58 protein-coding genes and 2 riboswitches (1 of these 60 only partly in view) are annotated in these 57,671 nt (G+C 44.1%); of the genes, 13 read left to right on the top strand and 45 right to left on the bottom strand.

What is annotated here, in order from left to right; translation table 11 throughout:
• Positions 1-297: 297 nt before the first annotated feature.
• Together G9G57_RS20470 and G9G57_RS20465 are read right to left on the bottom strand one after the other, a co-directional pair.
• On the bottom strand, positions 298-1,470 hold the full coding sequence (locus G9G57_RS20470) for a M20 metallopeptidase family protein (RefSeq protein WP_103042461.1): 1,173 nt from the start codon (positions 1,468-1,470) through the stop codon (positions 298-300).
• Positions 1,471-1,698: 228 nt separating this feature from the next.
• Positions 1,699-2,208, bottom strand: coding sequence for a GNAT family N-acetyltransferase (locus G9G57_RS20465; protein WP_017427739.1), 510 nt, complete (start codon positions 2,206-2,208; stop codon positions 1,699-1,701).
• Positions 2,209-2,317: 109 nt separating this feature from the next.
• Between G9G57_RS20465 and xerS the strand changes: the two genes are divergently transcribed.
• Positions 2,318-3,418, top strand: a complete 1,101-nt coding sequence (gene xerS, locus G9G57_RS20460; protein WP_017427738.1) for a tyrosine recombinase XerS — start codon at positions 2,318-2,320, stop codon at positions 3,416-3,418.
• Between the two features lie 8 nt (positions 3,419-3,426).
• Here xerS and mobB read toward each other — a convergent pair whose 3' ends face one another.
• From mobB to G9G57_RS20445, 3 genes are all read right to left on the bottom strand, one after another.
• Positions 3,427-3,978: a molybdopterin-guanine dinucleotide biosynthesis protein B gene (mobB, locus tag G9G57_RS20455; RefSeq protein ID WP_103042462.1), complete on the bottom strand. Its 552-nt coding sequence runs from the start codon at positions 3,976-3,978 to the stop codon at positions 3,427-3,429.
• Positions 3,975-5,252, bottom strand: coding sequence for a molybdopterin molybdotransferase MoeA (locus G9G57_RS20450; RefSeq protein WP_103042463.1), 1,278 nt, complete (start codon positions 5,250-5,252; stop codon positions 3,975-3,977). Before G9G57_RS20450 ends, mobB begins: the two co-directional genes overlap by 4 nt.
• Positions 5,253-5,448: 196 nt before the next feature.
• Positions 5,449-5,688, bottom strand: coding sequence for a helix-turn-helix domain-containing protein (locus G9G57_RS20445; RefSeq protein ID WP_103042464.1), 240 nt, complete (start codon positions 5,686-5,688; stop codon positions 5,449-5,451).
• A gap of 88 nt (positions 5,689-5,776) precedes the next feature.
• Between G9G57_RS20445 and G9G57_RS20440 the strand changes: the two genes are divergently transcribed.
• Positions 5,777-5,992 carry a helix-turn-helix transcriptional regulator gene (locus tag G9G57_RS20440; RefSeq protein ID WP_016820733.1) on the top strand — a complete coding sequence of 72 codons (216 nt, stop codon included), beginning with the start codon at positions 5,777-5,779 and terminating at the stop codon, positions 5,990-5,992.
• Between the two features lie 270 nt (positions 5,993-6,262).
• Here G9G57_RS20440 and G9G57_RS20435 read toward each other — a convergent pair whose 3' ends face one another.
• Genes G9G57_RS20435 through G9G57_RS20425 form a run of 4 tightly spaced genes read right to left on the bottom strand, consistent with a single transcriptional unit; the run spans position 6,263 to position 8,319 of the window.
• Complete coding sequence (locus G9G57_RS20435; protein WP_016820732.1) at positions 6,263-6,997, bottom strand: hypothetical protein; 735 nt, start codon at positions 6,995-6,997, stop codon at positions 6,263-6,265.
• Between the two features lie 5 nt (positions 6,998-7,002).
• Entirely contained in the window at positions 7,003-7,134 is a 132-nt protein-coding gene (locus tag G9G57_RS26260; protein ID WP_016820731.1) for a hypothetical protein, read from the bottom strand.
• The gene (locus G9G57_RS26460) at positions 7,107-7,577 is read right to left on the bottom strand and encodes an accessory gene regulator ArgB-like protein (RefSeq protein ID WP_421930426.1); all 471 of its coding nucleotides are present in this window, start codon (positions 7,575-7,577) and stop codon (positions 7,107-7,109) included. The genes G9G57_RS26260 and G9G57_RS26460 overlap by 28 nt, the downstream gene beginning before the upstream one ends.
• 28 nt (positions 7,578-7,605) lie before the next feature.
• Entirely contained in the window at positions 7,606-8,319 is a 714-nt protein-coding gene (locus G9G57_RS20425; protein WP_016820730.1) for a hypothetical protein, read from the bottom strand.
• 266 nt (positions 8,320-8,585) lie between these two features.
• Here G9G57_RS20425 and G9G57_RS20420 point away from each other — a divergent pair, with 266 nt between their 5' ends.
• Positions 8,586-8,819 carry a helix-turn-helix transcriptional regulator gene (locus G9G57_RS20420; RefSeq protein WP_031461564.1) on the top strand — a complete coding sequence of 78 codons (234 nt, stop codon included), beginning with the start codon at positions 8,586-8,588 and terminating at the stop codon, positions 8,817-8,819.
• Positions 8,820-8,952: 133 nt separating this feature from the next.
• Here the strand turns inward: G9G57_RS20420 and G9G57_RS20415 are convergent, their stop codons facing one another.
• The 5 genes from G9G57_RS20415 to G9G57_RS20395 form a co-directional block, all read right to left on the bottom strand.
• A complete protein-coding gene (locus G9G57_RS20415) occupies positions 8,953-9,708 on the bottom strand; it encodes a DUF4247 domain-containing protein (protein WP_019687402.1) in 756 nt (251 codons plus the stop codon).
• 13 nt (positions 9,709-9,721) lie between these two features.
• A complete protein-coding gene (locus G9G57_RS20410; RefSeq protein ID WP_017427734.1) occupies positions 9,722-10,228 on the bottom strand; it encodes a DUF4178 domain-containing protein in 507 nt (168 codons plus the stop codon).
• Positions 10,229-10,252: 24 nt separating this feature from the next.
• Positions 10,253-10,660: a DUF350 domain-containing protein gene (locus tag G9G57_RS20405; RefSeq protein ID WP_013371429.1), complete on the bottom strand. Its 408-nt coding sequence runs from the start codon at positions 10,658-10,660 to the stop codon at positions 10,253-10,255.
• 129 nt (positions 10,661-10,789) lie between these two features.
• A complete protein-coding gene (locus tag G9G57_RS20400; protein WP_013371430.1) occupies positions 10,790-11,458 on the bottom strand; it encodes a PspA/IM30 family protein in 669 nt (222 codons plus the stop codon).
• An 86-nt stretch (positions 11,459-11,544) separates the two neighbouring features.
• On the bottom strand, positions 11,545-12,567 hold the full coding sequence (locus tag G9G57_RS20395; RefSeq protein WP_103042466.1) for an NADH:flavin oxidoreductase/NADH oxidase: 1,023 nt from the start codon (positions 12,565-12,567) through the stop codon (positions 11,545-11,547).
• Between the two features lie 303 nt (positions 12,568-12,870).
• Here G9G57_RS20395 and G9G57_RS20390 point away from each other — a divergent pair, with 303 nt between their 5' ends.
• Positions 12,871-13,677 (top strand): polysaccharide deacetylase family protein, encoded by an 807-nt coding sequence (locus tag G9G57_RS20390; RefSeq protein WP_103042467.1) that lies wholly within the window; start codon positions 12,871-12,873, stop codon positions 13,675-13,677.
• A 199-nt stretch (positions 13,678-13,876) separates the two neighbouring features.
• Here G9G57_RS20390 and G9G57_RS20385 read toward each other — a convergent pair whose 3' ends face one another.
• The 3 genes from G9G57_RS20385 to G9G57_RS20375 form a co-directional block, all read right to left on the bottom strand.
• Positions 13,877-14,545, bottom strand: a complete 669-nt coding sequence (locus G9G57_RS20385) for a 3D domain-containing protein (protein WP_103042468.1) — start codon at positions 14,543-14,545, stop codon at positions 13,877-13,879.
• Positions 14,546-14,551: 6 nt separating this feature from the next.
• A riboswitch (cyclic di-AMP (ydaO/yuaA leader) is annotated at positions 14,552-14,721 on the bottom strand.
• A gap of 243 nt (positions 14,722-14,964) precedes the next feature.
• Positions 14,965-15,687, bottom strand: coding sequence for an amino acid ABC transporter ATP-binding protein (locus G9G57_RS20380; RefSeq protein ID WP_013371435.1), 723 nt, complete (start codon positions 15,685-15,687; stop codon positions 14,965-14,967).
• The gene (locus G9G57_RS20375; RefSeq protein WP_017427733.1) at positions 15,674-17,137 is read right to left on the bottom strand and encodes an ABC transporter substrate-binding protein/permease; all 1,464 of its coding nucleotides are present in this window, start codon (positions 17,135-17,137) and stop codon (positions 15,674-15,676) included. Before G9G57_RS20375 ends, G9G57_RS20380 begins: the two co-directional genes overlap by 14 nt.
• Positions 17,138-17,285: 148 nt before the next feature.
• Here G9G57_RS20375 and G9G57_RS20370 point away from each other — a divergent pair, with 148 nt between their 5' ends.
• A complete protein-coding gene (locus G9G57_RS20370) occupies positions 17,286-18,464 on the top strand; it encodes a M20 family metallopeptidase (RefSeq protein WP_025365012.1) in 1,179 nt (392 codons plus the stop codon).
• A 39-nt stretch (positions 18,465-18,503) separates the two neighbouring features.
• Positions 18,504-19,574, top strand: coding sequence for a hypothetical protein (locus G9G57_RS20365; RefSeq protein WP_103042469.1), 1,071 nt, complete (start codon positions 18,504-18,506; stop codon positions 19,572-19,574).
• Between the two features lie 77 nt (positions 19,575-19,651).
• Here the strand turns inward: G9G57_RS20365 and glgA are convergent, their stop codons facing one another.
• Together glgA and glgB are read right to left on the bottom strand one after the other, a co-directional pair.
• Positions 19,652-21,103, bottom strand: coding sequence for a glycogen synthase GlgA (gene glgA / locus G9G57_RS20360; protein ID WP_164965481.1), 1,452 nt, complete (start codon positions 21,101-21,103; stop codon positions 19,652-19,654).
• 21 nt (positions 21,104-21,124) lie between these two features.
• A complete protein-coding gene (glgB, locus tag G9G57_RS20355) occupies positions 21,125-23,050 on the bottom strand; it encodes a 1,4-alpha-glucan branching protein GlgB (RefSeq protein WP_107733526.1) in 1,926 nt (641 codons plus the stop codon).
• Between the two features lie 237 nt (positions 23,051-23,287).
• Here glgB and G9G57_RS20350 point away from each other — a divergent pair, with 237 nt between their 5' ends.
• Complete coding sequence (locus tag G9G57_RS20350; RefSeq protein ID WP_017427730.1) at positions 23,288-24,514, top strand: glucose-1-phosphate adenylyltransferase; 1,227 nt, start codon at positions 23,288-23,290, stop codon at positions 24,512-24,514.
• Positions 24,515-24,593: 79 nt separating this feature from the next.
• On the opposite strand, the gene G9G57_RS20345 is transcribed toward G9G57_RS20350, so the two are convergent.
• The 5 genes from G9G57_RS20345 to G9G57_RS20325 all read right to left on the bottom strand — a co-directional run bounded on the left by G9G57_RS20345 (position 24,594) and on the right by G9G57_RS20325 (position 30,016).
• The gene (locus tag G9G57_RS20345) at positions 24,594-26,024 is read right to left on the bottom strand and encodes a sensor histidine kinase (protein ID WP_102998006.1); all 1,431 of its coding nucleotides are present in this window, start codon (positions 26,022-26,024) and stop codon (positions 24,594-24,596) included.
• Positions 26,021-26,719 (bottom strand): response regulator transcription factor, encoded by a 699-nt coding sequence (locus G9G57_RS20340; protein WP_016820715.1) that lies wholly within the window; start codon positions 26,717-26,719, stop codon positions 26,021-26,023. The genes G9G57_RS20345 and G9G57_RS20340 overlap by 4 nt, the downstream gene beginning before the upstream one ends.
• Before the next feature lies 1 nt (position 26,720).
• Entirely contained in the window at positions 26,721-28,055 is a 1,335-nt protein-coding gene (locus G9G57_RS20335; RefSeq protein WP_164965480.1) for a hypothetical protein, read from the bottom strand.
• Positions 28,052-28,777, bottom strand: a complete 726-nt coding sequence (locus G9G57_RS20330; protein WP_031461573.1) for a phosphonate ABC transporter ATP-binding protein — start codon at positions 28,775-28,777, stop codon at positions 28,052-28,054. Before G9G57_RS20330 ends, G9G57_RS20335 begins: the two co-directional genes overlap by 4 nt.
• 81 nt (positions 28,778-28,858) lie before the next feature.
• Positions 28,859-30,016: an MFS transporter gene (locus G9G57_RS20325; RefSeq protein ID WP_102998004.1), complete on the bottom strand. Its 1,158-nt coding sequence runs from the start codon at positions 30,014-30,016 to the stop codon at positions 28,859-28,861.
• 449 nt (positions 30,017-30,465) lie between these two features.
• Here G9G57_RS20325 and G9G57_RS20320 point away from each other — a divergent pair, with 449 nt between their 5' ends.
• Both G9G57_RS20320 and G9G57_RS20315 read left to right on the top strand, forming a co-directional pair.
• Complete coding sequence (locus tag G9G57_RS20320; RefSeq protein ID WP_017427725.1) at positions 30,466-31,383, top strand: hypothetical protein; 918 nt, start codon at positions 30,466-30,468, stop codon at positions 31,381-31,383.
• 65 nt (positions 31,384-31,448) lie between these two features.
• On the top strand, positions 31,449-32,213 hold the full coding sequence (locus tag G9G57_RS20315) for an HAD family hydrolase (RefSeq protein ID WP_031461575.1): 765 nt from the start codon (positions 31,449-31,451) through the stop codon (positions 32,211-32,213).
• Positions 32,214-32,239: 26 nt separating this feature from the next.
• Here the strand turns inward: G9G57_RS20315 and G9G57_RS20310 are convergent, their stop codons facing one another.
• The 8 genes from G9G57_RS20310 to pdhA form a co-directional block, all read right to left on the bottom strand.
• On the bottom strand, positions 32,240-34,594 hold the full coding sequence (locus tag G9G57_RS20310; RefSeq protein ID WP_102998001.1) for a type IA DNA topoisomerase: 2,355 nt from the start codon (positions 34,592-34,594) through the stop codon (positions 32,240-32,242).
• Between the two features lie 608 nt (positions 34,595-35,202).
• Positions 35,203-36,690: a glutamate synthase subunit beta gene (locus G9G57_RS20305; protein ID WP_164965479.1), complete on the bottom strand. Its 1,488-nt coding sequence runs from the start codon at positions 36,688-36,690 to the stop codon at positions 35,203-35,205.
• Between the two features lie 236 nt (positions 36,691-36,926).
• Positions 36,927-37,415, bottom strand: coding sequence for a dihydrofolate reductase (locus tag G9G57_RS20300; protein ID WP_025365020.1), 489 nt, complete (start codon positions 37,413-37,415; stop codon positions 36,927-36,929).
• Between the two features lie 17 nt (positions 37,416-37,432).
• Entirely contained in the window at positions 37,433-38,227 is a 795-nt protein-coding gene (gene thyA / locus G9G57_RS20295) for a thymidylate synthase (RefSeq protein ID WP_044786073.1), read from the bottom strand.
• 249 nt (positions 38,228-38,476) lie between these two features.
• On the bottom strand, positions 38,477-39,898 hold the full coding sequence (gene lpdA / locus G9G57_RS20290; RefSeq protein WP_016820706.1) for a dihydrolipoyl dehydrogenase: 1,422 nt from the start codon (positions 39,896-39,898) through the stop codon (positions 38,477-38,479).
• A gap of 3 nt (positions 39,899-39,901) precedes the next feature.
• Positions 39,902-41,515: a 2-oxo acid dehydrogenase subunit E2 gene (locus tag G9G57_RS20285; RefSeq protein ID WP_164965478.1), complete on the bottom strand. Its 1,614-nt coding sequence runs from the start codon at positions 41,513-41,515 to the stop codon at positions 39,902-39,904.
• Positions 41,516-41,549: 34 nt separating this feature from the next.
• Positions 41,550-42,530 (bottom strand): alpha-ketoacid dehydrogenase subunit beta, encoded by a 981-nt coding sequence (locus G9G57_RS20280; protein ID WP_017427718.1) that lies wholly within the window; start codon positions 42,528-42,530, stop codon positions 41,550-41,552.
• Between the two features lie 100 nt (positions 42,531-42,630).
• Positions 42,631-43,698 (bottom strand): pyruvate dehydrogenase (acetyl-transferring) E1 component subunit alpha, encoded by a 1,068-nt coding sequence (gene pdhA / locus G9G57_RS20275; RefSeq protein WP_013371457.1) that lies wholly within the window; start codon positions 43,696-43,698, stop codon positions 42,631-42,633.
• A 255-nt stretch (positions 43,699-43,953) separates the two neighbouring features.
• Between pdhA and G9G57_RS20270 the strand changes: the two genes are divergently transcribed.
• On the top strand, positions 43,954-44,688 hold the full coding sequence (locus G9G57_RS20270; protein ID WP_016821912.1) for an alpha/beta hydrolase: 735 nt from the start codon (positions 43,954-43,956) through the stop codon (positions 44,686-44,688).
• A gap of 140 nt (positions 44,689-44,828) precedes the next feature.
• Here the strand turns inward: G9G57_RS20270 and G9G57_RS20265 are convergent, their stop codons facing one another.
• Positions 44,829-45,293, bottom strand: a complete 465-nt coding sequence (locus tag G9G57_RS20265) for a low molecular weight protein-tyrosine-phosphatase (RefSeq protein WP_013371459.1) — start codon at positions 45,291-45,293, stop codon at positions 44,829-44,831.
• Between the two features lie 146 nt (positions 45,294-45,439).
• Here G9G57_RS20265 and G9G57_RS20260 point away from each other — a divergent pair, with 146 nt between their 5' ends.
• Both G9G57_RS20260 and G9G57_RS20255 read left to right on the top strand, forming a co-directional pair.
• Positions 45,440-46,081, top strand: a complete 642-nt coding sequence (locus tag G9G57_RS20260) for a thiamine diphosphokinase (protein ID WP_019687409.1) — start codon at positions 45,440-45,442, stop codon at positions 46,079-46,081.
• A gap of 280 nt (positions 46,082-46,361) precedes the next feature.
• Positions 46,362-46,862 (top strand): C40 family peptidase, encoded by a 501-nt coding sequence (locus G9G57_RS20255; RefSeq protein ID WP_013371461.1) that lies wholly within the window; start codon positions 46,362-46,364, stop codon positions 46,860-46,862.
• 64 nt (positions 46,863-46,926) lie between these two features.
• On the opposite strand, the gene G9G57_RS20250 is transcribed toward G9G57_RS20255, so the two are convergent.
• The 7 genes from G9G57_RS20250 to G9G57_RS20220 all read right to left on the bottom strand — a co-directional run bounded on the left by G9G57_RS20250 (position 46,927) and on the right by G9G57_RS20220 (position 53,656).
• Positions 46,927-47,619: a response regulator transcription factor gene (locus tag G9G57_RS20250; RefSeq protein WP_016821915.1), complete on the bottom strand. Its 693-nt coding sequence runs from the start codon at positions 47,617-47,619 to the stop codon at positions 46,927-46,929.
• Positions 47,620-47,767: 148 nt separating this feature from the next.
• Positions 47,768-48,826, bottom strand: a complete 1,059-nt coding sequence (locus G9G57_RS20245; RefSeq protein WP_102997999.1) for a ThiF family adenylyltransferase — start codon at positions 48,824-48,826, stop codon at positions 47,768-47,770.
• Positions 48,823-49,590 carry a thiazole synthase gene (locus tag G9G57_RS20240; RefSeq protein ID WP_102997998.1) on the bottom strand — a complete coding sequence of 256 codons (768 nt, stop codon included), beginning with the start codon at positions 49,588-49,590 and terminating at the stop codon, positions 48,823-48,825. The genes G9G57_RS20245 and G9G57_RS20240 overlap by 4 nt, the downstream gene beginning before the upstream one ends.
• A gap of 2 nt (positions 49,591-49,592) precedes the next feature.
• Positions 49,593-49,796, bottom strand: a complete 204-nt coding sequence (gene thiS, locus G9G57_RS20235) for a sulfur carrier protein ThiS (RefSeq protein ID WP_016821918.1) — start codon at positions 49,794-49,796, stop codon at positions 49,593-49,595.
• The gene (gene thiO, locus G9G57_RS20230) at positions 49,793-50,941 is read right to left on the bottom strand and encodes a glycine oxidase ThiO (RefSeq protein WP_019687412.1); all 1,149 of its coding nucleotides are present in this window, start codon (positions 50,939-50,941) and stop codon (positions 49,793-49,795) included. The genes thiS and thiO overlap by 4 nt, the downstream gene beginning before the upstream one ends.
• A gap of 57 nt (positions 50,942-50,998) precedes the next feature.
• Positions 50,999-51,592: a thiamine phosphate synthase gene (locus tag G9G57_RS20225; RefSeq protein WP_016821920.1), complete on the bottom strand. Its 594-nt coding sequence runs from the start codon at positions 51,590-51,592 to the stop codon at positions 50,999-51,001.
• 316 nt (positions 51,593-51,908) lie between these two features.
• Positions 51,909-52,017: riboswitch (TPP riboswitch) on the bottom strand.
• An 85-nt stretch (positions 52,018-52,102) separates the two neighbouring features.
• Positions 52,103-53,656: an ABC-F family ATP-binding cassette domain-containing protein gene (locus G9G57_RS20220; RefSeq protein ID WP_013371468.1), complete on the bottom strand. Its 1,554-nt coding sequence runs from the start codon at positions 53,654-53,656 to the stop codon at positions 52,103-52,105.
• Between the two features lie 172 nt (positions 53,657-53,828).
• Between G9G57_RS20220 and G9G57_RS26045 the strand changes: the two genes are divergently transcribed.
• On the top strand, positions 53,829-54,020 hold the full coding sequence (locus G9G57_RS26045) for a hypothetical protein (protein ID WP_225164760.1): 192 nt from the start codon (positions 53,829-53,831) through the stop codon (positions 54,018-54,020).
• A 365-nt stretch (positions 54,021-54,385) separates the two neighbouring features.
• Here the strand turns inward: G9G57_RS26045 and G9G57_RS20210 are convergent, their stop codons facing one another.
• The 5 genes from G9G57_RS20210 to G9G57_RS20190 all read right to left on the bottom strand — a co-directional run.
• The gene (locus G9G57_RS20210) at positions 54,386-54,925 is read right to left on the bottom strand and encodes a cupin domain-containing protein (protein WP_025365028.1); all 540 of its coding nucleotides are present in this window, start codon (positions 54,923-54,925) and stop codon (positions 54,386-54,388) included.
• Between the two features lie 454 nt (positions 54,926-55,379).
• The gene (locus tag G9G57_RS20205; protein WP_090890522.1) at positions 55,380-56,369 is read right to left on the bottom strand and encodes a hypothetical protein; all 990 of its coding nucleotides are present in this window, start codon (positions 56,367-56,369) and stop codon (positions 55,380-55,382) included.
• Complete coding sequence (locus G9G57_RS20200; protein WP_045244605.1) at positions 56,356-56,910, bottom strand: hypothetical protein; 555 nt, start codon at positions 56,908-56,910, stop codon at positions 56,356-56,358. Before G9G57_RS20200 ends, G9G57_RS20205 begins: the two co-directional genes overlap by 14 nt.
• Before the next feature lies 1 nt (position 56,911).
• A complete protein-coding gene (locus G9G57_RS20195) occupies positions 56,912-57,307 on the bottom strand; it encodes a hypothetical protein (protein ID WP_164965477.1) in 396 nt (131 codons plus the stop codon).
• Between the two features lie 40 nt (positions 57,308-57,347).
• Positions 57,348-57,671, bottom strand: partial view of a hypothetical protein gene (locus tag G9G57_RS20190; RefSeq protein WP_016821930.1) — the 3' portion only. Its footprint extends 156 nt past the window's final position; only the last 324 of its 480 coding nucleotides appear in the window; the start codon falls outside the window, past its right edge; it ends in the stop codon at positions 57,348-57,350.

The raw sequence follows: 57,671 nt of genomic DNA, 5'->3' as shown, positions 1-57,671 counted from the left end.
TTAGCGCTTACATCGGTGTCTGCTCAAAAGATTCGTCATCTTTTTCTCATTTCCTTGTGTGAAAAATCAAGATAATGTAATAGTATCTTCTGCTTGATAACTTGTAATAAAAGAGTTGGCTTCCACTTACAGTTGATACCTCTTATAAATTACTAATATGAATTTTTCATATAATGAATTATTTTCTTTAAATTTCATTCGAACGAGGTACCAAAATACTTTGATTTACAGCAAAAAACCGCGCTATGCGCGGTTCGGGCTTCCGTAATGCTATGGCTATTCATTAATAGGTTGAAATTACTGCAAATATTCAAGCGCCAGCGCTAAAAAAATATGTCCTGAGATGAGTAACGCACGCTCATCAAAATCAAAGCGAGGATGGTGGTGAGCAAAATGGGTTCGTTCATCCTCATTACGAGCGCCCACAATAATAAAAGCTCCAGGTCGTTGTTCTAGATAATAGGCAAAATCCTCTGCTCCCATGGCCGGTTTTAAGTCCATAAAAGCATCTACTCCATACAGCCTACTGACTAGCTCACGTACCCGTTCTGTTTCGGCCTCGGCATTCACCAGAGCAGGATAACCATTCAAATAATCAATTTCGTATCCCGCATGATAAGCATCCGTTAGACCTTTTACGATACTACGAATTTCGTTTTCGACTTCCTTGCGTATATCCTTATTAAACGTACGTACGGTCCCTTCAATTTTGGCTTTATCTGCAATTACATTAAAGGCAGTTCCTGCTTGAAATACCCCAATCGTTAACACTGCTGATTCCGTAGGGTCCACTCTGCGACTCACGACCTGTTGTAGTCCGTTCACAATTTGACTTCCAATAACAATGGAATCCACTGTCTGATGCGGTCTGGCGCCATGTCCGCCCTTGCCGTTGATTTCAATTGAAAAGGCATCGGCAGCAGCCATTGCCGGCCCACTCTTTAAGCCGATTTTGCCCAGTGGAATTTCCGAGGAAAGGTGAATACCATATACTGCTTCCACCCCATCCAGACAACCATCCTCAATCATGAATTTGGCTCCGCCAGGCGGTTTTTCTTCGGCATGTTGAAAAATAAACACAAGCTTTCCCTTCAGTGTCTCACGGTGATGGCTTAACACTCGTGCCACTCCTAGCAACGCAGCTGTATGACCATCATGTCCACAAGCATGCATAACACCGGGAACGGTCGATTTATAAGGCGCATCCTTTTCATCCTGAATAGGAAGTGCATCAAAATCAGCACGAAATGCAATCGTTCTACCTGGCTGCCCGCCTTCTAAAAAACCGAGCACACCGTTTCCACCGACATTCGTTCTTACTTCAATACCAAAAGAGCGTAATTGGTCTGCAATAAATGCAGATGTATTCGTTTCCTCAAAAGAAATCTCTGGATGCTGATGCAAATATCTTCTCCACGCAATCAGTTCTTGTTCACCATCTTTTAGTTCCTGAACCCATTTCTCCAGCATATTACCCTCTTTTCCTATTGAATTTATATACTTCTATCCTTATCTTACCATAAATGATTCCAATAAGTTATATATGAATTACCAAATAACTGTATACCTGCGTTTTTACCAATGTCAATGCAAGTTCTAATTGGAACGATCCATGAACAGAAGGCTTGAAATGACAACAAAAAAGCCGACAAAATATTCTCCTCGGCTTTTTTCTGGTGGTTTTCTATTATGAATTTTTCATGTATTGAAAAACTGACTTATATTCCCTCGTACTGGATGTGTTTGCTCCCTATACTCACCATTCGTATAGCTTCCAATGACCTTGCGCCAAAAGGATTGGGCTGGTCTATTCGTGCTCATCTGAGTCACCTTCCATCGCCCATTAAAACGTCCAAACAGCTCATGAGCCGCCCAAGTGCCCACGCCATTGTGTCGATAAGGACGAAGTACAAAGAACTCAGCCATGTAATAGTCAGCTTCTCGATTGCTAGACATTCGGTCAACGAGTGCAAAGCCCACAGGAATATCCTGTCTCCAGATCAAAAAAGGCAGCTTTTGTTCGCCGCTCGTCCAGTATTGATACAAGTCTGGATAAGCCGGGAATGTCCCCTTCTCAGTGACATCAATTCGCAGATAGGCTGTAAAATCGTATAAGTAAAATTGCATGAGCTGGACAATAATGTCCTTCTGCGACTCTGGTACACTCTTTATGGACAGCTTCAATTCTGATTTGATATTATATCCCATACTTTCACCTCTCTTGGCGGTCAGCTTGTTCTTTACTTTGATTACTCCCATCCAGTGCTGTTCAAAATATGCTAAAATACATGTATTATGACCGGACGAGGTGAACCCTATGAACATACAAAAGATCATCGACCGGCGCAAACTGGATGAAAAGTTGCCGGATTTGCCATGGTACGTACAGCAATTTATGGATTACAAGCTTCCCGACCTATCCCCCTCTACTTTGCTGGAATATGTGCGGGATTACGAAGCTTTTTTTTCATGGCTTCGCTCGGAAGGCTTGTCTGCCGGTGAAACGAATGCCCAAGTTACACTGGAAGAATTAGAGACACTCCATATGGATAGCATTACAGGTTTTCGTTTGTTCCTGTCTACCAAACGCGAAGGCTCCAATTCCCGTATCACCATTTCACGTAAGCTATCGTCCTTGCGTTCACTCTTTCATTATTTGAGCCAAATCGCTGAGGATGAAAACTTTTATCCGTTGCTCAAGCGCAATATTATGGCCAAAGTCGAAATTAAGCGCGTACATAAACCCAAGGATACGGCCGCCAAGCTCAAAGGAAAAATACTGGAAGAGGAAGAACTGCTTGAATTTATCGGCTATATTTATGAAGGCTATGGACAAGATTTGGCTGATAACAAGCAAGCCCTATACTCCTATGAATTGAACAAGGAGCGAGATGCCTGTATCGCAAGTCTTATTCTGAACTCGGGACTGCGTGTATCCGAAATCGTCAACTTGAACATGGACGATCTCGATATAAACAATAAATTGCTGTATGTGTACCGTAAAGGAAATAACGATGAAACTTTTAAAACGCCAGTATATTTCCGCGAGCAATCCAAAGATGATCTCGCACTTTATTTATCCTTAAGACATACCCGTTATCGCGCTCCAAAAAAAGAAAAAGCTCTTTTTGTCGCGCGACCCAACGGCAGTGCTGAGGGCAAACGGATGACTAAAAGAGCGATTCAAGCAATGATCATCAAATACGCCAAGCGGTTCGGCAAGCCCTATTTGACCGTTCACAAGCTCCGTCATTCCTTTGCTACTGACTATTATTTACAAAATGATATTTACAAAACCAAGGAACAGCTGGGTCACGCTTCGACAGAAACAACGGAAGTCTATGCCCACCTGACTGACAAAACGATGTCTCAGGCGATCGAACGACGGATAGAGACTCAGACTGACTCCGCTAATTAGTGGCCCTCTCATCCCTGCTCTGTCTGGAATCCCATTTTGTGCCTCTGAATCTGTTCGAGTAGCCAGCAGCCTGCCGGTTCGCTGGCATCGGCAGGAAATATTTGCACCGTTTTTTCATCTGAGTAGTAGTCCTGAGCCCAATCCATGTGGTACTCCCAAACTACTACTCCCTGTACATTTGTCAGTTCCTGAACAAGCTGCGCATCCGATTGTTCCCGCACCATGATCAGCTTCGGATATTTTTCCTGCTTGAAACCTTCCAGCAACACACAGTCATAGGCCTGAAAATGCCGGATGAGTCCGATCACAGGCCGACTATGTTCCTCTAAAATGGCAGTTCTTCCTGCCGAAACAATCGCTACGCCTTCGGCACCCGCCTGTCGGTGCTTGTACGTATCTGTCCCCTCATGATCCATCTCAAATTCATGACCATCATGCTTGATCACAGCTACACGCAGTCCTGACTGCTGCGCATAACGAATCAAACCTCCGAGGAAGGTTGTTTTTCCTGTATTTTTGAATCCGACGATTTGACATACAAATGGATATTTCGTTTTCACGTCACCTGTCCGCCTTGAAGCACCAGTACGTGCACCTCTTCACCTTCGTGCAAGCCTTCTGTTGTGGGAGGAACTACGATCAGACAATCGCTGTCCTTAATCGTAACCATAGCACTGGATTCATCTACTCGCGCAGGAATCGCATATACTTGCCCACTACGTATCTCCAGAGAACTGCGTACAAAGCGGGTATAGTTGTTTACCTTCGTATAATCTGCTCCTAGCTTCGCCGTCCAGGTTTGCAAATACGGATGTGCCGAAGATAACATCATTTGAATAGTTGGTCGTACAAACAGCTCACAGCCTACAAAGCATGCACCGGGATTGCCAGAGAGCGCAAATAACAGCTTACCGTCTATCACTGCGGCTGTGGTTACACTACCTGGACGCATCGTAACCTTGTTGAACAGCATATTCACATCTTTCTGTCGTACGAGGTCACCCATAATATCAAAATCACCCACCGACACTCCACCACTCGTAACCACAATATCATAGGCAGCTATCGCTTCTCGGACAGAAGCACGAGCAAGGTTCAAATCATCATGAATGGCTTGCAGAATGAACGGCTCTCCTCCTGCCTCTCTAATTTGAGAAGCCAGCATATATGTATTACTGTTTCGAATTTTCCCCGGTTGTAACGGCTCATCCACTGCGAGCAATTCTGATCCAGTGGAAAAGACAGCCACCCTCGGCTTCTTGTAAACAGGCACCCGATGTACACCAAAAGTAGCCAGTACCGAGACATGCCCCGCTCCCACGCAAGTTCCCTTACTGAGCAAAAGCTGACCTTCCTTAATCTCATGACCAATTTGTGTCACATTTTTGCCAACTTCCATACGCTTCTTCAAGCCAACATATGTCTGTCCATTTTCCTCACGCAGCTGTGTCGCCTCCAGCATCACCACCGTGTCCGCTCCTTCAGGTAGTTGTGCTCCTGTCATGATGCGGACTGCCATTCCCGTCTCCACCCGCTTGTCCGATACGGTGCCACAAGGAATTTCATCAATCACGTGTAGCCAGATTTCCTGACCGGTCGAACAGACTTCAGTGTCCGAGGCAAGGATCGCATAGCCGTCCATACCAGAACGACGAAAGCGGGGATACGGATGTGGCGCAGTCAAATCCATCGCCAGATAGCGACCATGTGCTTGCTCGAGCCCTACGTCCTCCCTTTCACCCTGTTGAACATAGCTAGCTATCCTGCTTTGTGCTTCTTCCACCTTAACTGCTTTACGTTGGAATTTTTCTGTGTTTAATGGCGTCTGTTTCATGTTCTCACTCCGTTCTTCTAAAATACCCTCTTTCTGTTATAACGCTAAAACCGTTATCTGGCAAATCCGAACGGTGTTTATTGGATACTGCAAGTCTCTATCCGCCAAAAAACAGCCTGAATATCACATCGCGGCTGTTTTTGGTATATTTTGGTTTTTTTGTTTTGCATGTCATTACGTCAGTTTTCTACGTATATTAGGTTATATTATTTTTACCGAAATAGATTGAATCTATTGAAACCTCATACAACGAGGACATTTGCTGCGCTCGAGCTATTGTTAAATCCGATGAATCTTCCTCTATATGTTTTAATTCATTCATTGACATACCAAGTATATTGCAAGCTATTAACTCACTATAACCTGAAGCGAGTCGTGCCATCTTTATTGTATAAAAGCTAGTGCAAGTTACATCTTCATTTTTATCTGCAACCATCCAATCAACTCCACAATATAATTGATAAAAAAGTAATTTACCTGTATACTCTGAACGAAACACTTTTCCCCTGTTAGGAGCAAGTAAGGTGCAAAAACTTACTCGGGGGAAATGCCTTTTGAAAGAGGAGCTCAAATCTCATGGACGCACTCAATCATGGCTCGCCCGACGAACTGGATATTCGCGGCAACAAATATCCAACTGGATCGCGGGACGTGACAAAATGTCATTCGAGGCGGCAGTCCTCATTTCTAGGATATTGGAGTGTAAAGCTGAGGACTTATATGAGTGGGAACTTGCCTGACAAACAGGCATTTCCTTCGGGCCGTTTGTACATGCCGGCATTTACATTATATATCCCGCTTTCACCCTCCTTTTCTTATATGTAGATTGTTTTCATCTTAATTTAAAAGATTGTTATTTTTTTCATAATCAAATTTTATCACATAGAAAATGATTAAAAACGGGAAATATGTCGAATTAAATCGAACCCGTCCGGCTTATCCTAGTCTAACTGATTATTGACTTATTCATTTAAATCTGGTAACAAAAATGACCCCTGAATTTTCATGGGTCATTTCCACAATTTTTTAAGTGCTTTAAGTTTATTATGAGACATCGAGCAAGTGAAGTCTGATCCTTCGAATCGTACCAAACCTCCAAATGCGTTAGACTCAATCTCACAAACCAATTCTAGGTTTATCAGGGTGTCTTTATAAGCAGGATATAGATACGGAAAAGCCTCCCTGCAAGCTTGTGCGGTTAGCCCGATTGAATAAGAGCGATCTCCAGAGTGAAAACGCGGGACATAATAATTTTTTTTTGGTTCCCACATATCCACACTAAGCATATTCCCTACTTTAAAAAAACCGCTCACTGCCGCTTTACCCACTACCTTAATTTCCGATCCGAAAATATAACGAATTTCTCTATCGGCATTCATTGCATTCTCATATATTTGTTTCCATCGAGATAAATTTGCTGAATTTATACTTTCTTTAATGTCTTGATTTTTAAAAACAACCTGCCCCCCTCCATAATCTCCCGTAACGATCTTGTCCACTTGTGTGATGTTAACCAAATTAGATCCGTCCAAATTGCAAAAAGTGGGTAAGCCTACGGAACATTCATGGAGGGTGGTGGGAACTGTAAATCTTCCATGAGAAGTATGAAAAAGCGGGATGTGATAATTGCTTTTGGGCTTCCACAATTCAATCGCAACTAGGTGATTCTCACAAAAAAAAGAGCAATCTCCAAGTGAATTGTCATCAAGCAATGGAGTAGCTAGGATTCGCTTTCCCTCTTCCATTAAATTCAGTTCTTTTCTGTTTTCTTCAGCTCAGCTGGTACAGGTTTAGCGCCAAAAATTGTTTTTTCTTTTTTGGTAGACTCGTTAGCGTAATTACCAAGGCTTATACTTAAAGCTCTCGCCAATTTCTTATCCATTTTCGCTCACCTCCTTTCCATAAAGGAAGAATACTGAATGCTTGTATAATTAAAGATAAACATATTATGTGAGATTGTATAAAAAAATTTAATATGCAAACCAAAATACATATCGTTTTATAATATTTGTGATGTTTGGTCTTGTTAATATAGATAAAATGATTGGGAGCATATACTACAAACATTAATAATGAACAAGCGTTAATTATCAAAATCGTTGATAAACTTAAAGAGACGAAAGGTATAGTTACACATATGGCCGTTGTAAAACAGACACAAAGGGTAAGGTTGCTGAAGTGTACCCCTCCTGAAAATCTCCTTACAAACATGATTGTAGCCAGGGCTAGTAATGCCCCAAAAAAATGTCCTGTTATCCAGGCCATAACTGCGACCATTAGTACTGCCGAAATTTCGGTAATTTTCACACCAATCGCATACTCCATCACTTCTACACTTGTAGGTCCATCAGGATCAGCTTTCTTTATTTCTGATGCGATGTGCCTCGATAGCGTTTCTAGCATCCTCGTAATCTCCTTTCTCTGATAAGAAGTACGAAATTCCAAAAGTCAGCAATGAGATGGAAAGTAGTCCTATCGTATTGGAGTTATAGAGCATATACAAAGTAACAAGAATCGTGACAAATGATATTAAGGAGCCTATAATGAACATTTTATTAAGGGGTGATAGGTAATTTTCACCTTTCAAAAAATCATGTGGGGGCTGAATGATAAATGAGAAACCAAAGTTGTATTTCCCCATGACAAAAGAAATAAAGTACGCAGTAAAAATAGAAGCTAGCTGTATAACGTAAATGGAAGAGCCAGCTGTATCACTTATAACACCCGGTTGTGCTACTCCGAAAAAGTTTGCAAAGATATATACAAATAGCTGTAGATTAATGTAAGCTGTAAGACCGGAACCAGCAGAAAAAGCCGCAAGATATGTTTTGATTCCTAAACCAAATCTTAAAAAGAGAACCATTAATAAATACTGGAGCGGAAAATCAAATTTAGGCATGCCTATAACTTCTCTCATGAGAAAGGAAAACAAGGCTATGCCCATTGCATAGAAAATTATTTTTCTTCGATTTTCCCACACGGGAAGCATATAAAGCTTCAAGACCAAAGTAACTGCCGCTAAAGCATCGAAAAAACCAAGTATAATATATAAGAAAGCAGATAACACAGTTACATCATCCTCCTATTTCGCCTGATGTAATTGTATATTTTACTAATAGATGTGGCAATGAAATAATCTAGTAAACTGGAATTTTTTGTATGACTATAAGATGAAATTTTCTTCCCCTGGCTTTCTTTTTCAAACTCGACATCCATTCGTGGTAATAAAAAAAGTCACCCCAAGTGAGCGACGTTGCTTTTGCCAATGTATTATGTTGGTTTTTTTTCGATATCAAGGTTATAATCTACTTAATTTGGGGTGGAGGGATTATTGTGGCTTTAAGTGACAATTTCAAAAAATTACGTATAAAATATCATTTGACTCAACAAGAGCTTGCTGAGATCGCTGGGGTTACCAATAAAGCAATTTCAGCTTGGGAGAGCGGACTTTCTGAACCACGGATGGGTGCTATAGAAAAGATAGCTCGTCATCTCCATATCAAAAAAAGCAGTATCATTGAAGAAGATGGCATTGAGCACATAAGCCCTGATCGCAGGTCAAAGTAGACGGCAATAAAATCGAAGTGAGGGAGCATCCATTCAATTTACATTAGTAAATGTTAAACAACAAAAAAAGGAACTGTGCAAGACAGTTCCACAGTTCCGCAAACAACTTTAGAAGAAAATAAAATATTACCCATCATCGTCGACTTCGCCGGCTAATTTTACCTGAGCCGCTGCGTGTTTTAGGCTTACTATAAGATTTGCGCGGTGAATCAAATATGCTGGAACCACCGCTGCTGCCTCGGTCACGTGAAATCGAGCCTCTGCTCGGTGAACTGCTGGAGCCTCGATCGAATAGACTTCCGCTTGATCCAACGCTGGAATCCGAATTTTTTCCTCTACGGGTAACTGAACCTTTTCGTTCCACCGTTATCGGCGGGATCGCTTTTTTCTCCTGTGCTGTTGGAGCACGATATTGCCCTTGTGAAGGTCGGTATACATCTCTGCTCGAATAACCTCGATAGGAGCCAGACCCCCGCAATGAATCGAACAGAGCATCCAGCACAGTTGCAGTTAAGTATCCTTTTAGAAAGCTGGAACTGTAATTTTGCTCGACATACTTTTTACTGTCGATTTCAATGAGTGTATCTTCCTTCTTAGCTGGATCTTGCTGCAAATGGTACCATTCATCGCTGTATACCAGAAACATCCGCTCATTGCTCTGAGGCGATATTTGTTCCGGTGTACGCTGTTCTTTCAATTCCTCCGCTACTTCGGGAACCGTTTTGCCTGCCGCCCGATATACGTACGAGGTCGAGTTTCCGCTACCACTAACGGATTCCAGCGGATACGTATCTTTCACATTTGGCGCCCCGCAGCCGCTTAGCACGGATACGAACAAGCTCAGCGCCACAATGACCTTTAATGCATATTGCCAGGTGCGTTTGCCCATGTGTAACCCTCTCCTAGCTAGCCCGAATAACCTTGACGTCTCCGGTAATCACTTCTTCTCCTTCATAAAGCATAAAGCGACCGTCCTGCCACTCTACCCGCAGTAGATGGTAATCATCAGACTGGTACTGCCAAACATGTTGCTCTCCCCCCTGCCGGAAAGGAGCACGGCCCATAACGGTAACATGCCCAAAATACTGTTCTTCCAAATGATACGTTGTATCATCCAGTTCTAAAATGGTCGGTACTTCCTCCGGGTTGTCTAGTCTGCCATCGATGGCCTGATATAGTCCGAATTGGAGTGTTTCCCGTTCCTCAATATGAAGATAACTCACTTGATTACCATCCTGAAGCGTCAAAACAACGGCATTCCGAGCACGATTATGTACACGACCTACCACTTCATAGGTGACAAGCGACACTTCACAAATATCACCAGGATTTAAGTGAAGCATGCTTTTTTCCGCTTTCGGCGGTTCAGGCTTGGCAAATAGATTTGAAATTCGTTTCCATACACTCATGGTCATATTCCCTCCTTACTTTGCCTAGAAGCATGCTGTAATGATCAAGGCACCCACCAAATGCAGCGCTCCTGAGAACAAGCCGAAACCAATTTTACCTTCTTGGGTACCTTTATCCAAATCAAACTGTGCCCAATACCGCAACAGCAGACGCACAATCACTTCCAAAACAAGCAAGATGATAAAGGCAATCACAGAATACACAAGCGCTTCGAGCAAATTATTAGCTGTAGCAATTGAACCCGATAAAATGTATCCTTGTGCAATCAGCTTCATAATCATCCGGACTGTTACAGCCATATTTCCGGCTTTTACTTCGGCAAAATCCTTATACTTTGTAAATAAAGAATCGACATACATTAATACGAACAGCAAAATAGCACCTGCGCCCGTCCATACCAGCATCGCTTTCATCGTTTCTAAAAAATGCATTTGCTACCATCCTCCACATCTTCTTGACTACATATATTGATTTACGCCCCCAGGCAGGGAAAAGCGAAGGAGATAACGTTTCTCCTTCGCTTACTGAGCCATCACACTAGCGGCAATGCTTAAAAGTTCTTATTTATTTTCGTATTGTTTCAGCAAAGCAGCAAGTTCGTCGTCCACAGCACTTTTCTTATCCAGCTCTTTGAACTCTTCATCCAGCGATTTTTCCTTGGAAGCCATTTCGTTGCTCGCTTCAGCACGTGCTTCTGCTTGCAGCATTTTTTCCTCCATACGCTTTAATCCAGCAGTTGCCGTATCCGAGCTAAAACCATTCATCGCTTTGTTAATTTCGGTTTGCGCTTTAGCTGCATTATAACGGGCAACCAGTGTCTCGCGCTTGTTTTTCATTTCAGTCAGCTGTCTGCGCATTTCATCCAGCTTACCACGCAGGTTGTCAGCTGCAGCTTTGTTTTGCTCATAACCAGCTTGGAACTCGTTCATTTTTTGTTCGGCAGATTTCTTTTCTTCCAGCGCACGACGAGCAAGATCCACATTTTGTGCTTTTGCAGCCGTATGAGCCTGTTCTTCGCGTTTTTTCACCAAAGCTGCCTGTTCTTCGTATTGCTGTTTAAATCTCTTTTCAATAGCAATTTGAGCGGCTACCGCTTTCTCTGCGTCTTCCAGATCCTCTTGCATATCACGAATGTATTGATCCGTCATTTTAACTGGATCTTCTGCCTTGTCGATAATGGCGTTAATGTTAGACATCGTAAGATCTCTTAATCGTTTGAAAATAGACATGTGAAGTTCCTCCTAGAATTGAATGCTTAAATTTTAAGCTCTGTACACATGTTTACGCAAGCTTTGCAAAGAGGTTTCAGAAATATCTAAAAACCGCGTAGATAAGGCTCTGGAATATCCGCCTGTACTTTTAGCGCCCGTGATGCATGCAGCGCCCAATAGGGATCACGCAGCATGGCACGCCCTATGGCTACCAGATCAGCTTCATTGTGCTGAACGACTCGGCGGGCATCCTCATAATCATCCAATAAGCCGACAGCAATGACAGGCACATTCAGTTTCTCACGGATGGTATGAGCCAAATCCACCTGATAACCAGCACGCGCAGACGGACCTCCGCTGGAACCAATCGGACCCTCACCACCAGAAGAAATATGGAAAATGTCTACACCCGCATCACGATATCGTTCCCCTATGGCTGCTATGTATTCAACATCATATCCGTCTTGGACATATTCTTTGGCAGATATCCGCATTAGCACAGGCATATCAGCAGGAAGTACCTCTTTAACAGCACGTATCACCTCAACACCAAACAGTGATAAATCCTGCCCATACTCATCTTCTCGGGTATTGGTTAAAGGAGAATGGAATTGATGGATTAGATAGCCGTGAGCGCCATGAATCTCTACCGTGTCAAAACCAGCTTCTACCGCCCGGCGCGCCCCCTCTTTGTAGGCTTGAACCAGTTCCTTGACTTCTGCTCGCGTCAAAGCGTGCGGCTCTTTAAATCGTTCACTAAAGGGGATCGAGGACGGGCCTACAGGTGGCTCAGCATCTTCAGCCTTGCGTCCGGCATGGCCTAATTGAATGGCAATTTTGGCACCATACTTGTGGACTTCCTCTACCATTTTACGATATGCAGGAATATGTTCATCACTCCAAATGCCCAAATCACGATCCGTAATGCGCCCATCCGGATGAACCGCTGTCATTTCCACAATTATGAGTCCAGTCCCTCCTACCGCGCGACTCACATAATGGACATAATGCCAATCCGTCGGTTTGCCGTCCTTGGCCTCCACGCTGTATTGGCACATTGGGGGCATGACAATCCGATTTCTTAAAGAAAGCCCCTTTAATTGATAAGGAGTAAACAAGTCGGTCACTTTTATCCATCCTTCCCTCAATTCCAAGTCTGTAGCATTATGAATAGCATCCCCATTATACACCAGCTGTCACGGTATACCGAATCCTTTGTAAGGCTAAAACTTACGAAAATGCTCCAGTTTTCGTTCATGTTTAAGAGAATATGCGCGTTTACTTCGTCATCTTCACGGATATCCGCTTCATGATGTGCTTCTCTTCAGTCGTGTAGGACTTCACTCAATCACCAGCATAATTTTAATAGGACAGGTACATAATAGCTGAGAGCACCACTAGGTACCACTGCACGGAAAGGGGGAATACAAATGCGGTACAGGGGAGTGTTGCCATGTTTAGCACTGTTACTAGCATTTTCAAGTTTTCCCGTTCACGCTGACACGCCTCCCAACATCGGAACGCCCCATCCCAAGGAAGCTGCTGTCGCTACTTCGGTATATCAAAGTAAAGATCGAGCTACTCCAACATTAGCGATGCTACGAAAAAAGCATGCGGACATTTTTAAAATGTGCGGCCCGCACACCCGCCAAATTGCCTTAACCTTTGATGATGTGCCCGATTCAAGGTATACGCCGCAGGTTTTGGACGTATTACACGCAAACGGTATTAAAGCTACGTTTTTTATCGTCGGCCATCGTGCGGAAAAGCATCCGGGGATCATACGCCGCATCATCCGCGAGGGTCATGCTATAGGAAACCATTCCTATACTCATCCGGATTTCAGGAAGGCCACACCAGAACGCTTTCGCCACCAGATTACAAAAACAGAACGCATTTTAGAAGCCAGCGCAGGTTTTCGGCCCAGATTGATACGACCACCCTATGGTGAAATCACGGAGCCTCAAATTCAGTGGGCGCGTCGTCATGGGTACATGATCGTCAATTGGAATGTGGACTCTCTAGACTGGAAGGGATTAAGCAAAACACAGATTCAGCGTAACGTGATCCCGGCTACCAGACCTGGCTCCATTATTTTAATGCATGCAGGTGGAGGTCAAAGTTCCAACTTGCAAGGTACTGTCCAAGCTTTGCCGGGTCTAATCCACTCTTTAAAAGCTAAGGGCTACAAGTTTGTCACAGTCCCCCGGCTACTTCACACATCGGAACGAAAATAACAGTATGTCTAAGCCTCGTATATACCAACAACGTAAAAAGGCTGCCTTGACGAGCAGAATGCTTCTGCTTGTAAGACAGCCTTTTTTAGCGATAAACGACCGTACTGATAAGAAGTCGTCCCAGTTATATGTTGTGTGCTATAATATTAAGTTTACATAATATATATTATGTTTAATGAAATCAAATATATGCACAATGCTATTTATCAATAACGTACAGTTTCACATTTTGGAAGCCGAAGTCGTTCACGAATGATTTGTTGCCAGGGATAAAGATATCAATCCGCTTTCCGGTAATAGCGCTGCCCTGATCACGGGCAACGGCTACAAAAGAATGGTCTGGCAAGCCGGGATGGGAATAGCCTGTAACTAGCACCTTTGTTCCCATAGGAATGACTTTCGGGTCTACTGCAATTGTACCCAGTTTAAGCGGATTACCGTAGTAATCGACTGCACCCCATTTGCCATTTTCATCAGCTGCGGCTGAATATGCTGTTGCTTTAACATCAACAACTTTACTGTAATTGAATGTTTTGCCCCATGCTTCAATTGTTGGCCTCTCATTCGCTGGTGCTTTCTCCGTAAGAAGCTGTGGTTTCGAATCCGAAGCCGCCTTCACACTTTTTTCGTCTGGCATTTTAATTTGTAGACCTGCATATATGTTGTTGGACGCAATATCCGGGTTAGCCTTCGTCAAGTCATCTACCGATACCCCATAACGTTGAGCAAGCAAAAAGAAAGTATCGCCTTCTTTGGCAGTATGAAGCGAAGCAGCATTTGCTACTCCAGCTGTCTGTGCCAATCCTGCAATCGCTGCGGCAAGCACCGCAAATTTCATGGTTTTTCCAATATGTTTTAAGTGTTTCAAAGATATGTACCTCCTCTGTTATGCCTGCGAAGTTAGCTGTCGGATTCGGACTCAGGAGAAGCCCTATGCTTGTGCAATTCACCCCTAGGCATATTCCACAACATCTATATGACGCATTGGAATAATTGCCGTTGTTACGTCCCCCGCACTTCCCATGGTTTGAGCCCAGCACCTGAGTAATTGTTATCATTGCTGCTGCCCCGGTAAGTTTTGGCTTACTGCATAATATCACAATTTTGTAACCTTATCTGCATGAAAATGTTGGGAATCTTGAACATCATACTATATCCATTACAATTTTGTCATCAAAAATCGGTTTTTTGTTACGAAAATATGGAGATATGGTGACAAAAGGAGAAAAGCCCTCCGTGAAATATCATCACGAGAGGGCTTTGTCAATAATTCATAAAAGCATTTTCTTACAGCACTTTAGCCAGAAAATCACGGGTACGATCATGGCTTGGAGTTCCGAAAACTTGCTCCGGCGTACCTTGCTCTATAATTTGACCGTTGTCCATAAAGATGATTCGGTCTCCTACCTCACGAGCAAAGCCCATTTCATGCGTCACGATCACCATCGTCATGCCGCCTTCAGCGAGCTTCTTCATCACATCCAGAACCTCTCCAACCATTTCAGGGTCCAGGGCAGAGGTAGGTTCATCAAACAGCATTACGTGCGGCTGCATGGCGAGAGCACGTGCTATCGCTATACGTTGCTTTTGACCGCCAGATAACTGGTTCGGGTAGGTATTCTTCTTATCCTCAAGACCCACGGTCCGCAGGAGCTCCAACGCAATTTTCTCCGCTTCTTTCCCCGATTGCTTCTTCACCTGCGTTGGTGCAAGCGTCAGATTCTGCAGTATTGTTTTATGCGGAAACAGATTAAAATGTTGGAAAACCATCCCCATCTTCTCCCGAGTCGCATTAATATTATGACCACGGGCCGTAATCGGCTCACCCTCAAACAAGATTTCCCCTTCTGTTGGCTGTTCCAACAGATTCATACAACGCAAAAACGTACTTTTCCCCGAACCACTCGGGCCGATAATGACGACTACTTCACCTTTGGCGATATCTATATCAATGCCTTTTAAAATTTCATTCTTACCGAATGATTTACGCAGTTGTTTAACGGTGATCACTGGCTCTCAACTTCCTTTCCCATAAACCCAACAGCTTAGATAAGCTGAATGTCATTACAAAATAAATAGCGGCTGCGATTACGAATGGACTTAAGCCTTCGTAGGTAATATTCTTAATGACCTGGGCTTGATACATAATGTCCACCATCCCAATGGTCGAAATAATAGAAGATTCTTTAATGATCGTAATGAACTCATTACCAATAGCAGGCAATATAGATTTAAATGCTTGCGGTAAAATAACGTGACGCATCGCTTTGCCTCGTCCCATCCCGAGCGAGCGGGCAGCTTCCATCTGTCCACGGTCTACGGCCTGAATACCAGCACGGAAAATTTCAGCCAAATATGCCGAACTATTCAGAGACAAAGTAATTATACCGGACTGGAGTGGCGTAAAATTAACACCTAACGTCAAAGCAACTCCGTAATGAATGATCATAAGCTGCACCAGCATAGGTGTGCCGCGCAGTATCTCTACATATGCGGTACCTAGCCACTCGATAATACGAATACCACTCATCCGTAGCAAGGATATGATCAGGCCAATAATGAATCCGAACAGTACTCCGAGCGCAGACAGCAATAGAGTGTAGCCGATACCCGTAGCGTAGAAACTGCGATATTTCAAAAATATATCTACAATGCTATTCGAAGAAACCTGTCTGTCAGCAGACAGTGCACTCGCTTCTGTAGAAAATTTCTCGATCGATCCGTCCGCTTTCAGGCGAGCCAACGTTTTATTTACTGAAGCAAGCAATTCCGCATTTCCTTTACGGATGCCTACAGCAGTTTCTGCTCCTTCATCTTCAGGTACTGCTTTGGCAAGTGTTACGGTACCGTCTAGCGTGTATCCTTTAGCAACGGTATCTTCGATTACAACCGCGTTGATACGCTTGGTCCGAAGCTGGAGTACCAGATCGGATATTTTATCCAATGAGGTTACAGAAGCATTAGGCACTTTTTGCGCAATTTCTTCCTGGATACTCCCCTTCTGCGCACCGAGCTTCTCTCCTTTTAGAGCAGCCATCGTTGAATATTTGTCTTTGTCCTCTGGACGTACCATAATGACTTGCTTGGAACGATAGTATACATCCGAAAAATCAATGCTCTTTCTGCGTTCATCCGTCGGTGTCATACCAGACAGCACCAAGTCTACGCGACCACTTTGCAGAGCAGGCAGCAAAGAGTCAAAACTCATGTCCTCTGGGACCATCTCTGCATCCAGATCCTTGGCGATTTCCTTGGCGATTTCAACATCAAACCCGACAATGGTATCCTGACCGTTAATAACTTTGTGAAACTCATACGGCGGGAAGTCAGCACTCATACCCACTACAAGTTTTTTCTGTGGCTTTCCTTCCGATCCGTATGCAGTGAGCATAGGAAGACCAGCCAACAGCAAGATAACCGCCGTCAAAACCAGGGCGGTAAAACGATATGCCTTTTTCAATCTTTTTTTCTCTCCTTAAATTCTTTATAATAAATAAGATTGTGTCATTATAAATGAATATGCATGATTATGCAATGAATGTTATAGTACAATTTTAGTATATCTATCGCAGTACCTACATTACAGCATATATAAAGGAGTTTTCAGCATGAATTTTAAACAGACCATTCAACACACCATTGAACAGCATGCCGAGCGGTTTAAGGACATTTCGTTGTATATAGGCGCAAACCCTGAACTTGGAAACGAGGAATTCCTGGCCTCTGCCCGTCTAAAAGAAGAACTTGCCTTTCACGGTTTTGAAGTTCAGGCACCCATATTGGGTATAGAAACGGCCTTTATTGCTACTTACAAAGCAGTCAAGCCTGGACCAGTTGTTGCTTTTCTGGCAGAATATGACGCGCTGAAAGGTTTAGGGCACGCCTGTGGACACCATTTGATATGCATGATGAGTACAGGCGCTGCCGTCGGTCTCAAATCGATCATCGACGAGACTGGTGGAGAAGTACGTGTATACGGCACACCTGCCGAAGAAACACGCGGTGCAAAAGTTCCGATGGCGGCGGCTGGATTGTTTGATGATTGCGACATAGCCATGATGACACATCCCTTCGATCGCTACGAAAAATCAGGAAAATCGCTGGCGATTGATGCTGTACAGTTCGAATTTTTTGGTCAATCCGCTCACGCTGCGGCCAGTCCGCACGAAGGGATTAATGCTTTGGACGCTGTGATTCAAACGTTTAATGGGATCAACGCATTTCGGCAACAGGTGAAAAGTACAGTGCGTATCCATGGCATCATTAATCAGGGTGGGCAGGCTGCCAATATTATTCCTGATTACGCCTCAGCTCAATTTTACGTGAGAGCCGCGACACGCCAAGAACTGAACCCGCTTACCCGTCGTGTTATTCAAATTGCTGAAGGAGCTGCTTTACAAGCCGGGTGTCGTTTGGAAACCTCCAATTATGAGACTTCTTATGATGAAATGGTGACTAACGGTGTACTCTCCGACACCTTTACTGCAAATTTGGTGCAGGCTGGTATTGCGCAAGAAGATATTACGGAAGGCGAAGATCATGGCTCTATGGATATCGGAAATGTATCACTTCATTGCCCTGCGATCCATCCGTACATTCAAGTTATTGACGAGAAGCATGCCTTGCATACACCAGAATTCCGCGATTTGGCGATGCAGGACCGCGCAATGGAAGGAATGCTCTTGGCCGCGAGGACCTTGGCATGGACAGCTTGCGATGTAATCACAAGTTCTGAGCTGCTGGCACAGATTAAAGAAGAATTCGCTCTACTGAATAGCAAAAGCTAAAATCGGAAATGCCGTCTTCTTGGAGAAAGGAGTGCCTTTATGAATAGTATGAGTAGCTTTTGGACGTTGTTTATTGTGGTTGACCTCATCATTTTTTGGTTTATATTCCGAGCAATACGCAGGAATCGTGGAAACAGAAGCACGCGCCGCCGGAATGCATTTTTCCTTAGTTCCCCGTCTCCTTCGTCACTCACGCAAGAGCGTCATCCAGAAATTACGGAGCTGAAGGAGCTGCTGGAGCGATCCATTCCAGCCTCCTATGCTCACAACGTAAAGCAACGTGTCATGGAAGCCCACCCTAATCTGACGGAACAAGAATATGACTGGCGCTGGCATGAGCTAAAACGATACTTCATGCTATGCGCGATTATGAATCGAGTGCCTATGTTCAGTAGTGATGTGGATGAAATATGGCACGAAATGTTAATGTTTACGCGCGAATACCAGCAGTTCTCGGAAGCTTTTTTTGGTCGTATGCTTCACCATGCTCCCCATTCGGGCGGCTCTCAGCCGATGCCAGAGGAGCGGGCGTGGTTTGACTGGTTGTATGTGGAATGCTTTGGCTGGAATCGCTATAGCGCCAGTTTGTGGGGAACTTTTTTTAATCATCCATTACCGAATGATGAGCTTTCACACTATTACAACCTGACAGCTTCAGCGCAGCCAGTAGGTGACCGATGGAATATAAGTGAAAATATAGGCATTTCAAAGCAGACACAACAAGCGATTCATAAGATAGTCCAACACCTCCGTGAGCGGGTAAATAAAGCTGTAAATGATCCTGAGGGCAAGCAGCTCCCCAAGATCAACTATTTGCAGGTTGACTATTTGCTACTGGCTGTTGTGTGGTATTCATGGTATCGGCCTGATGAATTTGCCATACACATGCACCCAGACTCTACAAGCAGTGCCGCCCTAGCCAGCTCATCCGGCTGTAGCTCTGCAAGCGGCTGCTCAAACTGGGATACACACCACTCGCACCATCATTCCTCCCATGACAGTTCTCATGGTGGAGGCTCTTCTCACCACGATTCAGGCGATTCTGGGAGTCATTCCTCTTGTAGCAGCGGATCTTCATGTGGAAGCAGTTGTGGTGGCGGGGGCGACTGACCGCAGCAAAAAAGGGAATTCCTCAGCCAGACACTGGCTAAAGGGATTCCCTTTTTTATTAGCACAAATATGGTATCCTACTCTGTTCCATCAATCTTTGCTAGCGAACGGTAAATATCCATATAAGCCTCGGCCGATACATCCCAACTGTACTCTCCTGCAAAGGCTGTCTGTGTAAGCTTGTTCCAATGCTCAGGTTGGCGATAGTAATCAACAGCACGACGAATGGTGTGCAGCATGTCATGTGCATTATAGTTCGTGAAACTAAAACCGTTACCTTCACCTGTGGATTCATTGTAAGCCTGTACAGTATCGTTCAGCCCTCCAGTTTCTCGCACTATAGGGATACTTCCATAACGAAGCGCCAGCAGTTGACTAATCCCACAAGGCTCAAACCTCGATGGCATAAGATACATGTCACTTGCCGCATATATTTTTCGTGACAGTGGCTCGCTAAAAGTAAGCTGCGCCGACATTTTCAGAGGATACCGTCCCGCTGCTTCCTGGAACCAGTGCTCAAAAGCCGGGTCCCCTGTTCCCAGCACGACAAACTGAATATCGTCATAATACAAGATTTCGTCAAGCACTCTCGTAACCAGATCTAGCCCCTTCATATCCACAAGTCTAGTTACCATTGCTATCATAGGTACGTCCGGACGCACCGGCAGACCTAGCTCCTTTTGCAAGGCAATTTTATTTTCCTTTTTCTTTGCCAGACTTGTGCGGTACTTTGTATAAATACGGTTGTCTGTGGCAGGATTGTAGCTTTGGGTATCAATTCCATTCACAATCCCCGTTAAGCGTCCCTGCTCTCCTAATTTACGAAGTAAACCCTCCATTCCGTATCCGTAAAATTCAGTTTGAATCTCCTCTGCATAGGTTGGACTCACGGTCGTGACATGATCGGAGTAAGTAAGCCCACCTTTCATAAAATTCAGTCTTCCATAATATTCCACACCTTCGGAAGTAAAATAGCTTCCATCCAAGTTAAGCAGCTCCGTTAAGACCTCATATGGAAAATCACCCTGATACAACAGATTATGTATCGTAAACACCGTGCGAATATCGTTGTAAAAGGGCAAATGTCGATAATCGGCATTCAGAAGCAGCGGAACCATTGCCGTATGCCAGTCATGACAATGCACAATATCCGGCCGAAAATTCAGTTCAGGCAGCACTTCCAAAATCGCCCGGTTAAAGAAGGAGAAGCGTTCGCCATCATCCATGTAACCGTAAATACCGTCACGACCGAAGTAATATTCATTATCTATAAAATAAACCCTGATCCCGTCCAACGTCAGCTCCTCTACTCCACAATACTGATCACGCCAGCCTACAGCTACATGCTTGACCGTTACCGGACGCAGAGACTTCTTATAGGTATCGGGAATGCCCGCATATTTAGGTAAGATGATTCGGACGTCGCATCCTGCCTGATGAAGTGCCTTTGGCAGTGCGCCAATAACATCAGCCAACCCGCCTGTTTTAATAAATGGATGTGCTTCTGCTGCCGCAAACAAAATGTTCATATGTGCTTCCTCCTTATGTGGTTAATCTACTTTTTTAGACCTACGTGGTGGTGTTTTCTTGAGTATAACGATGCCTAGGGGTGGAATCGTCACTTCCAAGCTGTGAAGCTGGCCGTGGTAAGGGATTTTGGAAGTACGTATCACCCCAGAGTTAAGCTGACCACTCCCCCCAAAGTCCTTATGATCGCTGTTCAGTAATTCCATATAGCTTCCTGCCTTTTGCAACCCAATTCGATAATTTTCTCTTGGCACAGGTTGGAAATTAATGAGGACAACCAGCGTATCTCCTGCTTTTTTGCCTTTACGTAAATACGTAATCACACTCTGTCCGCGGTCTTCAGCTTCAATCCATTGATAGCCGTCCCACGAATGGTCCAATTCCCATAGTGCCTTCTCCTGAAGATATAAATGATTCAGTGCTTTCGAATATGCGTGCAGAGACCGATGACTGTCATAGTCCAGCAAAAACCAGTCAAGCTGATCCTCATCCTTCCACTCAATAAATTGACCAAATTCCCCTCCCATGAATAAAAGCTTTTTACCTGGTGAGGTCATTTGGTAGCCAAGAAGTGCCCGTAGTCCGGCAAATTTTTGTTCATAGGTGCCCGGCATTTTATCAAGCAGCGACTTTTTACCATGCACAACCTCATCATGTGACAATGGCAGTGTAAAATTTTCGCTGTACGCATAGGCTATGGGGAATGTCAGCAAATTATGGCGATCGGGTCGTTGATCAAACTCTGATTCCATATAATCAAGTGTATCGTTCATCCAACCCATATTCCATTTGTAATTAAAACCGAGTCCTCCATCGCTTACTGGGGAGGTCACCATCGGCCAAGCGCTGGACTCCTCTGCCATCATGAGTGCGTATGGATAATAGCGGAATACCGTCTCATTCAGCTGTTGAAGGAAGGCGATAGCCTCCTCATTTTCAATCCCTCCCTTGGAATTGAGACAATATTGTCCATCCTGCTTTTCAAAATCAAGCCGTAACATGCTCGTCACTGCATCTACACGCAGACCATCAATATGGTACACATCCATCCAGAACAATGCATTGGAGATCAGAAAAGAACGTACTTCTGGCTTGCTATAATCGAATGTCAGGGTTCCCCAGCCGGGCTTTTCCGCAATTAGCGGGTCCGCGTATTCGAACAGCGGCGATCCGTCAAACCGTCTCAATCCATGAGCATCCTTGGCAAAATGAGCTGGAACCCAATCCATAATCACTCCAATTCCCGCCTGATGGCAACGATCCACCAAATACATAAAATCATGTGGTTCACCATAACGGCTTGTGAGTGCAAAATACCCGGTGAGTTGGTAGCCCCAGGAAAGATCATACGGATGCTCACTCAGCGGCATCAGCTCAATATGTGTATACCCCATATCTGTTACATAAGGCACAAGAAGCTCAGCCATCTCCCTGTATGTATAAAACGTACCATCTGCTTTTTGCTTCCAAGTGCCTAGATGAAGCTCATATATATGTAGAGGTTTACCATATGGTGCTCTACGTTTACGGCGCCAAGCTGCATCATTCCAAACATAACCATCCAATGAAGCTACCACTGACGCCGTAGCCGGTCTTACTTCAGCACGTACGGCGTAAGGATCTGCTTTCAGAAATCGTTCACCATTTGGACCTGTAATGTCGTATTTGTAAAATGTTCCTTGGGATATCCCCGGAAAAAAACGACTCCAAAAACCGGATTTGGGAACCCTATATAAGGAATCCTGTTCCCCATTCCAGTTGTTGCGATCTGTAGCAAGCCCGACATGGAGAGCATGAGGAGCCCAGACCGTAAAACGAACGCCCTGTTCTCCGTTCTCCACAGTAAGGTGGGAACCCAAAGATCGGTAGCTGTGATAAAGCGTTCCTTCATGAAACAAATAAATATCTTCCGATGATATCGTCTGTTGCGGAAGAGTTTGGTCTGTCATCACGTCACCACCCTTTTATGTTTTGTGAGTAAAAATGTATGAGTCGGTAATGCATTCGCTTTTGGGTCAAAGCTGACCTGAGTTATTACCCCATTCTAGCCACAATGAACAGAAAAATGACTAGGAAAAAAATAAACCTTAGTTTTTGGGGAATCTTATATACCTGATGGTTTCAAGAGTACCCCATACCGTTTATGTATGTACTACAACAGACAACTAAACCGGGAGGGAAACGAAATGTTTAATAAAGAATGCATTGCCATGCTGCTGGCAGGCGGAGAGGGACGCCGTCTTGCTCCCCTTACTTCAACGATTGCAAAACCCGCCGTACCTTTTGGCGGTCATTACCGGATCATCGATTTTCCTCTCAGTAATTGCGTAAATTCAAACATTGATACTGTAGGTGTACTGACGCAATATGAGGCGGAATCCTTGCACGAACATATTGGGGATGGGACTCCATGGGGCCTTACAAAAACGGATGACAAAGGAATTACCCTGCTTCCATCTTATAATACAGGTAACGCTGAATACTTAGGAACGGCAGATGCTATTCATAAGAATATCGAATATATTGACAGCCAAAATCCAGAGCATGTGCTTATTTTATCCGGTGATCATATTTACTATATGAATTATCGCGAGATGCTGAACTACCATAAGGAAAAAGGAGCTGCGGCAACCATTTCTGTCATGGAGGTTCCTTGGGATGAAGCACACCGTTTTGGTGTTATGAGCGCCGATGAAGATCTGCGTGTCACTGAATTTGCAGAGAAGCCGGAGAAACCCGAAAGTAATTTGGCCTCTATGGGGATTTATCTTTTCAAATGGGATTACTTAAGAAATTACCTGTTGGAAGACGCACAGGATCCTCAATCCAGTCATGATTTTGGCAAAGATATCATACCTAAAATGCTGGCGGACCAAGAATCTCTATACGTTTATGAATTCCAGGGCTACTGGAAAGACGTAGGTACAGTTAAAAGCCTATGGGACTCCCACATGGACCTGCTCCATGAAAATTGCGCAATTGACCTTCAGCGTCAAGACTGGCCGATGTATACACGTGAACGCCGCACAAGGCTGAGCGCGCAAAAGGTGCCTGGTCGTAAAATGCAGTCATTGGACAGCCTCCTGCATGATTCCTGCCAAGTAGAAGGCCAAATTGAGCGCTCTGTAGTGTTTAGTGGCGTCGAGGTGGGAAAAGGCTCATCCATCAAGGAAAGTATCGTTATGCCCGACACACGTATTGGGCGCAACGTGCATATTGAGCATGCCATTATCGGTGAAGGTGCTGTGATTCGTGATGGTGCTGTGATTAAAGGTAATCCGAGCGAAATTATGGTTATCGGACCCAATGAAACAGTATTTGGTAAAATGGCAGTACGGCCGCAAACTACACGTATGCTAAAAGAAGCCTATGAGCGTAACACACGCTTGCGTGCAGAAGGCTTTACTTCATAACTCTCCCTAAAATTTCAAACAGCCAGCCCTCCAATATAGTGAGGACTGGCTGTTTTTTTATTACCTCTTACAACTGACTCTAAATTTGCCCTTCCGAGAGTTGTGGTAGTTCCACGGCTGACTCTGCTTGCAGAGCAGGCAATGAAACCGTAATGGTGGTTCCAGCTCCCAATTCACTTCTAATGAGCATCTGACCGTGATGACGCTCAACAAACTGTTGCGATATTGCCAATCCCAGACCCGTCCCCCCATTTTGGTGGTCTACCTGGAAAAAGCGATCCCTTACTCTGGCAAGGTTTTCCTCACTAATCCCAATCCCTGTATCCTGTACCGATATCTCGATATTACCCTTAATGCGTTGAAGAGACAGATAAATAATCGAGCTTTCATGCGAAAACTTGATAGCATTATCTACAATGTTCAAAAATACCTGCTTCAGACGGTTACCGTCTCCATGAACGAGATAAGCCGTTTCCTCGGAATCCAGTTGAAGCTTGATCTGCTTCATTTCTGCCTTTGCCCATACGTTCAGCATAATTTCCTGCAAAAGCTCTCGAAGATCAACTGTTCCCATCACGAGCTTCATGGCATTTTGCTCCAGTTTGGAAAAATCGAGAATTTCCTCCACTAAGCCAATCAGCCGATCCGTTTCCTTGGAAATAATCTGCATCCCAATTTTCGTCTCTTCCGGGTCATATCCGCCAGAATTTAACGTTTCACTCCAGCCCTTAATCGAAGTAAGCGGAGTACGCAGCTCATGAGAAATAGAAGAAATAAAATCATCCTTGATTTGGTTGGTTCGGACAATCTCCTGTGCCATGTAGTTCAACGTCGATGCCAATTCACCCAGTTCATAGCGATAATCGCCTTTGATACGTGCATCAAATCGCCCCTGTGCCATCTGAGCAGATACATCGCGAATATTGTTAATCGGTCTGACAATGGAATTGGCAAGCCCTGTGCTTACTATAAATACAATAATCAGTACAGCTGCCATGATTCCCACCGAAAATAATGTAATGATGAATAATTTATCATTTACTAATTCCAACGAAGTCGTATACCGGATAATATACACCTGATCTCCGACGATATTGTCCAGTTTCTGAGATACCGCCATCACCTGCTGTCCCGTGCCGGGTTGCTTTCCGATCCATTTGCCCGTATCTCCAGCTAAGGCTTGTGTCACATCACTGGTTTGCACACTTAGATCCGCAGCAAAATTTGTCGAGTTATCAATTACATTTCCCTGTTCATCAAGCAATTGTAATTCAGTGAAGGGCAGAGAAAATGTATTCAACAAATACGATTGCAAAGACTGTTCTGGCTCTTTGAATTTGGATGCAAATTCACTTACCGATTCGATACGGCTTTCGATGTGTTTGTAAATGGAGTCGTAATAATACGACCGGAGTGCAAACATAAAAATGACTTCTACTAACAGAAGCGCCAAGAACACTACGAAAAAATAGTGAAGCACAATCTGTCGGCGGATCCCCTTTTTGATCATTGAGACTGACCTTTCCATTTATATCCATGTCCCCACACGGTTTGTAAGAAAGCCGGCTCGGATGGATTGTTTTCAATTTTCTGCCGCAGACGTCGGATATTCACATCTACAATTTTCGGATCGCCCATATATTCCTTGCCCCATACGTGGTCAAGTAGCACATCTCGGCTAAGCGGCGTATTTTCTTTCTCCAGAAAAAACTGAATCAGCGAAAACTCTGTCGGTGTCAGTTCGATCAGCTGCCCGTTTTTCTTAAATTGCTTAGCTATCAAATCCAGCGTGAACGGACCGGATTGGAAAGACACCTTGGCTGCTGTTTCACGATGTACATTTACCCGACGCAATAACGATTGGATACGTGCAATCAGCTCTGTTGGGCTGAAAGGCTTGCTCACATGATCATCAGCCCCTACAGACAAGGCATACACCTTATCCTGTTCCTGTACCTTGGCTGTCAGAAAGATAATGCCAATACGCTCATTCGTTTCCCGAATTCTCCGACAAACCTCAAAACCATCCATCCCAGGCACCATCACGTCAAGCAGCGCGATATCAATATCCCGTACCGTGTTCAAAATATTCAGAGCCTCATGCCCATCTGCCGCCTCCAGCACCTCAAAACCGTTACGTTTCAAGTTAATAACGATAAAGCTACGGATCGATTCCTCGTCTTCCATGATTAAAACTTTACTCACTCTATTCTACCTGCCTTTCCCCCATCTTGTTTTTAATGGTTTTACGTGGTTCCAGCTCGCTGGATCGCTTAATGCCAATTACCTGTGCGTTCGTTCGCCACAATTGGCTATAGCCTTCATTGTTTCGCTCCCATTGTGACAATGAGAAAAATTTAATTTCCGCTATTGTTTTGTCTGTATCATCCAGAATGAACCGCAAATAGCTGTCTTTCCTGGAAACCTTCGGATCAATAGTCACCTTGCCATGCAGCTCTTTCGGCAGTCTGAAGTAGACCTGTTCATTAGAATCACGATACTGTTGCTGCTTGAAAATCGTCCCTTTGGCCCCATCCCACTGATAGAACGATACAAAATAAGGAACTTCATCCAGCGGCCTGTTGCTCCAACCTTTAGGCTTCTCTAAATTCCCAAATTCGAGAATACCGTCACCATCCACATCACCACTGGCGATGGTAGCATCCTTAAAGGTAACATCCATAAGATTGAGCTTTCTGAGTTTGCCGTGATCCATCACGATAACATTGGAAACCGTAGTTGTCTCGGCAATCTTTGTATCAATAATGATCCCTTGCCTACCTTGGGCTACCTTACCAGCGACGACATTGTAGACGCCTAAAGCCTGACTGTCCAATTCCAACGATCCGATCTCCTTAAAGGTCCCTCCGCTGAACTGGAATGTTTTCACGGTAAAAAATTCATTACGACGGAGCAAGATAATCGTCAAGTCATTCAGATTGTCCCCGTTCAAATCCATCTTCTTATGGTTAAAATCGTCTACAACGAAGTCCGTATAGCCCGTTGCATATATTTTTTCCAATGTTCCTCCAGTATAAGAGTACACGATGAGGCCCTTCTGGTCCCCGTTCTCACCACTGTCTCCGCTCGAAAAACCTGCTACAATATCAAGCGTACCATCATTGGTTAAATCCACAAGCTTAAATGATTCCAACACCGTGCCTTCCCCATCAAACGTAAGCTTCTTTACCCACGTGCCGCCCTGATCTTCAAACAAGGCACCATGTATCTTTACACTCTCATCTGGTGTTTCATAAAAGAGCACCGCTTCATCTATACCATCATTATTCAAATCTCCCGTCCGAATTGGCGTAGGATCATCCGGATCATTCGGCCTTAAAGGCTGTACCGCCCCTAATTGCGTATTCACTGCTCCATTCAGCTGTTGTTTCTCATCAGACATCGTTGGTGTCTGCATCAGCGAAATCGGATCGCTAATCACATTACAGCCGCTTAGTAATCCAGCAAGGAGCAGCAAGGAACAGCAGCACGCCACCATTTTCAACAGCATTTTTTTCACTTCTCTTGCCGTCCCCTTCACAATTTGTTCTTTTCTGCCTGTGTCAATCGTCTTCCCTGGATATCAAACACCAGCTCGCCCTCATTCAGCCCCCAGATTCGGGAAGCAAAACGTTCAGCCATTTCCAGCGGCAGTACAGTAATGATTGTTACTCGTTCGTCAGAACACAGCTTGCGAAAGGTTTCCAGTACATGCGCTGCTGAGGCAGGATCAAGTCCATTTACAGGCTCATCAGCTAAAATAACCTTAGCTCCGTGAACGAGAGCACGCGCTGTGGCTACCCGCTGCCGTTCGCCGCCGCTGAGCTTGTCGCATTTATCATGCGCCTTATCCAGCAGACCCAGATCCTCCAGAACGTCCATCGCTCCCATATAATCGTCGGAACGCACCATACCAGTAACCATTCTCCACCAGGGGGTCTGACCCGACCTGCCAATGAGCACATTTTTAAGAGCGGTCCGATTCATATTAAGATGCGGATTTTGCTCCAGATATGCCCATTCGCGCTTTAATTTCATCTTGCCTGTCCACCCGGATTTCAGTACATCATTGCCTCCTACAATTAAACTGCCTTCTTCCCAAGATTCATGTAAAGCAAGACAGCGAAGAAGTGTCGTTTTACCGCTTCCGCTTGGCCCCACTATAGCAATGAATTCACCCTGATGAATTTCAGCATCAATCCCTCGAAGCAACGGGGTACGTTCAGGCCCCACGTGCTTGGTCAGCTTCCGAATTTTAATCATCTATGATTCCCCTTTGTCCGCCATCAATACATGTTTATATTTTATAGTAATTGTGAAACAAATACCATGCAAACCGCAGTTTTAAACCGCCGGTACTCTTTTTCGGGAAAACAGACCCAACAATCCGAAAACAATGTAACTACCTCCAAGAACTAGAAACATGCTGCCTTGAGTTCCAATGTCCAGCAACCCTCCGCTAATATTAGGTCCGACCACACTTCCCAGATTAAAATGAAAGGATGCCAGCACATTTGCAGCCGCCAAAAATGATTTGGGCAACAGGTCAGCTGCATAGGCCAAACCAAGTGAGAAAAAGGAGCCTACCAATCCACCTGCGATGGTCAGCAATACCAAAGTGAACACAAAATGATTACCACTCCAGGGTAGCAACATAAAGGTCAATCCTCCCGCTATACCTACGCTCATTAGCACTTTTTTACGTCCCCAACGGTCACTTAATATACCCAAAGGCAGTTGCAACACTAAGCCTCCCAAACTAACGAAAGGCAGCAAAGCAGCAATTTCATCGGTATGGAAGCCAATACGCAGGCCATAGACTGGAAAATTACTGTTCAGGCTCGCTTCCATATAACCGTATAGAAATGCAGGCAACAGAGCATACCATGCCCAGCTATAGCTGCGTCGGAATCTTTGTGCGGGACGCGCCTCAGTTTCCTGCTTCTCCGGTCTGGAGTCAGGTAGCTTGATTAACACTAACAGCAACACAAGCAAGCACAAAAAAGCCAACGCAGCAAATGGAACCAGCATTCCATAATCGAGTAGCCATAATCCCAATGGGCCTAATGCAAAACCCAGACCGTAAGACATACCATAAAAGGAAATGTTGCGGCCTCGATTCTCTGGTGGAGTTACTAGCAATATCCACAACTGCGCAGAATAGTGCAACGCACTGTCTCCAATACCTACGAGCAGACGCAGTACGAACCAAATCCGAATATCAGGAATTAGCGGGAACAGCAGCAGCGTAATGAGCACAAGCACAAGACCACCGGCCATCAGCTTTTTGAACCCCAGCCATCCCAAAGTCCGTTCAGCCACCAGTGTCATTGCAAATGAACCAATATACAGTGCAGCCGCGTTCATTCCGTTTAGCGAAGACGAAACACCCATTTGTTCCAAAGAAATCGACAAAATAGGTAATAGCAAACCCTGACATAATCCAGCAACAATAATAACTGCAATTAAAATAAAATAATGAACACGTAACGACGACGACATCCTAGCTCCTCCTGCCCGAACAATTAAATTATTAACATCATAAAATGAATGCTTAGAAATGATTTGCATTTGATACCATAATCAATAATAATTCTTATCACGATGTATACCATGACCATCTGAAAAATCGGTATATTACATATTAAGATGTTTTTAGCGTTAATTTTAGTGTATTAAAGAGAGAAAGAAAAAATCGCCATCTGAGATGACGATTTTACGGATAGAGCTAGTCTGGTATGTATCCGACTCCATTTGGTGAGCCTCGTATGTTCAATCCGACCAAGTTCACGTCACAACGCACTATTTCATATTATAGTGGACAATGCCCGGCAGAACAAGCCATAATAAATAAGTGGGCAATTTCAAAATGCTCATGTTTTGCTTATGGACGGGCTTTATTTACGTTCACCGCTCTGGGCTAGAAGACAGAATAGGAGGCATTTGGTTCCATGAGTTATCAAATTAAAATAGACACTTCTCCAATTTATGAATTGCTCGGCAGCTTTATGGCCTATGTAACTAAAAAGTGGGTCCAAGATATGGACTTGGGCCATGAATGGATCGACAAGGTGGATGCACGACTACAACAAGAAGTTCGTACTGAGCTTGCTACAGCTCAGGATTGCCCTTTTAGCGATTATGACGCACTCTATGCCTGGGCGCTGCTTCGACCGGAATCAGATGAAATATCCGACTATATTTCTTACTTGGATCACGGACCGGACAAGGATATGTTTGAGCTGCTTGTTCCGCATATTCCTTTTTTAACCTTTGAAGAATCTTTACGCATTCGTAAGGTATATGCACCACTCCTCAGATTGTGGGATCGTGATTATTTTCGGACCTTGGAAGGCGAACTGCGTGTGTTGGCAGAAGAAGACGCTGCGGAAAAGCGCATGCTGTTAAGTAAAATGGAACCGGAAGCACTTGTTGAATATGCAACAGCCGGGCTAGTCGTCCCACATATGGAAGATCTCGATACAGTGGTGCTGTTTCCGGTCGTCCATAATCGTCCAATTAATTCATATTGCTTTTATACCCGTACACTGCTGATCCAGTATCCGGTAGATATTCCCGAGGAGAGTGAGGAAGAACCGCCTACGCTTCTACTACGGCTTACTCGTGCTGTCAATGATCCGCAACGACTGCGCATTTTGCGTTATGTAGCTCAAGGTCCTAAGTCTCTTGAAGACATGCGTCATGATTTAAGCCGATTGGAAGATACACTTATGTCTGATATGATGATTTTGCGTGTGGCTGGCTTGCTCCGCATCCACATTGGACGCTATCACAAGGAAAAATTCAGCATCCGTCCCGACGGTGCGGCTGATTTGCAGGTATTTTTGGAATCCTATATTGGATTGTAATTTGAATCGCAACTTAGTTATAAACCGAACACCGTTAAAGCTTTGGCTTGGAAGGAGTATGCATCATGTCGTATCCGAAGCAGCACATTTTATTTGATCTTGATGACACTTTGGTCCACTGCAACAAGTATTTCGATCTTATTCTCAACCACTTTTTCGATTTGCTTCAGGAATGGTTTGCAGCTCATAACCTAACGAGAAATTCGATCCGTGAAAAACAAATCGAAATTGATGTGGCTGGAGTTCATCAGGTGGGTTTTGCCAGCGAGCATTTTCCACAATCCCTAATAGATACGTACCAGTTTTTCTCGGAACAATTTGGACGCCGTACGGATTCTCGGGAAGAGCAGGAGCTTCGCTCGCTTGGCCGAAGTGTGTACGAGCAGGAAATCGAACCGTATCCAGGTATGGCCGAAACGTTAAATTCACTCCAAAAAGCAGGGCATTCCCTTCATCTTTACACTGGGGGTGAGCAGGTCATTCAAGAAAGAAAGATTGAACAAATGAAGCTGGCTACTTACTTTGATGACCGTATCTACATTCGCCAGCATAAAAATGTAGATGCACTGGAAGAAATCATCCAAATGAATCGCTTGGACCGAAGCATCACCTGGATGATTGGGAATTCTTTACGCACCGACGTATCTCCAGCCCTGGCGGCAGGTATTCACGCTGTGTATCTTAAGCAGCCCAAAGAATGGATTTACAATATGGTTGAATTGCAAAAAAACGTGAACTCTGTGATGTATACTATACAGAAGCTAACAGAAGTGCCACGGGTGATCCACGAAAGCATACAATTGCATCAACAAAAAAGGACCCTCGGATAGGGTCCTTTTTTGTTGATGCTCCTATCTCAGGCATCCTCACGAACGCTAAGTTGTCCTGTTCCTGGCACATCCAGAACAATCCGCGCTTTGACGGTCGATCCATCTTTACGTTTAAAAGACAACAATTGCGTCTGCCCCTTGGCGAGCAGGGACTTGAGCATCGTTTCGGTAATCTGCTTGCCCGCATATTCCTTCCAAATGACAAAACCACAGCCCTGCTTAAAGTGGCTACACCCATACCCTTTGCGGCCTTCAATAATGCTTCCACCGCAATTGGAGCACGGGCAGCTGCCTAACGCCTGCCTTTGGCTCGCTGAAGTATCTGACTGTCCATCAGATGAGCTCCGCACTGCTTTTGTAGTCGAACTGCGATTTATTGGCGCTGATGCTTGCTTTTGCGCAGCACTTCCTGCACTGCTACCGCCTCCTGATGCTGTGCGGTCTCTTCCTTTGGCGGTGGTGGCACGTCCACTCGTACCTACGCCGCGGGCGTTCGTCTTTCCTCCCGAGCGATTACTCCTTGCCTCCTCGCCAAAGGCATTTGCGGGAGCAGGTGGCTGCTGCCTTACCTTATCAATGATGGACAACGTAAATCTTTTAACGTTATCCATAAACTTCTCCTGAGCTGCCTCACCCTTGGAAATTTGATGAAGACGGCGTTCCCATTGACCTGTCATCTCCGGTGAAGCTAATAGATCTACCCCGGCATGACGGATCAGGTTAATAGCCATCTTTCCTTTATCCGTAATCAGAATCTTTTTGCCCTTCATTTCAATGTAGCCGACTTTCTTTAATCGTTCAATTGTAGCGGCCCGTGTCGCAGGTGTACCTAAGCCAGCATCCTTCATAACCTCGCGTAATTCCTCATTCTCCATCTGCTTGCCCGCGCTTTCCATCGCTTTAAGCAATGTGCCCTCCGTGTAGCTTTTAGGAGGCTGAGTCGCCTTTTCTTTCATCTCAGCGCGCACACAATCTACCGGACGCCCTGCATCAATTTCAAACTTCTTGTCCGTCCACTCGTCCGTTTCCTCTTCATCCTCTTTTTTGGATGTTTTGCTTTTTTTACCTTTATCCTGATCAGCCTTACTCAAAACCACTTTCCATCCCAAGGACAGAAGCTCCTTAATATTAGTTTTAAACAGATGCTTGTCCACCTGCGTCATTACGGTATGCATTTTATATTCAGCTGGCGGAAAAAAATGCGACAGAAACCTACGAATAACCAGGTCATATACATTTTGTTCCTCCTTGCTTAGCGTTCCCGGCCTTTTTAACGTCGGCAAAATAGCATGGTGATCCTCAACACGAGACGGATTGCAGACCGATTTATTCTGTTTATGGACCAAATTAGGGTTTGCTTGTTGTACCAGATCAGCATAAGGGCCTGTCCCCAGCATCCGTAATGCCTTATGCATGCCGTCTATATTCTGCTCTGTCACATAATTAGAGTTGGTCCGCGGATAGGAAATGACCTTGTGACGCTCATAAAGCGCTTGTGCCACATCCAGCGTTTTTTTAGCCGAATAACCGTACTTGGCATTCGCCTCGCGTTGAAGCAGCGTCAAATCGTATAATTTAAAAGAATACTCCTTTGTCTGCTTTGTATCATATTTGGTAATTTTACCCTCTTTTCCGCGTACCGCCGCAGCGATCCCCTCAGCTTCTTCCGGATTCGTCAGCCGATCACCCTGCCATGCCCCTTTGTACTTAATCTGATCTTGCTTGAACTCAGCCCATACGTCATAGAAGGTTTGAGACTGAAATGCTTCAATTTCCTTTTCTCGATCATGAATTAGTGCCAACACGGGAGTCTGCACCCGTCCTACCGACAGCAAGGTGTTATGTCGTGTTGTGAACGCTCTGGAGGCGTTCATGCCAATCAGCCAGTCTGCTTCACTTCGTGCCCGCGCAGCTTGAGTCAGGAATTCAAACTCCGAGGCATCTCGCAATCGTTCAAAGCCTGTCGCAATACTTTCCGCCGTCAAGTCCGAGATCCACAATCGCTTAACCGGCTGTCGTAGCTTTAACTGCTGCTGAATTAACGCAAAAATATATTGCCCCTCCCGTCCAGCATCACAAGCATTCACGATAGCATTGCAGCGTTTGGCCAGCTCACCAATCATTTTTAGCTGATCTTTTGTTTTCGGATTAGGTACGATTTTGAATTGTTCAGGGATAATCGGAAGATCTTGAATATTCCATCGTTTGTACTTAGCATCGTAAGCATCCGGCTCAGCCAGACCCAACAAATGACCGATCGCCCAGGTTACAATGTATTTCTCCCCTTCCAAATAGGTACGGTTATTTTTAGCACGCGGCTCCATAACAGCGGCAATTGTCCGCCCCATATCTGGTTTCTCAGCAATAATCAACGTCTTCATTCATTCCATTCCTTCCTGACGGCCTTCTGTTTCTCCTCCATGAATCATAGATATACATGGAACGCAAATGAAAACACAGGTTCCCGGCCTCATGCAAAAGGAGCCTTCTCCCGGCGAAAGCTCCTTTGTAAATTCATTTAGTCTAGCGCTTCAACAATGTACGTCTATTATACCATAGATATCATGATTCTCTCAGGTCATGATTTTATGTAACCTTGGAAAAGATCATGTCATCTTCCTTTTAAAGCAATATAAATATAGAAAACCCAAAATAAAACTGCACTATTAGCAAACTTGTGTAATATTAATGTTAATTTATATTACACAATTCAAGTTTTCATCTAATTATTTTGTAAAATAAATGTATTTTTCTTTGAAAAGGCTACACAAGCCATCCTTATTTATGTTATGATTATTTTAGATAACAACTACATGATTAAAAAGTTAATTTTAAGTTAATTTATATAACATTGAATTTACAACGTTTTGTATACCTCACTAGAAAATTGGTTTCAACAATGACTAGTGATAAAGCTTTAAACACAAATAAAGCCCCATCCTAAGATGGAGCCTTTACTTGATTCGTAACGTAACATAAAAATTTATAATTATACCAAAACAGTAGCACCCATGAGGTATTTATCAACTTCACGTGCTGCTTCTCGGCCTTCATTAATTGCCCACACCACAAGACTTTGTCCGCGGCGCATGTCACCCGCAGCAAACACCTTATCCACATTCGTCACATATTTCCCATAACGAGCCTTAACGTTGGAGCGACGGTCTGTTTCCAAACCTATTTCCTTCACAATCGTTTGCTCAGGCCCATCAAATCCAATTGCAATCAGCGCAATTTGTGCCGGGAATACGCGTTCCGTACCTGGAATTGGTTGATAGATTTTACGTCCAGTTTCATCAACAATACGTTGAATTTGAATGGTGTGTAGTTCTTTCAGATTGCCATTCTCATCACCCACAAATTTGGTTGTCATAATGGAGAACTCACGCGGGTCTTCACCGAACAACGCTTTCGCTTCTTCCTGTGCATAATCGAGAGAGTACACATTCGGAAACTGCGGCCAAGGATTCGCAATCGGATCACGTTCCAGCGGAGCTTTGGTGTGTGTGCCAAATTGAGTGACACTCCGGCAACCGTGCCGCAAAGAAGTAGCTACACAGTCCGAACCTGTATCACCGCCACCGATAACAATAACGTCCTTACCTTTGGAGGACAAATAGTTGCCATCTTCGAGGTTGGAATCCAGATAACTCTTGATGGTGCCATTCAAATAATCCATAGCATAATGGACACCATTCAAATCGCTGCCTTCAATATTGAATTCTCTCGGCTTTGTAGATCCACCGCATAGCACAACTGCATCATAGTCAGCAATCAGTTGCTCAGTAGGGATATCCTTGCCGATTTCCGTATTCGTGATGAATTGGATACCTTCAGCCTCCAGCAAATCTACACGGCGCTGTACAACCTTCTTATCCAGCTTCATGGATGGGATTCCATACATCAGTAACCCACCTACACGATCTGCACGCTCATACACTGTCACGCTGTGACCTGCTTTGTTAAGCTGTGCTGCCGCAGCCAATCCCGCAGGACCCGAGCCAACAATAGCCACTCGTTTGCCTGTACGTTTTTCCGGCGGGTTAGGAACGACCCAACCTTCCTCAAAGCCTTTTTCAATAATCGCTTCCTCAATTGTCTTAATGGTAACAGACTCCCCAATAAGGCCAACTGTACATGAACCTTCACATGGCGCAGGACAGACACGACCCGTAAATTCTGGAAAGTTATTCGTTTTGTGCAGCCGATCTAGCGCTTCCTTCCACAAACCACGATATACGAGATTGTTCCATTCCGGAATAAGATTATGAACTGGGCAGCCTAAAGTTGCTCCCATGAGATCCATCCCCGTATGACAATAAGGAGTTCCGCAGTCCATACAACGCGCCCCTTGGGTACGCAGCTCTTCTTCAGACATATGCTTATGGAATTCTTCCCAATCCTTTATACGCTCTGCCGGGTCCCGGTCTGTAGGAAGCTGTCGTGTGTATTCCATAAATCCAGTTGGTGTAGACATGTTACGTTCCCCCATCTCTTCGCTTATGAACCCCGATCATCCATTCAGAATTCTAATCAAATTCGAACTTGTCTGTTTGTGTTATGAAAGGGTCTGTTCTCATTGAATTTGATTTATTGTATCACAATACAGCGTAAAAGTAATGAAAACTTATGCAACTTTCTGCATCTACAGCCAAAAGGATTTTTTATATGGTTTATTAATTTTTCAAATGAGCTAGGTTGAATTCCTGTATGTTATTCTGTTCTCTCGTAAACAACAAAACGGTAGTCATACAAGTTTTTGTCGTCCTTGATACCCGGCGTCTCACTGACTATAGTCCAGCCGCTCCAATCCAGCTCAGGAAACGTCGTATCGCCTTCAAAAGTCTCCTCAATTCGAGTCACAATCAGTCGATCCGCATGTGGCCAAAACAGTGAATAAATCTCCGCTCCGCCAATGACCATTAGCTCTTCTTGCTGTGCAAGTTGGAGCCCCTCCTCCAGTGTATAGATCACTTCTGCACCTTCCGCCTGATAGCTCTCATCTCGAGTCAAAACGACGTTGCGGCGGTTTGGTAGGCTTCTCCCGCCAAAGGATTCCCACGTCTTGCGTCCCATGAGTACTGTTTTATTAATCGTCTGCTCTTTGAAGAAGGCCATATCTCTGGGAAGGCGCCAAGGAAGACTGTTATCCCGACCAATCACACCATTTTGTGCCATAGCCCATATCATCGAAATGCTCATCTTTCCACCTCCTCTAATCAGATGGCGACAGGCGCCTTAATCCCTGGATGATGCTCGTAATTCTCAAAAACAAAATCCTCGTAAGTGTAATCAAAAATGGATTTAGGCTTGCGCAGAATTTTCAACTGTGGCAAGGGATAAGGATCACGCTCCAACTGCGTATGCACTTGTTGTATATGGTTTGAATAAATATGCACATCGCCACCTGACCAAATAAACTCTCCAGGCTCCAAACCACACTGCTGTGCAACCATATGCGTCAGCAATGCATAACTAGCGATGTTGAACGGCAGTCCAAGGAAGGTATCCACTGAACGCATCGTCAGCATACAGGATAGCTTTCCTCCAGCTACGTAGAATTGAAATACAAAATGACATGGCGGCAACTTCATCGATTCAATTTCAGCCACATTCCAAGCACTGACGATATGTCGACGTGAATCCGGATTGTTTTTGATAGCTTCAATGACATTCGCAATTTGATCAATATGTTGTCCGTCCGTTGTTTCCCATGCGCGCCATTGCGATCCATATACAGGTCCCAGATTCCCCTGTTCATCTGCCCATTCATCCCAAATGCTAACTCCGTTCTCCTTGAGATAAGCAATATTGGTATCACCTCGCAAAAACCATAACAGCTCATGTATAACGGATTTCAAATGTACTCTTTTAGTGGTCACTAACGGGAAGCCCTTGGCCAGATCAAAACGAAGTTGCCTTCCGAAAACAGATAATGTTCCCGTTCCTGTCCGATCCTCTTTTTTTACCCCGTTCTCTAAAATATCCTCCAGCAATTCCAAGTAGTTGCGCACGTTGTTTCTCTCCTTTGAGCATGAATAAAAAAACAGCATCGTCCATTTTTAATTTTGAAAACTCTCGATCTACACCATTAATCTATATTTAGTTTATCATGTAGGGTACTTTTTTGACCATGTACTGTGTGAATTTTCATGATAGTCCAATAATCTTAAAGTTTGAAAAAAAGAGACAAAGAGCGCACATATAGCGCTCCTTGCCTCTTTTTTCATGTATGAATCCAAAAACAAGATAATGAAATGGAATTAGCGACGTGGCGCCAATGCGTGGATCGGATGACCCATTACGACTTCTGCTGCTTCCATCACAAGTTCGCCCAGTGTAGGGTGAGCATGGATAGTCAGGGAGATATCTTCAAGTGTAGCACCCATTTCAATCGCCAGACCCAGCTCAGCAATCAGGTTGGAAGCTTCCAGACCTACGATTTGCGTACCCAGTACCAGACCTGTATCTGCGTCAGCTACGATTTTCACAAAGCCTTCAGCAGCGTTCAGGGAAACAGCACGACCGTTTGCTCCGTAAGAGAACTTACCAACTTTGACATTGTAACCTTTTTCTTTAGCTTGTGTCTCTGTGTAGCCTACGCTAGAGCATTCTGGATCTGTGAACACAACAGCCGGAATACATTTGTAGTCTACAACAGATGGTTGGCCGGCAATTACTTCAGCAGCTACTTTACCTTCGTAAGAAGCTTTGTGAGCCAGAGCAAGACCAGGAACAATATCACCGATTGCGAAGATGTGAGGAATGCTTGTGCGTCCTTGGTGGTCAACTTTCACCATTCCGCGGTCATCCAGTTCTACACCGATCAAATCCAGACCCAGTTCACCGTCTGTATTTGGACGACGTCCAACAGTTACAAGCAGGTACTCAGCAGTTACTTCTTTGCTTTCACCGTTAACAGAGAATTTCACTGTTACATCTTTATCAGTTTGTTCCGCACTTTCCGCTTTAGCGCCAGTGAAGATTTCGATACCTGTTTTCTTCATGCTTTTCGAAACGATGGAAGTCATATCTTTATCGAAGCCAGGAAGAACAGTATCCATACCTTCAATGATCGTTACTTTGGAACCGAATTTGGAATACATTTGTCCAAGCTCTGCACCAATGTATCCGCCACCGATAACGATCAGGCTTTTCGGAATTTCAGGCAGGTTCAATGCTTCAGTAGAAGACAGAATGCGTCCGCCAAATGGGAATGGCTTCAATTCGATAGGACGGGAGCCTGTTGCGATAATCGCATTTTTAAAACGGTAACGTGGTGATTCATGTTCGTTGAATACACGCGCTTCGTTTTCGTTGATGAACATGCACTCACCGTTGAAAACTTCGACTTTGTTGCCTTTGAGCAAGCCGCTTACGCCGCCAGTCATTTTCTTAACAACACCGTTTTTGAATTCTTGCGTTTTAGCAAAATCTACTTTTACATTTTCAGCCGTAATACCGAAAGTTTCGCCATGTTTAGCTGCTTCGTATTGATGAGCTGCAGAGATTAAAGCTTTGGATGGAATACATCCACGGTTCAGACAGACACCGCCCAGCTCAGATTTGTCAACGATCAATACACTTTGTCCCAATTGTGCGGCACGGATGGCAGCTACATAGCCGCCAGGACCCGCACCGATAACCAATGTGTCAATATCCAGAGAAGCGTCTCCTACTACCATTGATTACACCTCCATTACAAGCAGCTCAGGGTTAGCGAGCAGCTGTTTGATATAGTTCATGAAGTTTTGAGCAGTTGCACCGTCAATAATACGGTGGTCAAAGCTCAGGGAAAGAGCCATTACTGGAGCGGCAACAATTTCACCGTTTTTCACGACTGCTTTTTCACTGATGCGGCCAGTACCCAAAATTGCAACTTCAGGGAAGTTGATGATTGGAGTAAAGAACATACCGCCTGCGGAACCAATGTTCGTGATGGAAATCGTGCTTCCTCTCATCTCATTGGCAGCCAATTTACCATCACGACCGCGTACAGCCAGATCACGAATGGAATCAGCAATCATCCAGATACTCTTACGATCAGCATCTTTGATAACAGGAACGATCAAGCCGTTGTCTGTGTCAGTAGCGATACCGATGTTGTAGTATTTTTTGTAGACAATTTCGTTAGCTTCTTCGTCGATCGAGGCATTCAGAGCCGGGAATTGACGGGAAGCAGCAACCAAAGCTTTTACGATGAACGGCAGGTAAGTTACTTTTGTGCCTTTCTTCTCTGCAATTGGTTTGATACGAGTACGGAAAGCAACCAGCTCGGTTACATCCACTTCATCCATAATTGTAACGTGTGGAGCTGTGTAAGCTGACTTAACCATAGCATTGGAAATTGCTTTACGGATACCTTTGAATGGTACGCGTTCTTCCTCAGCACGCGGATCTGCAGCTGGTGCGGATGGTGCTGCAGCTTTCGCTTCTTTTTTAGCTGGCTCTTGCGCTTTTGCAGCTTCTTTCGCTGCTGGTGCAGCCGCTTGGCCTCCGCCATTTTTGAAAGCTTCTACATCTTCTTTAGTGATTTTACCGTTTTTGCCGGAGCCACTCACTTGAGCGATGTTAACACCTTGCTCACGTGCAAATTTGCGGACGCTAGGTGTAGCCAGCACGTCTTTGTTCGAAGCAGCAGGTGTTGCACCTGGTTGAGTATTCGCTCCACCTTTTGCAGCATCCTCTTCTTGTTTAACAGCAGCTGGTGCTTCTTCTTGCTCAGGAAGTTCACCCTCAGCAGCGATGACAGCCACAACTTGACCTACGTTAAAGATGTCTCCGTCTTTGGCAAACACTTCTTGAACCGTACCATTAACCGGACATGGAACTTCAACTACAGCCTTGTCGTTTTGTACTTCCATGATGATATCATCATCAGTTACTTTATCGCCGGGTTTGATGTGCATCTTGATGATTTCACCTTCGTGCAGACCTTCACCCAGCTCTGGGAATTTATATTCAAATCTAGCTGCACCTGCAGCTCCGCCTTGTGCAGCAGCAACTGGCTCAGGGCTAGCAGCTGGTGCTTCCGGTGCATCTTCTTGTTCAGGAAGTTCACCTTCTGCGTCGATGACAGCTACAACTTGACCTACGTTAAAGATGTCTCCGTCTTTGGCAAATACTTCTTGAACCGTACCATTAACCGGACATGGAACTTCAACTACAGCCTTGTCGTTTTGTACTTCCATGATGATATCATCATCAGTTACTTTGTCGCCGGGCTTGATGTGCATCTTGATGATTTCGCCTTCGTGAAGACCTTCACCCAGCTCCGGGAATTTATATTCAAATTTTGCCACGTTTAAAACCTCCCAAATTTACGGTGTGCTTTAATTAAAATTCCATTACTTTATTAACCGCATCAATGATACGTGTTGGCGTTGGCAACCAAGTATCTTCAATTTGAGCGAATGGATAAACGGTATCCGGACCTGCTACACGCAGAACTGGTGCTTCCAGATGCAGGATTGCTTTTTCGTTAATTTGTGCAATAACTTCAGCAGCAACACCGGCACTCTTTTGCGCTTCTTGAACAACGATGGCACGATTGGTTTTTTGAACAGAAGCAACAATGGTATCAATGTCAATCGGACTGATTGTACGTAAATCAATGATTTCCACTTTAATACCTTTAGTTTTTTCCAGTTCTTCAGCAGCCTTAACTGAAGTGTGTACCATCATACCGTAAGTAATAATCGTTACATCAGAACCTTCACGAACTACATTAGCCTTGCCCAGTTCAACAGTGTAATCATTCTCAGGAACTTCAGCACGGAATGCATGGTACAGGTTCAAATGCTCCATGAAAAATACTGGATCGTTATCGCGAATAGACGCGATCATAAGACCTTTTGCATCGTAAGGGTTGGAAGGAACAACAACCTTAATACCTGGTGTTTGAGTCAAAAGACCTTCCAAGGAGTCTGTGTGCAGCTCAGCTGCCTTAACACCGCCACCGAAAGGTGTACGGAATACGATTGGAGAATTGTAACGTCCACCGGAACGGTAACGCATACGGGATGCTTGAATTGCCATTTGATCGAGCGCTTCAAAGATAAAGCCTACGAACTGGATTTCAGCTACAGGGCGGAACCCTTGGATACCCAGACCGACAGCAAGACCCCCGATTGCGGATTCCGCCAGCGGAGTATCGAATACACGTTCTTCGCCAAATTCTTTTTGCAAACCTTCTGTAGCGCGGAATACGCCACCTACATGACCTACGTCTTCACCGAAAAGCAGGACGTTAGGGTCGCGTTTCAACTCTACGCGCAGTGCGTCACGAATCGCTTCTTTCATGTTCATTTGTGCCATTTGCTTCATTTCCTCCTTAAACATTGACAGATCAATTTCAGTTCAGGTCAATCGAAAAGCAGACCGGATCGGGTTGCCGCCCGGTCTCTTTCAAGTTCAATTATTTAAAATCAGCTTTTTGTTCTTCCAAATGCTTAGGCGTAGTTTCGAACATGCTATCGATTAGGCCAGGAATTGTCATTTTTTCTGTTTTCTCGGCTTTTTTGATCTCTTCGTTCACTTTTGCCTTAGCTTCTTCTTTTACGCGAGCTGTATCTTCTTCAGTCCAAAGACCTTTTTTCTCAAGATATTTCGCAAAGCGGGCAATTGGATCTTTCGCATTCCATTCGCCTTCTTCTTCTTTAGAACGATATTTCGTCGCATCATCAGAAAGGGAATGCGGACGGAAACGGTAAGTAACGGCTTCAATCAATGTTGCGCCTTCGCCATTACGTCCACGCTCTGCAGCTTCTTGAACGGCTTTAATAACTGCAAGCACGTCCATACCGTCAATTTTAACACCTTTAATACCAGCAGCTACTGCTTTATGAGCGATCGAAAGAGCAGCTGTTTGTTTTGAGAATGGCGTTGTGATCGCGTAACCATTATTTTGCACAAAGAAAATAACTGGCAACTTGTACACACCAGCATAGTTCAGACCTTCGTAGAAATCACCTTCGGAAGAACCGCCGTCGCCTGTATATGTAATGACGACTTGTTTTTGTTTTTTCAGTTTGTAGCCCATTGCAATACCCATAGCGTGCAGAATTTGCGCACCAATGATAATTTGCGGCATCAATACGTTAACGCCGTCCGGAATTTGACCACCGTGTTGATGACCACGGGAATACAAGAAAGCTTGATATAATGGCAGGCCATGCCAAACGAGTTGCGGAATATCTCGGTAGCCTGGTGCAATAAAGTCTTCTTTTTGGAGCGCAAATTCACTACCAACCATTGTTGCTTCTTGTCCGGATACCGGAGCGTAGAAGCCGAGACGTCCTTGACGGCCCAAGTTAACAGCACGGTCATCCCAAGTACGTGTAAATACCATACGATACATAATTTCTTTCAATTGATCATCTGTAAGTTTAGGCAATTTATCTTTATTGATAATTTCACCATCCGGAGAAAGCACGGACAGAGCCTCAACTTCCTCTGTGTAAACTTCATAAGGAACCTTGCTCATTTTCTTCACCTCAACAAAAAAATTTGAATATCAAGTTCCGCTGTTATAGGATTATTATACACCTGTTATATCGCTCGCGTCAAAGATTTAGTTATTTTTTTTGAGTTTGCCACATTTTTGTGTATGTAACAGGGTGTGTTTTTTACTATAACAGCTTAGTACATGATTGAAATTTTAAGCATCTATTGCAATCAGGGTAATCTTAACTTATTGTGATCCTTAATGCAAAATAATACCCAAGAAAGGTGACGAAAAATGACGGATTCTCGGTATTTAAAACGAACTATCCTTAAAGACGAAGTAGACAGCCGCTTACTTGGCGAAACCCGAATTCTTCGGATTTATTTGCCGCCCGGCTATAATGAAATATTGAGCTACCCGGTCGTCTACTGTCAGGATGGAGAGGAATTCTTCAACTTTGGACGCATTGCAACACACGCCAACCGTCTCATACTGGATGAAGGCGTGGAACCCTTCATTATTGTAGGTGTAGAAGTGAACACCAAAATCAGAACTCAGGAGTACGCTCCCTTCGGCAATCGTTTTGAGGCATATACTGCCTGTTTTGCAGAAGAGATTATTCCCTATGTGGAACAAAAGTATCCTATAAGAAAAGATGCAGCTTCCCGCATTCTTGCTGGAGATTCACTGGGAGGCAGTGTGTCTTTGCATTTGGCGCTATTGTATCCTGAGCTGTTTAATCGTATTATCAGCCTCTCAGGTGCCTACTATGAAGCTTCGCAAGAAATTATTGCCCGTGAGAAAGAACTGTCGCATCTAAATGTTTGGATGACAGTTGGCCTTCAGGAAGATGCTTTTGAGAGTGATACCGGCATTTACAACTTTGTAGAGCTGAACCGTCAATGCGCAGATTTACTGCGCGAGCGGAACGCCGAAGTTTCTTACCGTGAAAAGGATGGCAAACATTTATGGGGCTTTTGGCAAAACGAGTTGCCTGACGCGCTAATGTATTTTTTGGATCGTGCCTGAGTAAAAAACATCCCAGCATGATGAGGAATGGAGCATTAACCTATGAGGTCATAAGGCTCCTTCCTCTTTTTATAATTTGGTTACGCTTTCAAAAATGTATAACGAAAAACGGCAATGATTGCCGTCATCTGTCGTTCACATTATAGCTTTTCTTCTATGATCTTGTCCAGCAAGGCCTCGCATCCCGCGTCCAATAATCGATAGGTCTCTTCAAAATTTCCGGTAAAATATGGGTCGGGTACTTCTCTTAACTTTTCTTGGGGAAGCAAATCCATGAACTTTAGAATATCAGCATCTGCTCCACCTGCAAGTTTACGCATATTTCGTTCATTAGAGTCATCCATGCACACAATATAATCAAACGCGTCAAAATCACGATCCGTTATTTGTCGTGCCTGTATGCCTTGTTCGCTGATTCCGTGCAGTTTAAGCTGCTTTAGCGTTCCCTCATGTGGAGGATTTCCAATGTGCCAGTCGCCTGTTCCAGCCGAGTCCACCCGGATTTCTGCATCTAATCCCCGTTCCTTTGCTTTATGTCTCAGTATTGCCTCCCCCATGGGAGAGCGGCAAATATTGCCCAAACACACAAACAACACGTTAATCATTTCGTTCCCCTTCCTATTCACGTCACACTTCTTTTTTCTGTTCCATTGTAGCCAGGTCCTCCAAAATTGTGCAAGCCATATTTATCGCGGTATACTTAAAATGATCGTATATATGGGACCGTATACAGAAAGAAAGGATGTTGGATATGACGAAAAAACGAGCCATTGTATTTTCAGGCGGTCGTCTTAATGAAGAAGATTTACAACAAATACAACCCGATGATTTTATTATAGGTGCAGATAAAGGTGCCCTTTTCCTGATAGAACACGGTATTACGCCTCATGTCTCTGTAGGAGATTTTGATTCGATTACTTCGGAGGAACAAGAAAGGGTGAAATCAGCAAGCCAACGTATGCTTGCGTGTGATCCAGTACTTAAGGACCTAACAGATACAGAACTCGCTTTAGAAATCGCTATGGACGAACAAGCAGATCATGTACTCATGCTCGGTGTGACTGGTACTCGGATGGACCACACATTAGCCAATGTTCAAATATTAGTACGGGCTATGCAGCATCATATTAGTTGCGCTATCATGGACGCACATAATTATATCGAGCTGACCGGATCAACGCTCGAGATCCAGCCTATGGGCTATACATATGCATCGCTGATTCCAATGACCGCCGAAGTAACAGGTATACAACTGGAAGGATTTATGTATCCACTTCATAATGCAACCCTTAAAATGGGACAATCACGTGGTGTTAGCAATAAGCTAACGGCTGCAAAAGGTACAATTTCTATTAAAAGCGGTCTACTACTCGTTATTCAAAGCAAGGATTAATTATGACATTGTTGTAACTATTTCGAAAGTTGTTCACCTACTCAAAACCCTTGATTAACAAGGGTTTTTCCGTTTTCACAGGTTCTAGAATCATTTTATTTTTTACAAATTGTAATTTTTAATCGTTTTTTAATAATTACGACGTAAGCCTTGTCCCTCAAGCATTTGAGAGTAGTTTTCCAACTATTAGGTGGCTTCAAAACTGTTATACTCAACGCTGTCAGTTAGTTAGCAACTCAGCAAATTATTGCACAAATCAATTTTTGGAGGTATTTACAACATGAATATGCATAAAATCATAAAAAAGGTAATTATCGCAGGAGTCGCTGCCACGATCGGCTTTGGTACTTTTGCCATTGAGGGAACAAATACAGCACAAGCTGCTACTGCTACTACTACCGTAGGTCAAAAAGTAATTAACTACGGCAAAAAATATATGGGTACTCCTTATAAGTTTGGAGCTTCCACAAGCACCACACGCAATTTTGACTGTTCTTCTTTCATGAAGCACATATTCAAGAAATACGGAGTCGATTTGCCGCGTACTTCCGTTCAACAATCTAAAGTCGGACATGCCGTATCCAAGGCCAATTTGAAAAAAGGGGACTTAGTGTTCTTTTCAAGCGGTAGCCGTGCCACAGGACGTAACATTACTCACGTAGCAGTATATATGGGCGGGGGTAAAATTTTACACACTTACGGCGGACCTGGGGTGACCATCTCTGATTTGAACTCTGGCAACTGGAAAAGAACATACATTAAAGCACGTCGCGTGCTGTAATGTAACACTCATTTGAAATAGGTAAGCCGGGACGAAAAGTTCCGGCTTTTTTATATAACTTATGCTATTTTGCTTCGGTTGGCGTTCTGAGTGAATACCCAATACCTCTTTCCGTTCGAATCATTTTAAACTTTTGTCCTCTATCTACTTTAACCCTTAAATGCCTGATGTACACATCTACTACGTTCGTATCAGCGATATAATCATGTTTCCAAACATCTTTTAAAATTTGCTGCCTGCTGCAAACTTGGTTAAGATGTATTGCCAGATGTAGCAAAAGATCGAATTCTTTCGGAGTTAATTCCAGTTTTCGCTCCCCTCTGCTCACCATTCTGCTTGCAGTGTCTATATGTATATCCCCCGCTTCGATTGCCCTTTTCACATCACGTTCAACACCAAAAATTCGTAATAAATTAGCCACTCTAGCCTGAAGAACTCTAGGATAAAAGGGCACTACCATTACATCATGAGCTCCTTGTTCAAAGCAGGAAACCATATGTGCCTCTTCATCTGATGAAATCATTGCAAGTATCGGGACATGAGGATGGTTCTGCTGCAAAATGCGAATCAAGCCTTGAGTGCCCGCCTGTTCATCTTTAATGTTTAGGAGTAGCAAACTCACAGGATGCTGAGCTATATAAGAGCGTACATCCGACGTATTACGAACATGAACCACCTGATAACCTGCCTGCTCCAATGGACGAACGAATACAGCGGGCGCTTCATTTTCATCCACAAGTACAATTAACGGGCTCATCTTTTTCACCCACCTGGTTTGGACATCGCATTACATATTGGATACGAACAAGTTTGTTATAAGCCATTAAACATATTTGTATTAGTGTAACAAAAAAGCAGAAAATCATTCTCTGAAGAATGGCTTTCTGCTTTAAGGTTTATGGTTTTTAGCCCAAATAACGATGATATAGACTTCTTGCTTTGGCCACGTCCTTTGTCCCATGGATCAGCGCTCTGCCATCTGCAAAAACCACCAAGCGATGCTCTCCCACACTAAAGGAAACCAGATACGAATTCCACTCTACGTTTCCCTCGCCTAATGCTGCAAATCTATCTGCTATCTCTGCGAGATTCAGATATATCCGGTTGGCAGGTCTTATTTGAACGGTATCCCTACCGCACAAAACATCTGTTTTCTGCCGATGAGAGGTCGATAAATAGGGATACGTCGGTTGGCTACCGCAAGAAGGACAATTCGACTTTTTGAGACGATCCACTGCTATTGCTACATATTCATTTTTCCACAAATCAAACGAAAGCAATTTTCCTCTCAAGTCCTCGGGATATCCACCAAGAAGTTTGAAAGCTTCTGTAGTCTGATTAGCGGTGACCATTTGTACTGCCTGCGGAATAATGCCGGCTGTATCACATGTTTCTCCTCCAAACGGTACAGTTCCCATCAGACAGTGTAGACAAGGTGTTTGACCCGGTAAAAAAGTGTAAGTTACACCGTAGCTACCCACACATCCTCCATAAATCCAAGGAATATGATGCTTGAGAGCCATGTCGTTCATAAGAAGCCGAGTATCGAAGTTATCGGTTGCATCCATCATGAGATCCACCCCCTGGATCAACTCTTCCAGCTCTTCTACCCCAACATCCAAAACATGTGCATGGATGACTGTTTGCGAATTAATAACCTTTAATCTTCGCTGGGCCGCTATTGCTTTGGGACACCTTTGCGCTGCATCACTTTCCTGAAAAAGCTGCTGGCGCTGCAAATTGCTCCATTCCACATAATCCCGGTCTACGAGACTTACCGTACCTACGCCTCCACGAACTAGCGTTTCTGCAATGCCTGTACCCAGCGCTCCAACACCTATGATTAGTACGTGAGAAGAAGCAAGCCGGCGTTGGCCTGCAGGCCCAAAGGGTGCAAACCTTTCCTGTCTGGAATAACGATCAATTTGTGGTGTTCCAGCACCGGATTTTTCAGATATCCTCATCCTTGAACCATGCCTTCTGTTGGGCTGCTCGCTGAAGCATATCGTTTTACAGGTATCATCCCTGCCTCAAAACCATATCTGCCTGCACGCACAGCCAGCTTCATGGCCTCAGCCATTTTCACAGGGTTCTTCGCTCCCGACACAGCTGTATTTAGGAGAACACCATCTGCTCCCAACTGCATCGCCATTGCTGCGTCACCAGGTGAGCGAATACCTGCATCGACGATAACCGGAACTTCTGCTTGCTCAATAATTAACTCTAATGAAAACGGATTGAGCAAACCATGTCCTGTACCAATCGGTGAGGCACCAGGCATAATGGCATGTACTCCAAGCTCTTGCAGCCTCTTTGCTAGTATCACATCATCCGATATGTAGGGCAGTACGACAAAGCCTTCCTCTAGCAGTTTTTCACTAGCCTTCAACGTTTCAAAAGGGTCAGGCAACAGCGTTTTGCTATCCCCAATGACTTCCACCTTAATCATGTCGCACAAGCCAGAGGCTTTTGCCAACTTGGCAATACGGATTGCCTCTTCTGCTGTTGTTGCTCCTGCTGTGTTGGGAAGAAGTGTATACCGGCTCAAATCTAGCGTATCAAGAAAATGTTGCTTATCCCGTTCCTCCAAATTCAGTCTGCGCACAGCGAACGTTAATATTTCTGTCTCAGCAGCCTCTACAGCCTGGGATTGGATATCCAGATCCGAAAATTTCCCTGTTCCCAGCAACAACCTTGAGGTAAATGATGCTTTTCCAATGGTTAACATGATCAACCGCCTCCTACAAAATGTACGATTTCTAGGCAATCTCCATCCTTAAGTACCGTCTCATGATGATCTTCACGGGTCAATATATGCCGATTCAGCTCTACCACTACGGTTTTCACCTTTAAATCAAGTTCATGCAGCAATTGATCCACATGAGTGATTCGATTAGAAATGGTCATGCTCTGTCCGTTAATGATCAGCTTCATAAGCTTTCCTCCTTGAGGAGTTCAGAAGAAAATTTGCTTATTCCAAGTCCAGCCGCATCAGCCCCTTTAAGCATAGCTGCCATCGCTCGCCCAGTCGCATCACTAAGCAAGACACCGTTACGATAATGCCCGACTGCAGCATAGACGCCCTCTACTCCAGGAACAGGGCCAATGAAAGGACGCTCCGCAGCTGCCTGTGGACGTAAGCCCGCCCAAGCACGTATAAAAGAAGCTTCTTGTACACGCGGCAACCAGGCAGATGCACGTACTAACAGTCCTTTTAAGCCTCCTACGGTCACCTCTTTGTCATATTGATGTGGAAGACTCGTAGCCCCAATCCAAAGCTCGTTATTCTGTTTAGGCACGAGGTAAACATCATCGGCATAAATGGTATAATCCAACGGATGGTCCTTCAAGGAGACTGCTACCACTTCACCCTTGACTGGATAAAGAGGATAATCAAATCCAATTTGTTCTAGCAATTTCAAGCTGTCCAAGCCTGCGGCAATCACGACCTGATCGCAGGAAAAAAATCCACTATCCGTTCGCACACCGCAAACTCGGCCGTCCTGTATGATCAGTTCCTCAGCATGAGTTCCAGACCATATTGTTGCTCCCAGCACCGCAGCTGCCCCTGCATAAGCACGGCAAAGCTGAACAGGGGCCACTTGTGTCTCCTTTGATCGGTATATAGCCCCAATTACTTGATCTGCCAAGCCCGGAATCCGTCGAGCCAATTCCCTGGCATCCCACCAAATAGGGCTATCATCCTCTCGGATATTCGCAGCATTCCAGCGTCTCTGGCCCTCTGCTTCTGAACGAAAAGGGGTCACAAAACCTTCTGTACGAAAATCAACTGAAATACCCGATAAACGCTCCAAATCACAGACAAGGTCAGGGAAAGCATCTCGACTTGCGCGAGCAAATCGCGCCAGCTCAAGGTCTGAGAACTCTTCGCTTTCCGCTGCCAGCATTCCCGCCGCTGCTCCTGATGCTCCCTCACCGGGGATCCATCGTTCCAGCATAATTGTACTTCGTCCCTCCTTAGCCACATGATAAGCAATGGCACTGCCGATCACACCTCCGCCTATGACCAAGCATTCTGCGTGTCCTATTGCTTTTTTCTCTGTATGTGTCTTTGACATATGTTCCGTGTCTCCTCTCCGGTGAGCATTCTGCTTTCCCTTCGTCTCGTTTTCTTGCTACAGGTCGTGAACTACAAGATCTACCATTCGCCTATATTCCATCGCTGCTGCAACGGGTGACTCTGCTTCCCATATACCAGACATCACCGCAATTCCGCTTGCTCCGGCATGATAGAGCTCTGGAACATGATGAGGTTGTATGCCTCCCAGCGCTATCACCGGAATGGCCGACAATCTGCAAATGCGTTCAAGCTGTGCTACACCCCGCGGTACAAGACCGGCCTTACAATAGGTCTCATATACATGACCAAATAGTACATAGTCTGCTCCCCCCTGCTCAGCGGTCTGCACCTCCTCCAAGGAATGTACAGACACTCCACAGCGTGTACCCACTGGAAGCAGACTTTTCGCATCCATCACAGATAACCCATTAGCAGGTAGCTGGACAGCTCTTGCCAAGGTAAGTAAAGCTACGTCCATACGGTCATTTACTACAATTTGCTGCAAAGGAACTTCCTGCTCGATCATGCTACGAGTCAAAGAAAGCAAAGCAGAGGCACCCTTCTGTTTCGAACGTGCGTGTACATAATGAATATAAGGACAAATAGCGGCTGCCACTTTGGGTACATCCACACAGGAGACACTTTCCATCGTAATTACGTGTAATTCGATCTCATTTTCACCTCACTTGGACTAAAAAATATAAAATAATCGTATAAGCTGAACTATATTGTTGCAGCTCCCTATTGGGTAATATCATACGGAGCCAGCCACATGTACCAGCAATAATGAAAGGAGATCATATGTAAATCCGTCTACGGAAGCTCGAACAAATGAAGATGAACGAAACGCAAAAAGCCACTTCCCAGAGGAAGTGGCTTGACAAACGTTCAAAATCGAACGGACTATTATATCCGTAAACGTATATCGTTCCCTGCGCAAACAAAAGTAAAGAGCTACTACCTTGTTTGTACAGTACTCACTTCCCTACGCTGGCATAACCCAGATCAGGTACAAAGGGTCCGAAATCCATTTTTTTCGTCTCAGCCGCATGGGCGGCTCCCCTAGTGTGACTATTTTATTGTATCAGCTAAAGATAGCTTAGCATATTTTCCTAATTCTGCAAACCCCACCTTGTGTGAAATCTGTCAGAACTGGATTTTAGTTAACTTTACTAGACCACTCTTCTACATTCCACGTTTTGGTTACCCAATCCTCGTAAAAGTCCGGTTCGTGGGATACAAGCAATACGGTCCCTTTGTATTCCTTCAAAGCGCGTTTGAGTTCATCCTTTGCTTTGACATCCAAGTGGTTGGTAGGCTCATCAAACAGTACCCAGTTGCTCTCACGCATTAACAGTTTACAAAGGCGGACTTTAGCCTGTTCTCCACCACTAAGCGCAGACAAAGGCCGGGTGATATGCTCATTCTTCAAACCACAGCGCGCCAAATGCGCTCGTACTTCATGCTGATTCAAATGCGGAAATTCATTCCATACATCGTCAATCGGTGTAATTTTCTCCGCCTTTACTTCCTGTTCAAAATAAGCAGGCTGCAAGAAATCCCCTTGATAGGTTTTTCCGCTGATTGGAGGTATTTTCCCGAGAATGGTTTTGAGCAACGTAGACTTACCAACACCATTGCAGCCAACAATTGCGATCTTTTCGCCACGTTCGATCGTCATGGACATTTTAGGCAAAAGGGCATGAGTGTAGCCAATTTCAAAATCAATACCCTCAAAAACTGTTTTCCCGCTCGCACGGGCTTCTTTGAACTGAAAGGTTGGCTTTGCAGCTTCTTCAGGCTTATCAATACGTTCGATCCGATCAAGCTGCTTTTCACGGCTTTTTGCACGGCCTGATGTAGATGCGCGCGCTTTATTGCGCTGAATAAAATCTTCCTGTTTCTTAATATATTCCTGCTGCTTCTCATATGCATCAATATGCTGTGCTTTGTTCAGATCCGCCATTTCAAGAAACTTTTCATAGTTAGCTGAATAGCGGGTCATCTTAGCAAATTCAAGATGGTAGATTACATTAACAACTTGGTTCATAAATTCAGTATCATGTGAGATGAGGATAAAAGCATAGGGATAATCCTTCAAATATCGCGTAAGCCATTCAATATGCTCCACATCCAAATAGTTGGTAGGCTCATCCAGCAGCAATACATTTGGCTTTTCCAACAGCAACTTAGCAAGAAGCACCTTTGTCCGTTGCCCACCACTAAGTGCTGCTACATCCCGATCCAGTCCGATGGCAGAGAGACCTAATCCATTCGCCATTTCTTCAACCTTCACATCAATGAGGTAAAAATCCCCCATATCCAATTGCTCTTGAATTTCTCCCATCTGTTCCAGCAAGACTTCCAACTCTTCGGGAGAAGCCTCTCCCATTTTGTCTGTAATTTGCATCATTTCCTTTTCTAGTTCCAACAAAGGAAGAAAAGCGTCTTTTAATACATCACGTACTGTTTTGCCTGGCGTCAGCTTGGTGTGCTGATCCAGATAGCCATAACGTACACGTGGAGTCCATTCCACTTTGCCTTCATCTTTAAGCAACTTTCCAGTCAGAATGTTCATGAGTGTCGATTTACCAACACCATTAGCTCCTACCAATCCTACACGTTCCCCCGCAAGTAATCGAAAGGAAACATTTTTAAATAATGCACGGTCCCCAAAGTTGTGGGATACATTTTCTACAGTCAATAAACTCATAAGCTGTTTTTGGCTCCTTATTGTCATCGGCACTGCCGAGTGTTCTTATTTCATCAATCTTTCGTTTCTTTCAAAGCTTTATTGTAGCACATTCGGCACCCTTATCGGAACATTGAAAACAGCGAATTTTAAGGTTTTCAGATGGAGTGGCCTAAAAAAAGAAAACCAGCTAATGTTAGTCAAGGGGTCCACCAACATTTTAACGAAAATATATGCTAAGGACATGGCTTATTTTTTTGCCCTCATTGCCCTTATTAATCCGGATTTGAAAGTAGTAGAAATCGACATCGGCCAACTTGATATTGGTCAACTTGCTTCCCAAAAGTCGGTAAATAGCAACGTATTGACAATCAATATGTCTTGAAGGTTTTTCGCTTGCTAAATCATATCGAATTAGCGCTTAAGCTCCTCTTCGGTAGGTACATAAAGAGTTTCTTTGCTTCTTTTGGCAATTTAAGCTTCAAGCTCAGTTCTAAGATGTTGAACCAGACTCTAAGATAAGCATAATGGTAAGATCGGAATTATTGCGTTGAAGTTAGTATGCAGAAGCTTACAATTCCAAATAATGAATACCTTAATAATTGATAAGTTCTAATAACAATTAAAAAACAGAACTCTATGTAGACAGTCCTCATGAGTATCGAAGGAATAATAAAATGGAGAAAATGTAATTATCCCGGCCTGGGTTCCGGACCGGGAAGAAATAAAATAAAATATAATTGGATTTATTTATCTTTCAGCAGACATGGCAATTTCTTTTGATTCATGAACTGTTCCAAATGGATGCTCAGGCGGTGCATAGATAACGTATATCTTAAGGGGCATATTTCCTGTATTAATTACATTGTGCCATTTTCCAGCAGGTATCATAATTGCATAGCCATCATAGGCCATCACTTGAAAATCTAATTGGTCTTTCCTATCCCCCATTTGAACAAGTCCCTGACCTTCTTCAATACGTATGAATTGATCAGTTGTTGGATGAGCTTCTAAACCGATATCATCGCCAACATTAATGCTCATCAGAGTCACTTGTAAATGTTTTCCTGTCCATATAGCGGTACGATAATTTTTGTTTTGTTTTGCAGCCTGGTCCATATTCACTACAAATGGACTTTGTCCATAATCTCTTAATATTGTCTTTTCATAGAGATTACTGTCGTTATTATACCAATTGTAGTATTGAGGATCATAACTCCGATAATTGTAATTACAGCTGTTATACATAGGAATATGCCATGGAAAGTGATGGCATGATTTATGGTACATACTCATTCTCCTTTATTTGATTCAGTGTTTACTTATCATATGCGGCTGCCTATATAAAGGACTAAAAAACCTTCAACAATAGGCAAAAGCCTAATTGATGCCAAGACAAAAATATTCACAAGCGTTTTCGTCCTTCACTTCAAAAGACGTTATTACTTAAAGTTACATTTAATAACACATACTTCCAAGTGGTATCATCTTCTTTGGAACTCCCCCGGTAAGTCGAGTATTAAATTCCATTTATTTGACTCACTCTTTAAAAAAGCAGTGACCAAAAAGGCAAAAGACTAGGCTGGCACTGCTTCTATTGGCTATCGGCTTGGCTTGGAGATTCGTCTATTTCTCTGCCCATTTCAAAACAAAGTTCTTCCCGGCTAACGTCATATTAACCTCCTATTAAAACAGGCCAACCTTTTGGTTGACCTAATAATACGAAACCCACCCCGGAGGGTGATTATTTTAAGCTGTTATGATATTGGTACTCAAAATAACCAGCAGCTGCCGCAGATTTTTCATCCGTAAAACGCTCAGTCGCTTGAAAAGGGGTTGGATATGAATCTCTATAAAAATATTTCATTCCAGTACCCGGTTCTATGCCACCAATAATAGATTGCTTTCGGACGACTCTTCCACCACCAAACCCATAGTTATTGTAATACCTGTCTCCAACTGGAATACCTTGGATAAACGCGATCATACCCACATCATCTATTGTGTTATACCACTCCTCTTGTGAAATGAGTGGTAGGGTGAACGTATAGGAAATGCCATTCCGTGCTGCTTTTTCGTTATGGACATTAATCAGTCGAGCCAGATCTTCCTGAATGGTGCGAACAATGGTGGAACGGCGTATTTGCTCAAAGGTTAATGAATTGTTCAGTAACGAAATGGGGGTCTGACCCTCAAGCTCTTTTTGAAACCCCTCCACCCATCTGTGATTCTGCGCATCATAGGCATGTAGATAATTATCCAGGGTGAATCCCACACTATTGCCTGCGGAATCAACATAGGCATAAGGCTTTTTTTCGCTCCACTTGGGGCCTATAACCGCTTGTCCATACGCATCTTTATAGGATGATGAAGCGAACGTATAATAACCATCATAATCCAGTATCACAATAGCTGGTATGTAATTCAATAACGCACGTTGTGCTGCTGTATCCCCATCAGTGCCCATATTAAGGAAGAAAGTGTGCAAGAACGTGGCCAGCGCTTCTTCTTTATCTACACGAAAAAACTTATCTGATCCATATCCGGCCTCGCGTTCCTGACGTTCATTCTGTGAGAGCACAACACCTGCATCCTGAACTGCGGTACGGAGAGCAGACGTATATTTCATTTCTAGCTGCTGTACTTCACGCTGATTCTGCACTCGTAAATCACTAACCACACCAAAGGGCAAAAAGAGTAGGATAAATATAACTGCAAAATCAGTAATCTTCATTCAAAACCATGCCCCCGTAAGAAGCTGAAACTGCCGGCTTATCGTTATCTATTCCACCCAGAAGCCATGATTTGTATAAATCCGCAGGAGTCCGATTCGTATTATATAATCGTACTGTAAAATAATCACCGGCCATCAAGGTATACCGACGTATCTGTTCCGACTTGGGCTGCGAATGATCAGGAAACAGTACAGGTAAGATTTGCGGGTTATAGTAACTATCGTATACAACTTCATAATTACCCAGAAAACTGTCTGGCTTCGCCGCATCTGCATAATTCGGTACATATTTTTTGTGCATATGCTCCAAATCAACTTCGTACGTATTGCCTGTCAGCTCCAGATCACGTATAAAATCGTTATACATCGTCGGTGTAATGTAACCTTTGGTTCTTACCATATCAACAAAATGTACAGTCGAATGATATGTATTTAACCCGGATATATCATCCTGCCGTTCAGCAGCTTGAGCTGCGGGTACGATGTACAAAAGTAATACAGCTAGCAGTGCTCCCAACAGCTTAGATATTGTTTGAACCACTTCAGTCCTCCCCCAATTTCTCAAAACGTACAGATGTTATGTCTCCACTCCCATTACGCTGTGAGTACATGGCATATATAGAGGAAGCATCCAAGGTAGATACATCAGGCTCAAACGGTTCAGAATATACATCGTACTCTGAACCGTCAACTTGAACCGAAATCCCCTCCTGCAAGTTCAAGCGAATGGTCTGAATGACTTGAGTCCCTTTAATCCGTTGCGGCGTCTCCACCCCTATAGTACGGGAGATCCGTCCCTCAGATTGCTCCTCCTGCTGCGACCTTAATTCCAGTGCGCTATCCAGTTGACTGGACAAGTTTGCTGCTGCTGCACATGCGGTTACAAATAGAATAACTGACACACCAAGCCGCAGCATACTTGAAGCGTGATCAGACATACTCACGACTCCCTTATAACTATTATTCTTGCTGTACTACTTAAGACTGGGTAAACAACAACCCACGTACCACGTTAGATTTGTCTTTAACGATTTCAGCCTTGAATTTACCACTTGGATTTACATATTCATTCTCCTTTTCATTCAGTGTATTCGCGATTTTTCCTGTCTTATCACTGCCGCCATTCACAGCGCCATACTGCTCACTGTCTGGACTAATGTTCAGAGCATTTCCGTACCACTGTCCTGACATGTTTTTGCCAGTTTTAATTTGAATACCGAACTGGTCCTTTCCCTGAAACTTCCGCAGCGCATTGGTTACCTGGGAGCCGCTAATCGTTGTGCCGTCGTATACCGTAAAAGA

It is taken from the genome of Paenibacillus sp. EKM211P (genome assembly GCF_011066175.1).
In the GTDB taxonomy this organism is placed as follows: Bacteria; Bacillota; Bacilli; order Paenibacillales; family Paenibacillaceae; genus Paenibacillus; species Paenibacillus polymyxa.
The sequence above is the reverse complement of the archived record's forward strand: the minus strand, read 5'-3'. Positions and strand labels throughout refer to the sequence as shown.

Excerpts from the sequence above, each read along its gene's own strand:
- G9G57_RS20470 (WP_103042461.1), bottom strand. The coding sequence starts at position 1,470 with ATGCTGGAGAAATGGGTTCAGGAACTAAAAGATGGTGAACAAGAACTG.
- G9G57_RS20465 (WP_017427739.1), bottom strand. The coding sequence starts at position 2,208 with ATGGGATATAATATCAAATCAGAATTGAAGCTGTCCATAAAGAGTGTA.
- xerS (WP_017427738.1), top strand. The coding sequence starts at position 2,318 with ATGAACATACAAAAGATCATCGACCGGCGCAAACTGGATGAAAAGTTG.
- G9G57_RS20450 (WP_103042463.1), bottom strand. The coding sequence starts at position 5,252 with ATGAAACAGACGCCATTAAACACAGAAAAATTCCAACGTAAAGCAGTT.
- G9G57_RS20445 (WP_103042464.1), bottom strand. The coding sequence starts at position 5,688 with ATGGTTGCAGATAAAAATGAAGATGTAACTTGCACTAGCTTTTATACA.
- G9G57_RS20435 (WP_016820732.1), bottom strand. The coding sequence starts at position 6,997 with ATGGAAGAGGGAAAGCGAATCCTAGCTACTCCATTGCTTGATGACAAT.
- G9G57_RS26260 (WP_016820731.1), bottom strand. The coding sequence starts at position 7,134 with ATGGATAAGAAATTGGCGAGAGCTTTAAGTATAAGCCTTGGTAATTAC.
- G9G57_RS26460 (WP_421930426.1), bottom strand. The coding sequence starts at position 7,577 with ATGGAGTATGCGATTGGTGTGAAAATTACCGAAATTTCGGCAGTACTA.
- G9G57_RS20415 (WP_019687402.1), bottom strand. The coding sequence starts at position 9,708 with ATGGGCAAACGCACCTGGCAATATGCATTAAAGGTCATTGTGGCGCTG.
- G9G57_RS20410 (WP_017427734.1), bottom strand. The coding sequence starts at position 10,228 with ATGAGTGTATGGAAACGAATTTCAAATCTATTTGCCAAGCCTGAACCG.
- G9G57_RS20405 (WP_013371429.1), bottom strand. The coding sequence starts at position 10,660 with ATGCATTTTTTAGAAACGATGAAAGCGATGCTGGTATGGACGGGCGCA.
- G9G57_RS20400 (WP_013371430.1), bottom strand. The coding sequence starts at position 11,458 with ATGTCTATTTTCAAACGATTAAGAGATCTTACGATGTCTAACATTAAC.
- G9G57_RS20390 (WP_103042467.1), top strand. The coding sequence starts at position 12,871 with ATGCGGTACAGGGGAGTGTTGCCATGTTTAGCACTGTTACTAGCATTT.
- G9G57_RS20370 (WP_025365012.1), top strand. The coding sequence starts at position 17,286 with ATGAATTTTAAACAGACCATTCAACACACCATTGAACAGCATGCCGAG.
- G9G57_RS20365 (WP_103042469.1), top strand. The coding sequence starts at position 18,504 with ATGAATAGTATGAGTAGCTTTTGGACGTTGTTTATTGTGGTTGACCTC.
- glgA (WP_164965481.1), bottom strand. The coding sequence starts at position 21,103 with ATGAACATTTTGTTTGCGGCAGCAGAAGCACATCCATTTATTAAAACA.
- glgB (WP_107733526.1), bottom strand. The coding sequence starts at position 23,050 with ATGACAGACCAAACTCTTCCGCAACAGACGATATCATCGGAAGATATT.
- G9G57_RS20350 (WP_017427730.1), top strand. The coding sequence starts at position 23,288 with ATGTTTAATAAAGAATGCATTGCCATGCTGCTGGCAGGCGGAGAGGGA.
- G9G57_RS20345 (WP_102998006.1), bottom strand. The coding sequence starts at position 26,024 with ATGATCAAAAAGGGGATCCGCCGACAGATTGTGCTTCACTATTTTTTC.
- G9G57_RS20330 (WP_031461573.1), bottom strand. The coding sequence starts at position 28,777 with ATGATTAAAATTCGGAAGCTGACCAAGCACGTGGGGCCTGAACGTACC.
- G9G57_RS20325 (WP_102998004.1), bottom strand. The coding sequence starts at position 30,016 with ATGTCGTCGTCGTTACGTGTTCATTATTTTATTTTAATTGCAGTTATT.
- G9G57_RS20320 (WP_017427725.1), top strand. The coding sequence starts at position 30,466 with ATGAGTTATCAAATTAAAATAGACACTTCTCCAATTTATGAATTGCTC.
- G9G57_RS20315 (WP_031461575.1), top strand. The coding sequence starts at position 31,449 with ATGTCGTATCCGAAGCAGCACATTTTATTTGATCTTGATGACACTTTG.
- G9G57_RS20310 (WP_102998001.1), bottom strand. The coding sequence starts at position 34,594 with ATGAAGACGTTGATTATTGCTGAGAAACCAGATATGGGGCGGACAATT.
- G9G57_RS20305 (WP_164965479.1), bottom strand. The coding sequence starts at position 36,690 with ATGTCTACACCAACTGGATTTATGGAATACACACGACAGCTTCCTACA.
- G9G57_RS20300 (WP_025365020.1), bottom strand. The coding sequence starts at position 37,415 with ATGAGCATTTCGATGATATGGGCTATGGCACAAAATGGTGTGATTGGT.
- lpdA (WP_016820706.1), bottom strand. The coding sequence starts at position 39,898 with ATGGTAGTAGGAGACGCTTCTCTGGATATTGACACATTGGTTATCGGT.
- G9G57_RS20280 (WP_017427718.1), bottom strand. The coding sequence starts at position 42,530 with ATGGCACAAATGAACATGAAAGAAGCGATTCGTGACGCACTGCGCGTA.
- pdhA (WP_013371457.1), bottom strand. The coding sequence starts at position 43,698 with ATGAGCAAGGTTCCTTATGAAGTTTACACAGAGGAAGTTGAGGCTCTG.
- G9G57_RS20270 (WP_016821912.1), top strand. The coding sequence starts at position 43,954 with ATGACGGATTCTCGGTATTTAAAACGAACTATCCTTAAAGACGAAGTA.
- G9G57_RS20265 (WP_013371459.1), bottom strand. The coding sequence starts at position 45,293 with ATGATTAACGTGTTGTTTGTGTGTTTGGGCAATATTTGCCGCTCTCCC.
- G9G57_RS20260 (WP_019687409.1), top strand. The coding sequence starts at position 45,440 with ATGACGAAAAAACGAGCCATTGTATTTTCAGGCGGTCGTCTTAATGAA.
- G9G57_RS20255 (WP_013371461.1), top strand. The coding sequence starts at position 46,362 with ATGAATATGCATAAAATCATAAAAAAGGTAATTATCGCAGGAGTCGCT.
- G9G57_RS20250 (WP_016821915.1), bottom strand. The coding sequence starts at position 47,619 with ATGAGCCCGTTAATTGTACTTGTGGATGAAAATGAAGCGCCCGCTGTA.
- G9G57_RS20245 (WP_102997999.1), bottom strand. The coding sequence starts at position 48,826 with ATGAGGATATCTGAAAAATCCGGTGCTGGAACACCACAAATTGATCGT.
- G9G57_RS20240 (WP_102997998.1), bottom strand. The coding sequence starts at position 49,590 with ATGTTAACCATTGGAAAAGCATCATTTACCTCAAGGTTGTTGCTGGGA.
- thiS (WP_016821918.1), bottom strand. The coding sequence starts at position 49,796 with ATGAAGCTGATCATTAACGGACAGAGCATGACCATTTCTAATCGAATC.
- thiO (WP_019687412.1), bottom strand. The coding sequence starts at position 50,941 with ATGTCAAAGACACATACAGAGAAAAAAGCAATAGGACACGCAGAATGC.
- G9G57_RS20225 (WP_016821920.1), bottom strand. The coding sequence starts at position 51,592 with ATGGAAAGTGTCTCCTGTGTGGATGTACCCAAAGTGGCAGCCGCTATT.
- G9G57_RS20220 (WP_013371468.1), bottom strand. The coding sequence starts at position 53,656 with ATGAGTTTATTGACTGTAGAAAATGTATCCCACAACTTTGGGGACCGT.
- G9G57_RS26045 (WP_225164760.1), top strand. The coding sequence starts at position 53,829 with ATGTTAGTCAAGGGGTCCACCAACATTTTAACGAAAATATATGCTAAG.
- G9G57_RS20210 (WP_025365028.1), bottom strand. The coding sequence starts at position 54,925 with ATGTACCATAAATCATGCCATCACTTTCCATGGCATATTCCTATGTAT.
- G9G57_RS20205 (WP_090890522.1), bottom strand. The coding sequence starts at position 56,369 with ATGAAGATTACTGATTTTGCAGTTATATTTATCCTACTCTTTTTGCCC.
- G9G57_RS20195 (WP_164965477.1), bottom strand. The coding sequence starts at position 57,307 with ATGTCTGATCACGCTTCAAGTATGCTGCGGCTTGGTGTGTCAGTTATT.